The sequence below is a fragment of the Bacteroidota bacterium genome (genome assembly GCA_020161395.1).
GTDB lineage: Bacteria > Bacteroidota > Ignavibacteria > Ignavibacteriales > Ignavibacteriaceae > UTCHB3.
On sequence record JAIUOE010000008.1, the window covers coordinates 57672 to 115342 of the forward strand.

Consider the following 57671-nt stretch of genomic DNA (forward strand, 5'->3'; position numbering starts at 1 on the left):
TTCAGGAGAAAGTGCCTGAAGGCTTCTAAGCCGGGTACCCCGCTTTGCAAATCTCCAGTTGGCACCGGCGTCAGTGGTGACAAAAACATCCGATTCTGAATAGTAATACTGGGCATCAAAGTCGGATACAATCCCGACTTTATCACCGGCAAATTTTAAGAGTCTCAAATTCTTCCCCTTTAACAGGAGAATCAGAGGAGTCCAGTTGTTACCGCTTCCATATGCTTTCGAGAGATTTGGTCCGGAACCTGCAACGAAAAACATTTTGTCCGCTGTTCTGAAAGCCGCGTTGTATCTTGCTTCAAGTGGAGCCTGATCGCCAAATCTGTCGAAGCCAAGTCTGTCTGGCTTCATAATGACCATACTTAGAGCTCCGCGATCATCTGCATATACAACGGTATCCCTTCCATAATTCCAGGCAGCAATAACTGTATCTCCCTTCATGTAGTAGGTCTCATCTCCGTATTTCCAGTCAATTCCCCCGTTTGTGGAAGCAACAACCTGTCCCTCCCGTCCGAAAACGAATATACCGTCGAGACCATGGAGGGTAATCACACCGAAATCACAAGGTGCACTTGCTCCCGGAACTCTTGCCCAGGTGGCACCGGCATCGAGAGTACGCAGGATAATTCCGTTATCGCAGGCAGCCCACCCTGTTTGCTGACTTGCAAATTTGATTGAATTGATGTTAAATTGTGTTGGATTCATGGCAGTCCATGAGCTTCCGCCATCGGTTGATTTGATGATCTTACCGGCTTTACCGCAGGCGAAAAGGATGGATGAATTGATCGAAGTGAAGTCAAGGAGATCGACTGTGGTGCCTGAATTAACCGGAGACCATGTATCTCCAAAATCGGATGATTTTGTCATGGCGCCACCATTTCCGCACGCAAAAATTAATGAGGGGGCAGGGGAGTAAAGTTTATTAATTCCCGCAGGTACATTTCCTGTTACTGTAAGCCATGTCGTACCTCCATCGGTACTTTTTACAATTTTATTTTTATCTGTGGAGGCAATAATGAGCTGTCCGTCTGCAACAACCGATGTAAAAGCATTAATTTCCTGCATCGGCTGAGTTGGAGTCAGTTGAGCTTCAGCCAAAAAATATGATATTGACAGAATAAGGAGCAGATATTTTTTCATCGTCATTTTCCCTACTTTAACAGTACAAGTTTTTTAGTAAACACGGTTCCGCCGGCATTCAGGCGATACAGATAAACTCCGCTAACCATTCCGGAAGCATCCAGCGAAATCAGATGATTGCCTTCATCCAAAACACCATTATATATCGATAAAACCTTTTCACCGAGCAAATTGTAGAGATCAACCAACACTTGGGTTTCCGTTTTTAAGTAAATCGGGATAACCGTGGAGCCGTTGAAGGGATTCGGATAATTTTGGAAAAGTTGATGGCTTCCCGGGGTAGTACCGGTTTCATCACCGGCGAGGGAAGTATAAACAGTTGAGGTATCTCTTCCCACAAAAATATTGGACCCGCTGCCCGCAACAATGAGATTGCCGGTCGAAGTCAAATAGATTGCATTCTTTGAGTTGGTTCCCGGCAGAAGCTGGTATGAGAGTGCAGAACCATCCTTGGTGGATGTGAAAAGGGCGTTACCGAATGACAGAATTCTGAATCTTCCGGCGGAAACATCCGTCACCCGGGGAGTACCATTCAAGTGCAAATTCAGTTCACTCCAGTTTATGCCGCCATCGGTTGAGGTCAGTCCTGAACCCGATTCTGCAAGAATAATCAATTTATCGTTGAATTTAAATAGGGCTTTGTAGTTGTCACCTGTAAAGATCTCAATGTAGTCAAAATAGTATCCAAAATCTTCGGATCTGAACAATTTGCCATTATCTGAAGCTACAAGTACCACCCCTTCATTTTCTGCATGTATGGCATTCATATGACCGGAAGAGACCGGGATACTTGAAAGCAACCATGTCGCACCACCATCAGAGGTACGGGCTATAAGGCCATTGGAACCGCATAAATATCCGTCCATTGCATTGGGGAAAGTAACAGCTTTAATTATCGAGCCTGTTAGAATTGCCGGAGTCCTTTGCCATGAATTTCCATTGTCGGAAGAGGAAAGCAGGTCGCCTGTAGCCGAAGCAACAAAAACTGTATTTGAAAAAGGATTTACTGTACAATATTTTAGATCATCCGAAAAGGGGACGGACAGCACTTGCCATGATATTCCGAAATCAAAGGATTTTGAAATAAAACCGGAATTACCCACAGCAAACAGGATACCATTTGATGATTCAGTTATCGAATTAACAGTTGCTGAAACGGGAAGCTGGTACTGGTTGAATGCATAGATTTCCCTGCCGAGGAAAAATGTCACCCAACCCGTGAACTTACCCCAGCCAAATGCGTTTCTCCCGCGAACACGCCAGTGGTATGTTTTCTCCTCCTCGAGTCCGGTTACTCTAAACCATGTTGAGTCGATTCCGGTTTGCGAGACGACAATATTGGAAGTATCACCTTTTGCTATCTCAATTTGGTACTCACCGGTTGGAACCAGAACATTAGGCTCAGTCCAGTCAAGAGAAATATCCCTTCCTGATATGGTGGAGTTGCGATTTGGTGTGAGTCCGTAACAAATTGAAGGGGGTTCCTGCGAACTTCTTCGCGAAATGAACAATAACTCACCGGCATCGCCCACTCCGAGCGAATAATCAATGTTGTAATAGTCAAAATCATTCAAAGCCCTCGGTCCACCGGCGAGGAGATATTCGAAACGGGATTCGAGTGGATAGACCGGTACAATGGAGCCGTAATAAGTGTCGATTATGTAGCCGGAAGTTGAATCGTTATCTATCAGTTCAAAGATGCCCCTGAAATCGGCGTCAAAAATAAGGGGCAACACCTGATGATGAAACCGTAACTTCGTGCTACCTGAGATCTGGTATGAAGCAACTCCCGGCAGAATTGAGACATCGCCACGGGGCAAACTGGCAGAACCATATGAAGTCCAGCTTTTTCCGCCATTTGTTGTGTAAAAACTGCTTTTTGTTGCACCAATATATCCGGTATTCCGGTCCCAAAATTTGACTTTATAGAGTTGCCCGGAAGATGATGTATTGAGATTCAGCGGAACAAGATTTGCAGGATTCGAGATGGTGGCAGTATAAACCTTGCTTTCGGTGGTAATAAAGAGGGAATCGACTTTTTTGTATTCAATACCTGTAATTTTTTCACTGATACTGGTTTTTATCAGAGTCCAGGAAGAACCCCCATTTGTGGACTTAAGAATCGAACCTCCATCGCAACCGGCAAAAATTAGTGAAGCATCCTTAAATGTTATATCTGTGATTGCCGGATAGATGTTGTTGCCGGTCGTGGATTCCCAAGTTAAACCCATGTCCGATGATTTGAAAATAATGCCATCATAACTTCCAACCAGAGTGAGACCGGGGTTAACAATTTTTACGGCAGAGAGCCTGAGGTTGCCCGGCAGTTTGCTGTTTCTGACGCTGTGGAGTTTACCGGGATTCCGTTGTTGCATCATTGCGCACCCCTGATCAACATCATAGATCCCTACAAGAACCAGTCCATTAAATGATTCATAGACGCCAGAAACATTTCGCTGTTCAGGAAAGCCTGAATAAACCCAAATTCCCGAACCGGGTACCGAGATTTTGACACCCTGTGTCCTGTCAGCAGCCCATATCTCATTGTCTGAAGGAAACGCGAATCTTTTTACATCGGGACCAGTCCCGAGGTATTCCTGCTGCAAAATTTGACCATCGAGACCGGTTATATACCATCTGTTTGCAGCCGTGCTTATATACACTTTCCCGTTCATTATTTTCATAAAATTGGGGGTGCTGATTGAGTCACTAAACAGGATTTTTCTCCAGGTGGCTCCTTTGTCGGGAGAGAGGATGAATCCCGATCCGCTTCCGTAACCGATGGTATAATTGCCGTAAACTTTTAACCTGCTGTTTAATCCAGCCGAATCATTGGGAAGAACCGTCCAATTGGAGCCACCATCAACCGTAAGACGGGTTGCTCCATCAGTGGTTGTGGAAACTCCCCTTAGACGGTCATAAAACACAACAGAGGCAATATCACCTGTAATTCCTCTGGCATCGTCAATGATACTCCAGCTTTGTGCACCATTGTAAGTGTAGATTATCTTTTTATTGACAGAGATATAGAGAAGTGTGTCGGAGGAAAACATTATAAGGTCTCCATCCCGATCCTGCCCTGAGAGTTCGTTTTTGGTTGTCCATGTTCGTCCTCCGTCGGTTGTTAATGCCAGGGGGATGCCGTATGAACCTGAAATCATAAATCCCCTCAAACTGTCGATGAAACTCATGTCGGAGATCATTTCGAAGGGAGTGGAGACCCAGCTCTCATTAATATACACCTCCGTTTGTTCCACCTTGAACTTTTGAGTGTGGACCAAAACAGGCAGAAGAATCAGGCATAAGAGGGAGCGTAAGAAATGACTGTCCCCCGGTAACTTTCCCGGTTTTGTCTTAATGGCTGAACCGGATAATTTAAAGATTAATCTGAGATTCATACTTAGCCTTTTTGTGATTGCATTATTTTAAAAGTACCATCTTCCCGGTAAGAACTTTCCCGCCGGCTGTGACACGGTAGAAATAAACACCCGAGTCAAGCCCGGCTGCATCGAAATTGAATCTGTTCTCACCCTTGCTGCCTTTGATGTCGTTCGAAAAGATGAGTGATCCGAGTGACGAGAAAACCTCCAGCCGGCAGTTGAAATCTTCTGGTAGTGTAAAATGTATTACAGTTGAGCCATTAAATGGGTTCGGGTAGTTGCCGAGTGTGAAAGCAGAAGGTATCTCAAAGATTGATTTTTCGTCGTCTGTCGAAACAAGGGAACCGCCTGTATCGCCACGATACAAACCACCGGACCTGGTGGATATCAAAAATTGTCCGGAATTAATAAATTTAACAACCGTAAAATGGAATTTATTCCCTGTTTCCTTTTTTTGCCAGGTGTTACCCGAATCAGCAGAAACAAATAGGCAACCCGAATCTCCTGCCGCGATGATATTTGCACCGATCGAGGAAATGGTGTTGAAACGAAGAGTTGTGTCAACAAAAACGGTTTGCCATGAGGCGGCATTGTCGGTTGATTTCATTATATAGCCGGACCTTGTGACGAGGACACCTGAATTACTGCCGAACCGTGTATAGGAGGATATCAACGGTGTGACCTGAGGTTGCAGAATCCAGTTGGTTCCTCCGTTCGTGGTTACATAAAATTGCATACTGTCGCGCAAAACCCAACCATTTTGTTGAGAAATAAAGTTAAGATGGGTCAGCCTGCCACCGGTCAGATTGATTTGAGTGTTTACAGATCCACCGGTACGCTTGTATAATTTGCTGAATGCATTCTGTCTGGGCTTTTCCAGCGTGTCGGTTGATATGAAATAACCATCATTCCGGGAGAATGACTGCTCTGAAATAATAATTCCAGAGTTCAACGACAACATTGAAGACCAGGTATTGCCGTTGTCAGAGGAATAATCGATAGCTTTCTCCCGCACTCTGTAACCTGTATTATTGCCCGGAAAATAGCAGGAACCAACCCACTTATCGTCATAGACATAGAACCATGAATTACCGGAATTAGTGGTTCTTGCGATTCTTCCTCTTTTCTCTCCGGGAGCATTTCCGCTGACAGTCCAGTCTGTTTCACTGTTAATCATAATTGTATGGGGTGGGCGGTCGGCAAAAGAGACTATTGTACTTTTCCAATTTGAGTACCCCGGATCGCCATAGATCAGGTCAGGTCCCTTTGAAATAAGATACATCCTGGAACCCTTGAGCCACATGCCTGTATAATTTCTGTTACCACTGATGTTATACTCATCGAGTATGTAAGCAGAACCAGCATACTGGATCAAAAAGTCACGATTTCGTTCGAGACAGCCAAATATTCTACCCGGTTCCACTTCCATTGCTCCGGCGAAGGAATTGTCAAGAATTAATTTTCTGGAGGTATAAGTAAGTCCACCATTATTTGAGAAGATAATCGTAAAGTCTTTTGAAATAAAGAGACGATTCTGTCCAAGGACAAATGCAGCTTTAATCGGGGAACCGGAATAGGGGAGAAAATAGTTGGTCCAGGTAAGACCCCCGTCTGTAGTTGAAAGCACTCCGCCGTGCTCCTTGAGTGCAAAGCCTCTGTTATAGTCGGAAAAGACAACTTTCTCGAGATTGTCGATACCCAACCGGAGCACATTCCAGGAGGAGCCCATATCCTCACTTTTGGCGAAAAAGCCGTTTTCACCAGTGATAACAAGAGTTGAAGGGGAAAGAGACTGTATAAATGAGAGTTTTTGCCCCGGATAATCTGTGAGCGAGAGGTCGATCCAGGTCAGACCCCTGTCTATCGAGTATGCCACCATACCCTGATAGCCACATACAAAAACGGTGCCATTTCTTGAAATACCAAGGTTGGTGATTCCTCTGTTACCCGGAACAGGAATGTTTTGTAGAGTCTTCCCGCTGTCGGTTGATTTGTACAGTTCCCCGTTGCTTCCAACTACAAAACCTGTGGAAGCATCGAAAAAATCGACAACAATAAATGATTCAACTTCATTAAATTTAAAAACATTCTGAAGCTGCGAGCGGTTGGTCGTGAAAAGTAAAATCAGAAAAATAAAAAAATATTTCATTGCGTCCCCCTATTTCAGAATTAACATTTTACTGGTTAGAACGACCCCATTTCCCCGCAATCGATAAAGATAGATACCACTTGCGAGTTCACCGGAGTTAAAATGCTCGCGGTAAGTCCCTTTTTCGAACCATCCCTCGTGAAGTGTTGCTACCTTTTCACCCATTGTATTAAAAACCTCAAGCACATAAGAACCCGGAGAGGCGATGGTAAACCCGATCACAGTGGAAGCGTTGAAAGGATTCGGGTAATTCTGTGACAAAGTGAAATGAGTAACTGTGGAACCAACTTCAATTCCGGTGGGATTACCCGAGTTCAGCGGGACAAGGAACAATTTATTGTACCTGGCGGAGATGAGTATGGTTTGTCCGGAAATTTCCACCCCCATAGGTCTGGAGCCTTCTGGCAGTTTACTGTATCTCCATGGATCAGTTGGGGATAAAGATGTGTATATACCACCGAGTGAATCGACGACGACACTTACGCCATTTCTTGTTACCATATCCCGGATAGGAGTACGAATCTCAAAATATTCGTGTTTCCAGGTATAGCCCATGTCGGTGGATGTTCTTCTTTCTCCGTTTTTGTTGAGAATCACGATGGTGCCGTCACGGGCAAAGCTCACCTTTTTGAAAACTTCCTGTTGTGACATTCCAATGTATCGGAATGTCTGTCCTCCGTCATCTGACAGGGTTACATTACCGTATTCACCGACTGCTGCAATTTTATCGCTTCCCATCGTTGAAGCACTCAAGAGGTTTCCATAACTTGGAGCGAACCATATTCTCGTCCATGATGCCGGGCCAGAACCTGCCTGGAAGATGCTGCCATAATAACCGGTACCGAACAACTTGTTTGGTTGAAGTGGAGCCAGTGAAGTGATCATGGTACTGCCAAACGGGGCTTCTTTTCGTATCCAGGAATAACCTCTGTTTGTCGAGTAGGCAATAAAGTTGCCGTTTGTCAGGTAGAACACATTCCCATTACCCGGGTCATGATAAAATCGGAGAATGGGGAATGTTGTGCCCGAGGTAACCGTTGTCCAGTTTATAGGGAGCTGGTCGGTTCGTGCGATTTCACCCCTGCTGTTACCCACCATCAATCTTCCATCGGGAAGGATAATGGATGCGGTAAGATCGGCAACCAGGGGAGTCTGGTAGGCAACTGCCTCGAGAGCAATGGTTGAAGATTTGAAACTGTACCATGGGTTGAAACTGCCCCAGCCATATTTATTTGCCGCTCTTACTCTCCAGAAATAGAGAGATGAATCGGCGGTAAGAGTCACTCTGCATGATGTGGAATCGAACCCGGTGATGTTTTCAACGATATTTGAAGTGTCACCGAGAGCAAGTTGAAAATGATACTCCGTTACAGGGGCGACCGTCCATGGTTCCTCCCATCTGAACAAAAGGTTATGGAATTCATAGGGAGAGCCGTCAACCGGGTAGTTTCTTAGTATCGTTGTAGGCGGAGGTGAATCAGTTGAGCGTGAAAATTTCCAGTATTTCCCGTTTTCACTCAGCAGAAAGATGTTATTTTCTCCCGCAGCTACAATCTGTTTTTTCTCAATATTGGGTCCGAGATAAATATCCTTCCAATTTATTTTGCTTCCCCGGTTGAATATAAGATGATTCTGATTACCCGTCAGAGCGATGAATCCGCCCTGAGATTGATCCACCAGTGTCGGCGCACTCGTTATACCTATATATCGCCACGCCGACTCTTCATACCATGCCGTAACTCCGTCCGAGGAATTATGCAGGAGCCCCAGAGTACCGGGGTCGAGGGTAAAGATTCTTCCGGGAAATGATTGTTTCTGCCAGGTGGCACCTCTGTCGGTTGTTATAAGCGCGTCGCTTGTAGTATTACTTGTCGGGTAAGTGGCAGAGCCATTATAACTGTCATAGAAATTGAGGTTCTGAAAGGTTCCTCCCGAGAGTCCGGTGTAAACAGGAGTAATCTGCTGCCATGAAGGAGTCGTCATATAGAGGGAATCTTCGGTGCAGAAAAAGATTGTATCTCTTCCCGCAAATGCAGCCCGTTTTATTGAACCTCTGAAGGCAGAGCTTATTGTTTGCCATGAGTTACCCTCGTCATTGGATTCCAAAATATCGCCTCCTTCACAAATCGCAATAATTTCCGAATCGCTTTTTCGTGCAAAACTTGTAATGGTAGCCATCAGTACGGGGACAGATGTTTCAATCCAGGAATCGCCTCCGTCGGTGGTTTTCAATATGGCATTTTTGGAAGTGGCGGCAAATCCCTTCGAATCGTTGATAAAATAGAGGCATGAGGCGAAAACATTCCCCGGCAGTTTGTATTGTTCAACTTTCAGATCGTGAAGCCCCTCTCTGTGGATAACCATTACAGCGGGATGGAACGGTGAGTAATTCGAACCCAAAACGAATTTATCCCATGTTGTTACCGTAAATTGATTCATAAATCTGTGTCGAAAATTGAGGGGAAGATAGGTGGCAGTTGAATCGGTAACTGAATAGCGGGCAATTCCGGCGGTGTAGTAGTTTATGTCGTTATCCAGACACCAGATTTCTGAATCACTTACAAAAGAATATCCGTAGGCTTGAGCATTTCCGGGAGAAGTGAGCCTTTTGAGTATTTCACCACCCGGAGAAACATGGTATACGACACCATTGTAAGTGCCGATGATGAAACCTGCCTCCCCTTTTGCGATAAAGGTATAATCAAAGATGGTTGACGGAAGTTCTGTCCTGTTCCATGAGATTCCGTTATTGGTTGAGAATAAAATGGCTGCAGGAAGCGGGTACTGGGGATCTTCGGTTACGAAAAGATACCCGTTATTGTAAAACAAGGTTGGCTTTACATCCCTGTACTGCCAGGGAACCTGAAGCCATGAGATACCGAGGTCTGAGGATATCAGCAGTTCATTATTCGAAGTGAAATTTACAGCATACCGGTGATTGAAAAAGAGGCCGTTGTTGAACTTTTCACCCGCCCATAGTGTGGCTGCCAGAGACCATGATTCGCCACCGTTGTAACTGTGATAGACAAACTGGCTGTCGCGAATGGCAACTATTGAATCCCTTCCTATAGAGTACATCTTCATTATTTGATCGAGTTGCACTGAAGTTTTTCCATCTTTCCAGGTTCCTCCGCCATCTGTGGTGAGTCCGTAGAACGGTGTTTGGGCAATGAAGGATATGCCATTCAATGAATCGCTGAAGTGTATTTCACCCGCACCTTTTCCATTATAGAAGCTCAAGGCGTTTGGGACAATTACTTCTGTCCTCTCTGCCTGTACGGGTTGAGCACTCATTTCGATGCTCAGAAAAGTTGCGAGGGCAGCAATTATAAAGAGTATGTATTTCATATAGACCTGCTAATATTCAAGTGTTTCAGATTTCCAAATTTAACACTTTCTACTGGAATTATAAAATTCAGTATGATGACTTCGCTCTACTTCAAAAGAATCATCTTACCGGTGAGGAATTTGCCTTCCGCCTTGACACGGTAGAAATAAACACCCGAGTCAAGCCCGGATGCATCAAAATTGAATCTGTTCTCTCCCTTGCTGCCTTTGATGTCGTTCGAAAAGATGAGAGAACCAAGGGACGAGAAAACCTCCAGCCGGCAGTTGAAATCTTCGGGTAGTGTAAAATGTATGACAGTTGAACCGTTGAAGGGATTCGGGTAGTTTCCGAGAGTGAAAGCAACGGGCACTTCGAAATTTTCATCTTCAATACCGGTGAAAATACCGGGGGGATCACCTTTGTAAAATTTTCCGGAGACTGTTCCGACCACATAGGAGAGATCGGGGAGAAGTGCAACCGAAGTCAGATGGTCAGTCATGCCGCTGTTCAATTGCTGCCAGGTCTCTCCCGAATCTGTCGTTGCGATAATCTTCCCGTCGTTCCCGACGACGATCGATTTCCCGTCAATGCTTTTTGATCCGCCATTTAGAATGGACCAGGGAGAACTGTAGGTTGTTGTCCAGCTTATACCGGCATCAGTAGTGAAAGAGATTGAGCCCGAGCTGAAGGCTATGTATCCCCGTTCAAAGGCAAGGCCCCCAACGACATTACCTCCATAGAGGTTATGATAGGCGTGAATATTGTACCCATGATCTTTACTCACCATAACCAGTGAACGGGTTCTGTCCCTGATCCATACAAGACCCCCGCTTCCCACAAGAATCTCATTGTACCAGTATTCGCTGGTTTGCCTGATCAGTGTCCAGGAAGTGCCTCCGTTAGTGGACCGGTAAAGCCGGGATTTTATGTCGTAAGGTCCGGGGAATTCAACATAATTGATCAGATATACATTATTGGAGTCCAGAAAAATAACATCACTGAGATAGGTTCCTGCGGAATATTGCCTTTGCCAGGTTTTTCCGCTGTCCCCGCTGAACCAGAGAGCAAAGTCGATCATTGTTAACCTCTGCGGCGAGATGGGATGAACATTCAACAACGGACGGACATCAGCAGATTGCTTCCATCTTTGTCCACCATCAGTGGTAGTGAATACGAACCCCCTGGTCCAGAATGATACATCCGGTATTTTACCACAGGCGATGCCGACATTGGCATCAGCAAACCGCATATTCCACAGCTCGATCCCTTTTGTTGTCAACAGCAGTTGTTCCCATCCAGCGCTTTTATTGTATGCTCTCGCAATTGAGGGACCAACCCCGGTGACATAGAACCAGTCGTCCATGGTCTTAAAAGCGGCAAGATATTTTCGGGGTGGAGGTGTTTGGCCGCCGTATTTTTTACAGAAAATGGTATCGGGCTGTATGACGCAGAGAACAATCGAACCGCCATCATCAGCGAAGAGAACCGAATCCCTGCTCTTGTGCCAGGCGGCGATAACGGTATCTCCGGACATATAATATGCCTGCACTTCATTTTTCCAATCGAGACCGCCATTCGTGGAGGCAAGCACCATACCGTTCCTCCCAAAAACAGTGACCATGGTATCGGAATGGAGAGCGAGCACAGCCATATCGAATCCGGATGTGGCGACTTGTAATGCAGACCAGGAATTACCGCCGTCGGTTGTTCCGAGCAGTTTGGCATTATCTCCTGCCACCCACCCTTTCATCTGGTTTGAGAAACTTATGTCGTTCAGATTATTGATGCCGTGGGTCGTAACATTCCAAGTCACGCCATTGTCCGTTGACCTGATCACTGTTCCTCCCGTACCGCACGCGAGAATGGTAGTTGAATTGAGTGTCGTAATCGAGAGGAGGTTGGCGGAAGTGCCGGTGGCAAGTTGGAACCACGAAAGGCCGTTGTCTGTTGAGCGGATAACTTTACCGTTTTCGCCGCAGCCAAATATCAGCGAATTGCCGGCAACGGTCAGTTTGTTTATCCCCGTAAGGAGAGGGTTGCTTATTTCATCCCATGTCACACCGGAGTCAGTGCTGGTAAGGAGTATGTTCTGACCTGTAGCAGCCAGAATTCTGTTGTTTGAGACGACGATTGCCCGAATGGCATCGATATCCTGAAACCTCTGCAGAGGTGTGAGTTGTGCGTCAAGGCAGAGGGTTAAAAATACCAGCCAGGTAAAAACATATTTTTTCATTTTGCTTCCCGCAACAAAAAAAGTGGTTTGTTGATGGAACTTACAAATTTTATTGCAGAAAACAAAAAAGGCTACCCTTTTGAGGCAGCCTTTAATAATTATTTCAAGAAAAAAAGATCAGTGTTGAGCTTCTCTTAATCTTCTGACTGTTGATATGACAAAACCGAAAACCACAACCAGTACACCAGCCCAAACCAGATTGATCATTGGTTTGATGGATGCGTGGATGGTAAGAACTTCTTTTGGAGTTTTCTTTGCGGCATTACCATTTTTGTCAACCACGATCACGGTTGCTGTCCTGTCGCCGGGATTTACAGTTTTCAGGGTCAGGGTCACACCGAACTCCTCGATTATCACAGGGTCAGCCTGCATTTTGCCGGCAATTCTGGAGTAAAGGAGGTCTTTTTCCAGGGTTTTCCCGTCTTTCGATACGATTGCCCTGACGCCCATACTAAAATCAGCATCGGTTGACATGGCTGACATATCGGGTTTAATGAACTCCTTATATTTGATTTTCACGCCAGAGGTGGATATCTCTTTCCCTTCGGAAATGGTGATTCCTTCAGCGCCTGCATCCTGTGATCCGTCATCGAAGCCGACAGGAGCAACATAGAAATCGGAGAGAAGACCGTATTTCATATCAGGTTCCTTCATCAGGGACTGATTGAAATCGGCGATGTACATAACAGGTCTTACAACTGTAGTTGCCGAGCCCGATTTCACATCGAGTCTGCAATGATATTTGGTATGTCCGTTTTCCTGGAATGGTTCGAGACCTGCAAAAGTAACATCGTATCCGAGGACATTCGCTGTTTTTCCTTTTTCGAGGTCAATTTCCATTTCAGAACTGAAAGCAGAGGAACCGATAACTCCGAGAACAAAGAGAGCCAGACCGATATGAGCAACATAGGCACCGAGTTTGCTCTGGTTCCCTTTGATTACTCTAAACATCACTTCGGCATTTACCACGAGAGAGAATACAGCGGCAACAAGAAGAATAATCATCATAACCTTGTCAACCCCGCCGATGAAAATGGCAGCGGCACTGATGACAGCGGTGATTGCTCCGGTTCTTAACAGGTCTTTCTGGAGCATTCCTTTATCGGTGGTTTTCCACTTCAGGATGATGCTCAATCCGTTAATTACCAGAAGAATTATTCCAAGCGGCACATGCATCGTGTTGTAAAAATCAATTTCTACCTTCACTCCAAAGATTGGTGCCGAAGTTCCGACAAAGACTATAATGGCTGACATTCCGAGAGAGAAAGCTGCCATGAAAAGAGCAAGTTCTCTTGAGAGTGTTGATTCTTCGCCTGTTTTCGATATCCTGAGAAGTGATTTCAATCTGAAAAGCACCATGCTGAAACCGAGACCTGTGAAGAACACTACAAAAATTACGAGAAAAATATAAACAGCTTTTCCCGGTTCAGCAAAGGAGTGAACGGAGGAGTCACCGAGAATTCCGCTTCTTGTAAGGAATGTACTGTAAACAACCAGAACAAAAGTCAGAATAGAGAGAAGAATATTTGTAATAAGGTATCTTCCACTGTTCGGGTCTTTCTTTTGGGTTCTGATCTGAACAAGCATTGTGTGAATTGCGGCTACGCTGACAATCCATGGCACAAGACTTGAGTTTTCAACCGGATCCCATGCCCAGTAACCACCCCATCCGAGGACACCATAAGCCCAGTAGCCACCGAGCATAATGCCGAGACCGAGTATGCCTGCACATCCAAGAATCCAGGGAAGAGACTGTTTCACCCAGTCCTTGTAATCATTTTTTATCAGAGCCGAGATTGCAAAAGCAAAAGGAACTGTGGTTGCAGAGAATCCAGCAAAAAGAATCGGGGGATGAATCTGCATCCAGAAGTTCTGGAGGAGAGGATTCAGACCTTTTCCGTGAATCAGCACATCAGAAAGCTGATAACCTGCGCCTGTGAGATTCGCAATAAAATCTTTATCGACTTTAATATGTGTAGGGCTTCCGCCTTCATTTCCAAAAAGGAAATTCTGAACGAATCCCATCGCCTGCGCCTGTAGCAGGTTCATATCGAAGTATTTTAATTCAACAAACGGATTGTCACCCTGCCAGATGAGGGCAAATGGATTTTTCATCAGAGGGGAGACCATCATGAGGAGGAATGATGTGGCAAGTGTATAAACCATCATCACACGGGGCTCGAGGTCACCTCTTTTTTCAGTGTAAGATTGCAGTCCGATACCAATGAGAACAGTCATCAAAATCCAAAGCATGAAACTGCCTTCCTGTCCCGCCCAAAAAGTGGAGAGGAGCAAGCCGAGAGGAAGGTCGTCGTTGCTGTAGTTGAAAACATAATTGTATTGGTTTTGGTGGGTAAGAATGATATATAACAGTAAAGTTGAGGCAACAATTACCATCATTGACATAGCATGATATCCCAAACGGGCATATTTCAGGAATGTCACTTGTTCTCCTCTTCTGTAACCAAAGTAGAACATGGTCATCGAGAAGAGAGAGAATACCAGGGCGAGAGTAAGTACTATACTTCCTGCCATAGCGGGTCTCCTTTCACAGGGTTCATCAAAATTTAATTATCAGGAATCTTTTTTCTTCACACCGTCAGGGTGAGTGGCACCTTCCGGGGCACCTTCCTGATATTTTGAAGGACATTTGGTAAGGATGTCTTTCGCTTCAAAAACATCACCAACATATTTTCCGGTTACCACAACGCTGGTGGCGGATTCAAAATTGTTGGGGATTGCACCGCGATAGAGCACCTTCATTTCATTGCCCTGAGCGTCTTTCATGTAGAAAGTGAAAATCTTGTCTTTATAGACATAATTTTTCTCTTTCACCCAGGCACCCGTGGCACGGATCATTTTACCTGATTCCTTAACTTTTGCGAGGCTTTCTTCGTACCCGATACTGCTCTGGGTGAAGAAGTAGCCCATAAATGCGAGGAACACCACGATGATTGCTCCACCGATGACGAACCTGCCGTTTTTTTGCATAAATGTCTGGTCTGACATATTATTTCTCCTCGACTTCTTTTTTAAGTTCTTTTAATCTTTTGTCCAATGCATACAGGTAGGAGAAAATCCCTCCCCATGTAAGCATTACTATAATCAGTACGATATAAATTGCATTTTTTTCAAGAAATTCCATATCAAAAAATCCTTAGTAAAGTTTCTGTTTTTTAATCTTGTCGAGTAAAATCATGCTTCTGGAACCGACTCCCCACATCCAGGCATAAAGCATGCTGAAAGCTGTGAGTGAAATGTAGAAAACCACTTGCATGTTCTGATTCATTTTGAAGTTGATTACAGGACCGGCGTTGTCATCGTCAGCACTTCCGGGGTGAAGGCCTGCCATTATTCTCGGCATTATGAAAATGAAAAAAGGAACGGTAACGAACACAATCAGATTGTAAACTGCTGAAAGTGTAGCCCGCTTTTCTTCATTGTCGATTGCAGAGCGAAGGGCAAACAGGGCTCCATAGATGAGGAGGAGTGCGAAAATACTGGTCTCACGGGGATCCCAGTGCCAAAACGAACCCCATGCAAACTTTGCCCAGACGGATCCTGTTATCGTGGCGAGAATTACAAAAACCATTCCTATCTGGATCGAAGTGTAGGCTTTCATATCGTCTTCAATATTCTTCTTGCGAAGATATTTTATACTGTAAATGGTTGCCATCAAAAATGCAACCACCGACAGCCACGAGCTCGGTACATGGAAGAATATTATCTTGGCATTTTCACCAAGACCCATAATGAACGGGAATTCATACCATGCCGAGGGTTTTGCAACTATCGGAAATGTAATTCCTGCAACAATAACATAAGCCATGAGGAAAAACAGCAGGATTTGATACCACTTTGTATGTACGATACTCTTCATTTTATCTCGAAAAAATAAAAATATTCAGTCTAAAAAGGTAAGCTTTATTTTATAAAAGGTCAAATTAAAATTTCTTAAGATTAATTTGTTTTACGATGTATAATATAATGGAAAATCGGTAAGATTAAAATGCAATAAATATATGATAACAGCATTTATTATTTATGCCATTTTTTAGATTTAAATCCGTGAAGCAGTAAAACAAACAAAAAAGGCTGAACCTTGAGATTCAGCCTTTTAAAACTCTTGGAAGAGAAATTATCTTACAGCGATTTTTTTCTCTCTGACAAGCTGCGCGATAACAGCAGTGCCATTTTTTGCAATGGTTTTGATTGCTTTAGCGGTGAGCTTCACTGTAACAAACCTGTTAAGTTCCTGAACCCAAATTCTCTTTTTCTGGAGATTTGGAAGGAATCTTCTTTTGGTGTGATTGTGAGCGTGCGAAATGCTGCTGCCGTACTTTGGTTTTATTCCGGTAACCTGGCATGTTCTTGACATATCTATAGACTCCTGGCTCTTGCTCATAAAAATTGAAAAACAGTTTGGTAATATACGGGATAGAAACGAGAAACGCAAAAAGAAAAATAAATCTTTTGTGAGAGAACCTCAGAACTCCGGAAACTCGGTACTCCGGAACCTCGGAACTTCAGCACTCCGGAACCTCAGAACCTCGGAAACTCGGTATCCGGAAACTCGGTATCCGGAAACACTTAAGTACTGAGGTTCTGAAGTTCTGTCTAAAGGGTTCTGGCGATAAAGTCGGTGATTGTTGCATCCTCGGAGGCGAGGAGTTCGGCGGGAGTGCCTGTAAAGTAGATTTTGCCTTCGTGTGCCATTGCGACGCGCTCAGCGACAATTCTTACGCTGATCATGTCGTGGGTGACGACGATGGAGGTTACATTTAATTTTACGCTGAGATCTTTGATGAGATTGTCGATTGATTCACTCATTATGGGGTCGAGTCCGGTTGTCGGTTCATCGTAAAGGATGTATTCAGGATTGGTGATGAGGGCACGGGCGAGTCCCACTCTTTTTCGCATACCACCGGAAAGTTCGGCAGGTTTTTGTGCTTCTATTCCGGGCAAGCCGACGAGTTCGAGTTTTTCCGCAACAAGGTCGTCAACCTGCGCCTTTGTATATTTTCTATTTCCTTCGATGAGGGGGAGTGAGACATTTTCTCCAACAGTCATTGAATCAAAAAGGGCAGCACTCTGGAAAAGGAAGCCAAACTTTTTGCGAAGCTCGTAAAGTTCTTTCTCTTTGATTTTATTAACATCGTATCCTTCCACTGTTACGGTACCGGAGTCGGGTTTCAGCAGTCCGATAATGTGTTTGAGGAGTACTGATTTACCACACCCTGATCTGCCGATTATGGCAAGAGCTTCTCCCTTGTTGATTTTCAGGCTAACTCCTCTTAAGACCTGATTGTCACCGAAATTTTTATAAATATTATCGAGCTCAATCATATTTGTTCTTCATATTCTGACAAAATTTTTGCCGGGTAACTGCCTGATCAATCCCTTGAATTCGAGTTGCAGCAGATTGATCAGGCATTCTGAAACATTCAAGCCTGTGAGCGATGCAATTTCATCGATGTGGAGAGGTTGATATTCAATTGAGCTGTAGAGCTTCTCCTCAAACATTGAAAGCTCTTCCAACAGAGGTTCATTCTTCGGGGTTACTGTGGTGTTGAGGGGTTTTATGTTTAATTCATCGAGGATGTCGTTGGTATCGATGACGAGTTTTGCTTCACCCCTTTGGATCAGGCGGTTTGTACCCCCTGACTTTGCAGAGTTGATATTGCCCGGGATTGCAAAGACGGCTTTTCCCTGGTCGATGGCGAATGCGGCAGTATGCAGAGCTCCTCCTTTTTCGGCTGCTTCGACAACGAGTGTACCAAGTGAAAAACCGCTGATAATACGGTTTCTCGCGGGGAAGTTGATCGCATCAGGTTTTGTATCGGGGGCATATTCGGTTATTACTGCTCCTGAGGAGGCGATTTCTTTGGCAAGCTTTTTGTTTTCTGCGGGATAGATGTTTTTGAATCCGCTTCCGAGAACGGCGATTGTTCTTCCACCAGCCGAGAGGGCGGATTTATGGGAAGTGGTATCGATTCCCCGTGCAAGTCCGCTGATTACAGTAAAACCTTCCTTCACAATTCCTTTTGAAATGTCAGATGCGGTTTTCGTTCCGTAAGGGGTTGGGGTTCTTGTTCCGACAATACCGAGGGATTTTTTATCCTGCTCAAGAATTTCGCCGATTACATATATAAGAATTGGAGAATCGTAAATATTAACAAGCTGCTGCGGATACGACTCTGAGCCGTAAGCTGCTATCCAGCCGAATGAAGTGACATAATCGTAATCTTTTTTGTAAATGGAATCGAAGTCGCCGTTTTTTACTCCTTCCAGAAAACCTTTGTAAGCGGATTCCGAGAGTTTGACTTGTTTGGCTACATCTTTGGCGGGGGTTTCAATTGTTTTAATGCCGGTACCATAGATATCGAGCATCGCCTTCACTGTGACTATCCCGATTTGTTTGCAGTTGAGCAACCTTCGAAGAGCAATGAATTCTTCAATCGGGATTGATTTCATTGTTGTGTCAAACTGTTACGGAGATTTTATCGACAACACCAACGATTATCGTGTGGACGGGGGATTTTTTATTGTTAATAATTTGCTGGACAGCATCGCCTTCCTGAGTGACCATCACGATATCACCGGGACCGGCAGAAACATAATCGATGGCGATGATGTCTTTGTTGTCCATGAAGTTCCCCTCGAGGTCGATTTTACGGACGAGGAGGAGTTTTTGACCCGTCAGTTCCTTATTTTTAACTGAAGAGACTACATTTCCATGAACCTTTGCGAGGAACATCTAAGGGCTACTCTTTAACTTCGTTCCCTGCTTTCCCCTTTTTGCGAAAAAGAATGGCAACGGGAAGAATAAGAACATAAGCTGCCACGAGGATAAGGGGAGCAGAGACGAGAGAAGCAGGATTATCCCAAGGTTTTTGTGAAAGGAGGACAAAACCTATAATAAGAGCCACGATACCTGATGCGAGAAGGAGATAGTTGACGGTATCGAAATAGATGTTAAAGGGGGAAGGGCTTTTCCATAAAGGGACCTGCCTTGAAGAAGATCTGCTTGAAGAAGATTTTCCTTGAATTTTTTTTGCCATGATTGAATCCTAAATTATAAAAAGCCCGGCAAGGGGGATCGCCGGGCAACTTAACTGGTTCACCAGTCAGGGGAAGAACTGGTGAACAAATCCGTTAGATAAATAATTCTAATTGCCCCGGAAATATATGCAAGTTGGGGTAATTATGCAAACTATTTAATTACAGCTTATTTGCTGATCTGATAAACTATTTTACGGATAGTATCGAACTGCAGGTAAGGATATTCCTCACGGATGGTATCGATAGCATCACCGGCAGAAACTTTACCAGCTCTAAGTTGTTTAAATTTCTTTCTGATCTGGTAATCACGAACAGATTTCTCGTCAATCAAGCTGTGTGTTGAAAGGAGTTCGTAAATTTCGTCTGAGATAAGATCAGATAACGGGTTTTCGATTTTTGCAACTACGCTTTTCATCGCTACTCCAATGAATTAGTGAATAAATATTAATAAACGCAAAAAGTAACAATCAACGCCTGGTGTGGCAGTCCTGTCGTTATTAATTAAAGGTGTAGCTAAGAAATTATAAAGGCTCCAAATTTTTCTCTTGCAAAATACGGCTTTTTTTCTTTTTACCAAAATATTTGACGAAAAAAAGAAGTTGTAACACTTAAATGTTAGTTCTGTCACATCACTCGTATTGTCTGTAATGTATTAGACCAAAAAAGAGGGGAAAAAGTTCCCTAAAAATCAGGGAGATTTGAATCAGGGTAAAAAACTATTGGCTGAATTCGATCAGGAACAGGGAATCGAGGTCGATTTCTGATCTGCTTGAGAGGGCTTTTGTTGCGAGTTTATCAACATATTCATTCCATTTGACACCTGAATGCGCTTTTACTTTATTCCACTTCACAGAAACTTTCGTTTTACCGAGAGACTGAAGATAAAACTGTGAGACAGGGGCTTTGGCGTTGTATCTGCCGGTAGCGATTTTCCCGATGAGATCAAGGTCGTAATGAAGTGTTGCCTCGCTGATGTTCATTGCTTCACATTTGACAAGGGCATGAATCACAGCGGTAAATTCACCGATTATCTGCCAGGAGGATGCATGTTCTCCATTTGTTACAAGCCCGGCAGCTTCGAATTTTTTTTCACCGTCCAGCAGAATAACATAAGCCCATGCAGCAGAGGTACCGTTGAAAGAGCCGTCTGTGTAGATATGCCAGCCCGTCAAATCGGGTTCTTCTTCTTCATTCACCTGAGGTTCGGAGATCGATGGATAGAGCTGATTCGCAACCGGGTCTGAGGTTTTGTCGGTTGTAATCTTGAACGCACCTTTTTTTGAACTGAACCAGATGTTTACACCGCCGATTCTTTTCCCACCCGATTCAAGGGTAAGAAAGGCGTGATAAATGTTTTTTGGATTCAGTCCGGGTGACATGGTTACAGGCAGGTCAAGATCCTCGATTTCGAGGGCAAGCATTGCCGCGATCTCATCACATTTTGCGAGGAGGATTTCATCGTAAGGGTGCGACTTGTTAAAAAGAGAGTCCAATGTCTAGTATCAGTTGTGATTTACCATTTTCATCGAAAGCTATTTCAGCTCTTGCGACATTATAAGGAAGCACCGAGATGGTGACACCGAAACCGTACCCTTTTTGCATTCTGTCGAGCAGATATCCGCTTCCGGAGGGTCGCGAAATTCCAAGATCGACAAACGCCTGAAAACCAACACTGACTCTGTAACGGGTCAGACTTTTGGGTATAACGGGTAGTTTGAACTCTATCGGAAAATCCTCAAGAACATTGAACCAGGTTTCGAAGGAGCCTGTAATGAGTCCGTTTCCTTCAAGATGGTCATTATAGTGACCCCTGACCCGGTCATCGACACCTAAAATAGAGATGTCGTAAAATGGGATGTTTTTCCCGAGTGCCTCCCGCATCGCCAGCCTCCACTTCCCGTAGAAAATTCCGGTGAGATGCCTGTAATTTCTTATATCGAAGGAAAGAATGCTGTAATCAACTTCACTGCTTCCAATACCTTTATAAGTAAAATCGGTACCGAACCATAAACCGCTTGTCGGGGCGATGTTCAGATTGCGGGTGTCATAGTGATATCTGAATGAGATGTATCCGTAGCGGTCAATGTTGGATGATGAGGCGTTTATTCCTGGGACATAAAGAGGAGTTTCGATGTAATTGTAACCTGCTGAGACAAAAACCCTGTGGAAAAGAGAGAATCTTTTACCTAGAGAAACGCCCGCTCTGAGCACCTGTTGTTTAAAAGACTGCCCGTAAAGGATTTCTGCGACATCGCTTTTGTTTTTTCTCGTGGTATAGCTGACATCGGTTTGAAGGGATATCTGCTGATCTCTAAGAAAATAGGGAATACTGTAATTGAGCGAATAACCGGGGTCGTAGCCAAGCTTGGCCCTGCCCGAGAGTAATTCGTTCCTTCCTCTGAAGTTGAATATTTTCACATCAAGACCGAAAGAGAGTTTTGTCCAGTCTTTGTCGTTTCTGTCTATAAAAGGGATCGGATAGATATACCAGCTCTCTTTTACGGCGATAGTGAGGAGATTAAGGGAGTCCTGTTTTGTCAGAATCATGTCAACGGAAGTGAAGAGCTGGAGGCTGTAGATTCTTTTCCGGTTGAATTCGAGTATCAGGGAGTCTATTGCATCTCCCGGACCAAACCCGAGTTCAGCGAGAATAATATCGTTATCGGTGATGTCATTCCCGGTAATTGAAATGGAATCCACCTTAAAGATACCGGAAGAGGAGGTGTCCTGACCGGACAGGGGACCGGAAAGGAGGAGAATGAAAAAAAACGGGATGAGAATTCTAATCAATAAATGGCACCGAAGGTTTGGATAACTTTTTGAGTGCTGTTGCAATGACGGTACTCTATCGCAATACAACGGTCCTGTATTGTAATAATGCCTGCTTCGACTGCGGGGGCAACTGCCTCGTCATTTCTGATTCCGAGCTGCAGCCAAAGAGCTTTTGGTTTCACGGCAAGGACATCTTCCATGATTTCAGGGATTCTGTTCGAGTTCATGAAAACATCCACGATGTCGATATCACCCGGGACATCAGTAAGAGAAGGATAAATCTTTATTCCTGCCATTTCTTTCAGGTGTGGATGGACTCCCGAAACATGGTAGCCTTCATTTTTCAGCATGAGCGCAATTCGTCCGCTGTCTCTTCCCGGTTTGTCGGAAATACCGACTATGCAGATGTGTTTTGATGTCTTTAAAAGATTACAGATATCCATTAGCTTCACCATAAATTAAAATCCAAATATAATAATTGTGGAGCATTAAAGAGGTATAAATAGTTGTTACAAGACAATCCATCCTTATAAACCACCGAGCACACAGAGGACGCAGAGGAAGAGATTAATTATGAGACAGCGGGATTGTCGGGAGAGTAAAGGCAAGGAGTTGTGATTTGTTGGTAACTGATTATGAGTTTGTATGATTATAAAAATGAAGGCTGCCCTTTTGAGACAGCCTACCAAAGTGCTTCTTTAATGATTACATGTACTCTTCAATCGGGGTGCATGTGCAGATCAGGTTTCTGTCTCCCAGTGCGGAGTTGATCCTTTTTACTGTGGGCCAGAATTTACCCGATTTCAGAGACGGAATCGGGAAAGCAGCTTTTTCTCTGCTGTATGAATGATTCCAATCGTCTGTCATCAATTCCAACTGGGTATGAGGAGAGTTTTTCAGAACATTGTCGTTCACATCAGCGATGCCATTCTCGATTTCCGCGATTTCTTCACGGATGGCGATCATGGCGTTGATGAATCTGTCCAGTTCATACAATGACTCGCTCTCGGTGGGCTCAACCATAAGAGTACCGGCAACAGGGAAAGAGACAGTGGGTGCATGGAAACTGTAATCCATCAGTCTTTTAGCCATGTCCTCCACTTCGATATGAGCTGAGTGTTTGAACTCCCTCATGTCAAGAATCATCTCATGGGCAATTCTTCCGTTTTTACCCGAATAGAGGGTCTTGTAGTAACCCTCAAGTTTGGATTTTATATAATTGGCGTTGAGGATCGCAATTTTAGTCGCATTGGTGATACCTTCAGAACCGAGCATTTTGATGTATCCCAGAGAAATTACAAGTATGAGTGCACTTCCAAATGGTGCGGCGGAAATTGCCGTTACGCCACTCTCTCCGCCGGTTTTTACGACAGAATGGGAGGGGAGAAACGGTTTCAGTTGCTCTGCACAGCAGATAGGACCGACACCAGGACCACCACCACCGTGAGGGATGGCAAATGTTTTATGCAGATTAAGATGGCAGACATCTGCACCAATGGTTGCAGGAGAAGTCAAGCCCACCTGAGCGTTCATGTTTGCACCGTCCATGTAAACCTGACCGCCATATTTATGAATCACTTCGCAAATCTCGATAATGGACTCCTCAAATACGCCATGAGTGGAGGGATATGTAACCATGAGTGCAGCCAGCACATCTTTGTGTTGTTCTGCTTTGGCTTTAAGATCATCAAGTTCAATATTTCCTTGATCATCGCAATTTACGACAACTACATTCATACCTGCCATTACAGCACTTGCGGGGTTAGTGCCGTGAGCTGAGGAGGGGATCAGCACTACATTTCTTTGTGCATCGCCTCTGCTAAGATGATATTCCCGTATGACCATAAGTCCGGCGTATTCACCTTGTGCGCCTGAATTTGGCTGAAGTGAGACTCCGGGGAAACCTGTAATGTCAGCAAGGTGAGCAGAAAGATCGTCAATGATTTGACGGTAGCCTTCCACCTGATAAGCCGGAGCAAACGGGTGTATCGATGCGAATTCCGGTAAAGTTATTCCGATCATTTCAGTTGTGGCATTCAGTTTCATTGTGCATGAACCGAGTGGAATCATTGAATGAGCGAGGGAAAGGTCTTTGTTTTCCAGTTTTTTCACATAGCGAAGAAACTCTGTTTCCGAATGATATTTTTTGAATACTGGGTGAGTGAGATACTCTGAAGTTCTCGCGAACGGGGCAGTGTAATCTTCCGGAACAAGATCCTTTAATTCAGAAAGATTGAGCTTGAAATCGTTCATTTCGAAGGCTGTTGTGAAAGCGGAGATGATCTCGATCAGATCCATAATTTTGGTTGTCTGATGCAGTGAGATTCCAACATTTCCATTTTCGAACCAGCGGAAATTCAGATTGAGGCTTTCAGCTTCAGTTCTTAGTTTTGCTGCCTGAGCCGGAGTCATTTCGATGAGAAGTGTATCGAAATAGTTTGAATTGGTCTGTTTGAATCCGAGGTCTCTTAAAGCAAGATCGAGCAAGCCAGTAAAACTGTGTATTCTTGATGCAATCTGGCGAATTCCCTCGGCTCCATGATAAACAGCGTACATCGAAGCGATGATGGCAAGAAGAACCTGAGCTGTGCAAATGTTGCTCGTTGCTTTTTCTCTTCTTATGTGCTGTTCTCTGGTTTGCAGAGCCATTCTAAAAGCGAGATTTCCGGCCGAGTCAGTGGATGCACCGATAATTCTGCCGGGGATTACTCTTTTATACTTGTCAGAACAGGCAAAGAAAGCTGCGTGTGGACCGCCAAAACCCATTGGAATCCCAAATCTTTGGGACGAACCAACTGCCACATCCGCTCCAAATTCGCCGGGAGGCGTGAGGAGAGCCAGGGACATCAGATCGGTGGCCACGACAGTAGCGATGTTAAGAGCTTTTGCTTTACTGATAAAACCGGAGTAATCCTTCACTTCACCTCTTCCGGAAGGGTACTGGAGAATCAAACCAAAATATGAATTATCGAGTGATGCAGAGGAAAAATCACCGAAGACGAGTTCAATGTTTTTTGGAATTGCACGGGTTTTTAAAACCTCAATGGTTTGTGGAAAGATATCTTGATCCACAAAAAATTTAGTTGCGGATTTGTTTGTTTTATTCGCAAAAAGCATCAACATTGCCTCGGATGCTGCAGTTCCCTCATCCAAAAGTGAGGCGTTGGCAATCGGCAGAGCTGTGAGATCGGAAACCATGGTCTGAAAATTCATTAAGGCTTCGAGTCTTCCTTGTGCGATTTCAGCCTGATAGGGGGTGTACTGGGTGTACCAGCCCGGATTTTCGAGGATATTTCTTAAAATAACCGCCGGGGTTACAGTCGGATAGTATCCCATTCCAATGTATGATTTTGCGATTATGTTCTTTTTGCCTGCATTTCTCAGGTATTCGAGGTATCCGTTTTCTGTCAGGGCATCAAAGTGGGGAAGTGGTTCTTTTAGTCTGATGTGTTCGGGGACGGTTTCATCAATCAACTGGTCAACTGATTCAACTCCTGTTTCATCCAGCATCAATTTTATTTCATGTGCATTAGGTCCGATATGTCGTTTTTCAAATTTATCGAAAATATCAAATGTCTTCATTGTGGCTGTGCCTGTGTTATATAGAATTTAAAAAATATCAACATCAAAATTAATGAAATCAGGTGGAATTGAGAGTTATTAATTTTGGGTTGTGATTTATGATTAATTGAAATCATTCGTGAGCACCAGACTGTTTTGTGGATGACTGCATCCTTTCGGATTGTGAACCCGAATCGGATAATTCAAGTGCGGAAAAATTGATATATTTGAGGTTGAGGTTTGCAGATTGCAGACAGTTTCCAAAACAATTCGACAGTAAAAAAATGAGAACAGCAATTTTAAGTCTGGCAATACTGATTATGATGTTTCAAACAAATAATGGACAGAAAAACAATTTGAATAACAACGACAATCCTTTCTTTAAAGAGTGGAAAACCCCGTTTGGCACTCCACCGTTTACAGAGATAAAACTTGAACATTACCTTCCGGCATATGAGGAAGGGATAAAACAACAGACGATAGAGATTGAAAAGATTATTGCCGGCAGGGAAACACCCGATTTTAAAAACACAATCGAAGCTATGGAACTTTCGGGTTCACTTCTTTCCAAAGTTGACCGTGTATTTCAAAATCTTGTTTCAGTGATAACGAATGCCGAAATGCAGGTGTTGTCGGAGAAGTTTGCAATTATGCTGGCAAAGCACAGGGATGATATTTATTTGAATGATAAACTTTTCAAGCGAATAAAGACAGTATATGAAAATCGCGATAAAGAAAAGCTGAATGAAGAACAATCACTCCTCCTTAAAAATTATTACCTTGATTTTGTAAGAGGTGGTGCCAACCTGAATGAAGCACAGAAGACAAAACTCAGAGCGATAAATGAGGAACTTTCCAAGCTCAATGTGCTTTATGGTGACAATGTCAGGAAAGAGAACGGCAAATTTAATCTTGTAGTCGATAAAGAAGCTGATCTGGCGGGTTTATCGCAGGATATGATTTCGGCCGCATCTGAAAAAGCCACCGCAAAGGGACTTAAAGGGAAATGGGTTTTTACTATCGACAAACCAACACTTCTGCCGTTTCTTCAGTTTGCTCAAAACAGGAGCTTGCGCGAAAAGATGTATAAGGCATATGTGAACAGAGGAAACAATAAAGACGAACTCGACAACAAGAAAGTACTCTCCAGAATTGTTTCGCTAAGGGTTCAAAAAGCAAACCTGCTTGGTTATAAAAATTGGGCTGATTTCGTTCTCGAGAAGAAAATGGCTAAAACTCCTGAAAATGCGTACAAATTCCTGTATGATGTCTGGAAACCGACACTGAAACGGGCTCAATCCGAAGTTGACGAAATGCAGAAAATCATCGACAAGGAAGGTGGTAAATTCAAACTTGAGCCATGGGACTGGTGGTTTTATGCCGAAAAAGTAAAGAAAGCCAAGTACGATCTCGACGAGGAAATGCTGAGGCCCTACTTCAAACTGGAAAATGTCCTGAACGGTGTATTTGCAGTTTCCACCAAGCTTTTTGGGATTCAGTTTGTACCGAGACCTGATATTGAAGTGTATCATCCTGATGTTAAAGCATTCGAGGTCAGGGAATCATCGGGAAAGCATATCGGAATTTTGTATACCGATTACTATCCAAGGGACAGCAAGACAAACGGTGCATGGTGCGAGAATTTCAGACTTCAAAGCAACATTAACGGGAATTTCATTGCTCCTGTGATCTATAATGTAGGGAATTTCTCAAAGCCAACTGCGGACAAACCTGCTTTAATCAGTCTGGATGAGGTCAGGACGCTGTTCCATGAATTTGGTCATGCCCTGCATTTCCTTCTTGCGAATGTAACTTATCCGGGGTCCTCATCTGTTCCTGCTGATTTTGTTGAATTGCCTTCACAGATTATGGAGAAATGGGCACTTCAACCGGAGGTGCTGCGGATGTACGCAAAGCATTTTGCAACCGGAGAACTGATGCCTGATTCGCTAATCAAAAAGATTGACAATGCAGGGAAGTTCAATCAGGGATTTGAGACCGGTGAGTATATCGCTGCATCAATACTTGACCTCGACTGGCACACATTGACAGATCCCGCTGAAAAGGATGTAGCAGCTTTTGAGAAACAGTCACTGGAAAAAATGGGCATTTTACCCGAGTTTCTGCCAAGGTACATGAGCACTAACTTCCTGCATATTGCAGTTTGGGGATATGAGGCAGGATACTACAGTTATCTTTGGGCTGCCGTTTTGGATGCAGATGCATTCGAAGCGTTTGAAGAAAAGGGAATTTTTGATCAGAAAACTGCATCAGAATACAGAAAGTACATACTCGAACCCCTTGGAAGTGTGGATCTGATGGGAAATTACAAAAAATTCCGCGGCAGAGAACCAAAAGTGGACGCCCTGCTTAAGTCAAGAGGGCTGGAGTAGGAGAGGAGTACCTAATATGCCTGAAATTTCTCGATTTTATGGGATCATTATCACAATGTACTATAATGATCATAATCCCCCTCATTTTCATGCCAGATATGGAGATGATGTTGTAATCGTTTCAATCGAAGACATGGAAATTATTGAAGGAAATTTTCCGAGTAGAGCGTCTAATATGGTGTTGGAGTGGGCAAAGCAGAATAAAATTAAACTCCAAGAAAACTGGGATAACATTAGAAATGAAAAACCTGTTTTTAGAATTGAACCCTTAGTTTAGGAGGAATCATGTATTACGATGTAAAAATTGCCAAATATCTTGAAGAGTACAAAATTCACCTTGAATTTGAGGACGGAATTTCAGGGGTTGTTGACCTAAGTATTTTTACAGGGAAAGGCGAAATGTCCAAAAATCTTAAAAATATTGAATACTTTAAAACATTTTCAGTTAATCATGATCTGGGAACCATTTGTTGGGACAACGGTTATGACATTGCCCCTGAAACTCTTTATTTTCTGCTGACAGGAAGGCATAATTACAGATCAGGGCTTCCCGACTACATTTCCGGTATGGTGACGAAACAATGATTGAAGGAGGATTTGGAAAGAGAAATCTCTTGTAAGAGCATCCGAAAAATTTCACTAACGGGCAGAATCTCCTTAACCAAACCGGAGCTCTGCCCGGCTTCGAACTGCCCTTCCTCGTAGTTGCCCTCAAAGATTCCCATCATTTCCCGTTTCCTGCCGAGAGCCTCGATTATTTCCTCTTTTGAGGCTCCCCTTTTCTCAAGTTCAAGAGCCTGAAGTGAAAACGGATTTTTTATCATTCTTGCGAGACCTGCGTTTCTGAGTCCGAGGATGGTTCCATTATCTGCTGCTTCAACAACCATTTGTTTATACAGGGGATGGGCTGAGGATTCGACTGATGCTGCAAAGAGTGTCCCGATTTGGACACCCGAAGCTCCGAGAGCGAGGCAGGCAGCCACTTGACGACCGTCCGCAATTCCACCTGCTGCTATGACAGGTATTTTTAACGCATCAACCATTTGAGGGATCAGGCAGAGAGATGTGATTTCATCCGGACCGTTATGCCCGCCGGCTTCCACCCCCTCACCAACGACTGCATCACAACCAACTTCCTGGGATTTGAGTCCCTGTTTTATATTGGAAACGACATGAATCACTCTGGCGCCTTTTGATTTCAATTTTTCGATATGCCGCCCGGGGTGTCCCGCAGAGGTGAATACGATCTCCACATTTTCTTCAAGCACCACATCTACAAGAGAGGAGATATCCTCCCTGAGTTGCGGGAGATTAACACCGAAAGGCTTTGAAGTCGCGGCTCTGCATTTCCTGATATGCTCCCGGAGGAGGTCAGGTTTCATTGAACCTGCACCGATTAGTCCAAGTCCTCCGTTTTCAGAAACTGCGGAAGCGAGCTTCCAGCCGGAGACCCATACCATACCGCCGGAGATTATGGGGAGGGATATATTGAAAAGTTTTGTGATACTTGTTTGAATTGTCATTTTATTTCAGGGAATTTTACGAAATTTATCAGGTAAAATAATATTAATTCTCAAATCCGAGGATATCATCGTACTGAGTACTATTCATTCTTCCCTGATGCGTTTCAAATTCCTTCAAAATAAAGATAATTACATCTGGTTGATACTTGTATTGGCTCTCTCCCTTAGGTTGGGGGCGTTTTTCTCGTTTCAGCCTTGGGACCCTGTTACGCAGAATGAAGTTGTCCTAAGGTTTGATGCCGCCCAGTATCACTCATTAGCAGTAAGTCTGACGGAAGGAGATTATCGAGGAAATGCTTTTTGGGCTCCCGGTTTTCCATTCTTTGCCTCACTTGTCTACCAAATTTTTGGGCCAAAACCCTGGGCTGTTTTACTGTTAAATTGTTTTATTGGTTTAATATCAGTCTTTCTACTTGAGAGAATGGGGACAAAGTTCTTAGGAAGGAGGGTCGGCCTTCTCGCGGCTCTATTGATGGCGATAGAACCCCATCAAATTATGTATTCCCAGATGTTTTATACGGAGAATTTGTTTATTCCTATTTTATTGGCTTCTGCATTTAGCTTATTGCTGTATGTTGAAAAAGTAAAAATCAGCGATTTGATTTTGTCGGCGTTTTTTTTAGCGTTATGCGTTTATATCAGACCTGCTGCAAATTATATTGTTGTAGTTTGGGCGGGTTTCTTACTATTTCATTTTGGCAAAAAGTGGAAGGAGGGAGTTCGCGCTGCGGCTGTATTACTCGGAGTTCTCCTCCTTGTTCTCTCACCATGGTTGATAAGAAATTATATGCTCTACGGTTACTTTGGTCATACAACGAACGGAGGATTCAATGTCGCATATATATTCGCCAGTTCGATCTATGAAAATCAGTACGGAATGACGAAGGATTCAAGTCTCGCGATTCTTCAGGACAGAGTTCAAAAATCAGGAAAAGACCTAAGCAATCCATTTATTTTAGATCAGGTCGAAACAGAAGTAGGTTGGCAAGTTATAAAATCGCATCCGAAGGAGTACCTTATTAATCACTTTTTTGGGAGTACAAATATTTATTTCTCACTCTCAACCAATCTTCTTGCAGAAATATTGCATATCAAGGATCAGCTTCTCGTTCAGCCGAAAGGAAGCCCCGCTTACAATCATATAGATGAATTTCTTGAGAGAAAGGCAACTCCTTTGGTGGTTGCGGGTGCCTTTATTTTGTTATCTATGGCTATGACATATTTGTTTGTTCTTCGCGGAATCCTGGTAATGTACAAAGATGGACAGAAGGAGATTCTTTTCTTTTTACTCCTGACAATTCTTTATTTTACTTTAATCATAGGACCTTTAGGTGGAAGTGTCAGGTTCAAGGTACCAATTACTCCATTCTACCTGATTATTGCTGCAGTCGGAATGATTAAGTCTTTCCCCCGGATTTCACTTTGGTCCAAAAGGATGAAAGCCTAAATATAGCGATCGGAAATTTGGTTACAAAGCAAAAAAATAAATATCTTTGTTGTTCATTTAAAAAAAATTCCTGATGCGAGCAATAATCCCGGTAGCCGGCATAGGCAGCCGCTTAAAACCACATACAAATACGATTCCGAAAGTGCTTCTTACAGTAGGTGACAAGCCGATTCTTGGCCATATTCTGCAGAAACTGCTTGATTCAGGAATTCATGAAGCCACCTTTGTTACGGGTCATCTCGGCGGAATGATTAAACATTATGTCGAGAAGAACTTTCCAATGATTGGTTCGATCTTTGTCGAGCAAAAAAAACAGGAAGGTCTTGGTCACGCAATTTATCAGGCTGCACACACTTTTGGCAACGATGAAATCTTTATTATTCTTGGTGATACAATATTTGATGTCGATCTGGATAAGGTTTTCTCGTTGGGAGCGAGTGCATTGGGGCTTAAATATGTGGACGACCCCCGCAGGTTTGGTGTGGCAATAATTGAGGACGGAGAAATAAAACAGCTTGTTGAAAAGCCGGAAGTTCCCCCGTCAAACATGGCTATTGTGGGTTTGTATTATATCAGGAATTCAGAAAAACTTGCAGAATGTCTCAAGCACAATATCGATAACGATATCCGCACCCGCGGTGAATTCCAGTTGACAGACGCACTTCAGATGATGCTCGATCAGGGAGAGAAAATGGTGCCGTTCACCGTGGATGGCTGGTATGATTGCGGTAAACCTGAAACTTTATTGGAAACAAACAGGTTTTTATTATCGAAGCACCATGATTCAAACGGAAGTGGCAAGGTTGTCATCAATCCCCCGTGCTACATACATCCGAGTGCAGTGATTATGAATTCCGTGGTCGGACCCTTTGTTACCATTTCGGAGGGGGTAAAGATTTCCGAGTCGGTAGTAAAAAATTCCATTATTGGACCCCATGCCGAAGTGGAGAGATGTATCTTCGAAGATTCGCTCATAGGTGCGAATTCATTCCTGCGGGGAAAATACACCCGGGTAAATACCGGTGATTCATCAGAAATTGATTTTAATTAAACAGTCTAAACGAGGAAAAAACCAAGATGTCATTTTATTTCACATCTGAATCGGTGTCTGAAGGACACCCCGATAAATTGTGCGATGCTATTTCCGATGCGGTTCTTGATGCCATATACGAGCAGGACCCCAACTCAAGAGTAGCTTGCGAAACCTATGCCACTACGGGACTTGTTGTAGTAGGTGGCGAAATAACCACAAACGCTTACATCGATCTTAATAAAGTGGTGAGAACCACCATTGAAGAGATCGGCTACACTAAATCGGAGTATAAATTTGCTGCTGAAAGTGTCGGTATTGTCAATGTAATGCACGAACAGTCAAGAGATATTGCAATGGGAGTTGATACAGGTGGTGCGGGTGATCAGGGAATTATGTTTGGATTTGCATGCGATCAGACAGAAGAATTGATGCCTTTGCCGATAGTTCTTTCACACAAACTGGTGGCAAAACTTGCTGAGATCAGAAAAGCCAACAATGGTTTGATGAAATGGTTGAGACCCGACTCAAAATCACAGGTTACTGTTGAATATTCTGATGACAAAACACCACTTCGGGTTGACGCCGTGGTAATCTCCACTCAGCACGATGCAGATGTCGATCAGGAAACGATCAAAAATGAAGTTATTGAAAATGTTATAAAGACCGTGATACCCGCAAATCTTCTTGATGAAAACACCAAATTCCACATCAACCCGACAGGAAGATTTGAAATTGGCGGACCACACGGAGACACAGGACTTACAGGCAGAAAAATCATCGTTGATACCTACGGTGGATGGGCACCTCATGGTGGTGGCGCATTTTCGGGTAAAGACCCTTCCAAAGTTGACAGAAGCGCCACATACGCAGCCCGTCACATAGCAAAGAATGTAGTTGCTGCAGGACTTGCGAAAGAATGCCTTATTCAGGTTGCCTATGCCATTGGTGTTGCACAGCCTGTATCAATTTTTGTTAACACCTACGGTACCGGAAAGATTGACGACAAAGCGATTGCAAAAATGATCGAAAAAGAAGTTGATCTTACACCAAAAGGAATTATTGAAAGACTTCAACTCAGGAGACCCGTTTACAGAGCAACCGCAGCATACGGTCACTTTGGCAGAAGTGGAGACGGATTTACCTGGGAGAAACTCGACCTGGTAGATACTTTCAAGAAATACGCTAATTAATTTGTTTTATACACTCGATTATATGAAAATCAGGAGTCTTATTTAATGGATCACAAACAAGGTCACTACAAAGTTAGAGACATTTCCCTCGCTGACGCGGGAAGAATGAAAATTGAGTGGGCAGAGTCAAGAATGCCCGTAATGATGAAAATCAGAAAAGAAGTTGAAATCACAAAACCGTTGGCTGGTTATAAAATCGCCGGCTGTCTTCATGTTACAAAAGAGACTGCAGTGCTTATCGAAACCCTTTCTGCAGCAGGTGCAAAAGTTTCATGGAGCGGTTGCAATCCACTTTCAACACAAGACGACATTGCTGCAGCACTTGCCGCCAATGGAACTGAGATATATGCATGGCATGGAATGAATGTTGAAGAATTCTACTGGTGCATCGAACGCACACTCGACATGAAACCAAATCTTACGCTCGATGATGGTGCAGATCTTATTTTCACCGTTCACAACAAATTCCCTGAACTCATCCCGACCATCATCGGTGGTACCGAAGAGACAACAACCGGCGTTCACAGACTGAGAGCCATGGCGGATGCAGGTGCATTGAAATATCCAGTAATTGCCGTGAACGATGCTGAAACCAAATGGGATTTTGATAATGTGTTCGGAACTGGTCAGTCATCAATTGACGGTATCCTCAGAGCTACATCAATCCTGCTTGCTGGTAAAAACTTCGTGGTAGCCGGTTACGGTCACTGCGGAAGTGGTGTTGCTAAGAGAGCCCAGGGAATGGGTGCAAATGTTATAGCCACTGAAGTAAAGCCAACCGCTGCTCTAAAAGCCACACTGGAAGGTATGCGCGTTATGACAATGGATCAGGCTGCTGCAATCGGCGATGTATTCATTACCGCTACCGGCATCAAAGATATCATTGTAAAGAGACACTTCGAAGTAATGAAAGATGGTGCAATTATCTGCAACACCGGTCATTATGACTGCGAAATCAATATCAACGATCTCGAAGCAATCGCTGTAAAGAAGAGGACTGTGCGTCCAAACAACGAAGAGTACACTCTTGCTGACGGAAGAAAAATATATCTTCTCGCACAGGGCAGACTTGTAAATCTCGCTGCTGCTGAAGGACATCCTTCTGAAGTGATGGACATGTCATTCGCCAACCAATTCATGTCACAGGTTCGCCTTGCAAACGAACACAAAAATGGCAATAAACTTGATAATAAAGTTTATGACATTCCTGAAGCTCAGGATCAGGAAATCGCCGGAATTAAACTTTCAACTCTTGGTTATTCAATCGACAAATTGACACCGGAGCAAATTGAATATATGGATGATTATTCCGCAGGAACCTGATTTAGCTATGATCTATTAGCTATGAACTATGAGCTGGTAGTGATTTAGTTTTAGTGTTTAAGGCTGCTCGAAAGGGTGGCCTTTTTTATTTTAAAGCGGATTTTACTTGCTGAAAATTATTGAATTTCTGCATTATTGAATAATTGCATTAATTTGTTCTTCATTTTTTTTGATTTTTGGAACAGAAACCAATGGAATTGTACGAACTTCATCCGATAACACCACAGAAGAGATTTATCACTAAAGCTGCTGAGTCTCTTCGTGCAGGGGAAATAGTGATATTCCCGACTGACACATACTACGGAATGGGGTGCAGTATTTATGCCAAAGGTGCCCTTGAACGCCTTTTCTCGATCAAGAATGAGACCAGGGACAAGCTTTTCAGTTTTATTGTTCCTGATCTCAAAGATATTTCCACATATGCCAGAGTCTCCGACTTTGCTTACAAAAAGATGAGAAAATTGCTTCCGGGTCCATACACATTCATCCTTCCTGCGGCAAGGGAAGTGCCAAAAAGATTGTGGTCGAAAAGAAAAACAGTGGGTATCAGGGTTCCCGATCATGCAATAGCGATTGAGCTCGCCAGGGAACTCGGACATCCGATCGTCAGTACCTCCACAACCAACAGAAGAGGTGACATTCTTACACGACCTGAGGAGATTGAATCAGTTTTGGGGTTTGCAGTCGATGTTATGCTTTCAGCAGGTTATGTCCCAAACCAGCCCTCAAGTGTTATTGACCTAAGTGGTGATGAACCCGTAATTATCAGAGAAGGAGCCGGGGATATCAGTTCGTTTGAAGATTGAGGGGATGCAATAATCCAATAATCCAATAATCCAATAATGCAGTAATGCAATAATCTTTTGTTCTTAGACGAGTGCGGTGAGGAATTTCGAAGCCGACATAACCCGAATGTTATCTTTAATCAGGTCAATATCGTTTTTCATTACAATCTGATAGTTGAAGGGAATTTTTAAGCGATCCCGGAAAAAGGCGATATTTTTTGACGGACTCGTGTCACTTAACTTCACTTCCACACTGAACCACGGTTGATTTTTATAAGTAACCAAAAAGTCAACTTCTTTTTTGTCCACATTTCTCAAATAAAACAAATCAAGTTTATAGCCCTGATTCTCTACCATAAAATTAATGAATTTAAGCAGATGCGAAGCTATCATGTTTTCGAAACGCTGCCCGGGTTCCTCGACTTGTGACCAGTCATACATATACACCTTCGCCTCCTTTTTTAACGATCTGACTTTGGATGAATGATAAGGATAGATTCTGAAGGTATAGTAGAACTCTTCAAGAATATTAATCCAACTCGATACGGCGCGGTGGCTGATTTCAAGATCTTCTGAAATGGCATTTATCGAAAGTGGTCCTCCTGCTTTTGATGGCAGCATATCACCAAGCAATTTCATGTTTGAAATATCTCTGATATCCTGTGTATCGCGGATATCTTCCCGAAAAAGTCTCTCCAGTCTTTCATTTTGCCATCTTCTCAGCACTCTTTCATCCTGTTTTACAAATGGTTCGGGAAATCCTCCAAACTTGTAAAGTGCTTCAAGATTTTCATTAGAGCCATTGTGATCGAGCACCAGTTCCGTACCTGGGTGGATGCTATTGGCTCTTCCTTCAATCTCTGCCAGCGAGAAGGGATGAAGAGTGTAATAGTGATATCTTCCCTGAAGTGAATCTCCCCCTTTACGGTAGATATTTAACCGGGCACTTCCGGTAACCAAAATGCTGTATTTTTCTTTCCAGGAATCAAATATTCCCTTTATGAAACTTTTCCAAATTCTGTATTTATGTATTTCATCTAGAATAAGGAGGGAATCATCGCCGGGAAGGATGTAGTCTTTAAGGGCTTTTCGGTGGTCGGAATTGTCCCAATTGTAGTAATGCCATTTGGGGAAGTTTTGAGTGATAAACCTTTTAGCCAGGGTGGTTTTACCAACTTGTCGTGCGCCTCCAATGAAAACCATCTTTTCTTTGAGGTCTTCTGTGATAGAGTCAGTCAGATAACGATTCAGTTCCATTTTTCATGCTCTAAAATTGATTCCTCGAAAAATACGAACATTTTTGCTTTAAAGCAAAAAAACACGCGAACATTTTTGCATTAAAGCAAAAAATCACGAATTATATCAGGTTATTCGCAGTTAGCCAGTCATCGTTATAGACGGTGGAGAGATACTTATAGCCTGAGTCGCAGATGACGGTACAGATGACTGAGGGCTCCTTCAGTTGTTTTGCAAGTGACAAGACACCGAAAATGTTCGCACCCGATGACCCACCGGATAAAATTCCTTCCTCAGCCACAAGCAGAAAAGTATGCTCAATGGCCTGTTTATCAGTCACCTGAATCATGTCATCGAGTACCTGGAGTTGGGCTGTTTGAATAAGAAATTCGTCACCAAGTCCTTCGATTAGGTATCGGGAGGGAGTTCCAATCTTTTTGGTTTTAAAGTACTCGTAAAAAATTGAACCCACCGGATCAACCCCCACAACCTTGATGTCGGGATTTTTCTCTTTGAGATATCTTCCTGCACCAGTGCATGTTCCGCCTGTTCCCACACCCGCCACGAAATAGTCGATTCTTCCGTTCATCTGTTGCCAGATTTCAGGACCGGTTGACATGTAGTGAGCCTCGTTGTTGTCGAGGTTGTTGTGCTGATCGATATAGAAAACATTGGGGTCTTCAGCGGCGAGTTTGGCAGCGAAATTGTTGTACGACTCGGGATGTTCCGGCGGAAGGGATGCATCAACCTTGATAACATCCACACCCATTATTTCGAGCATCTTAATTTTTTCTTTGGAAGTAGTGTTCCTTATAACGATTTTTAATTTGTAGCCTTTCTGTTTACAGACAATTGCCAGCCCCATAGCAGTATTACCCGAGGAATTCTCGATAATGGTATCACCCGGTTTTATTTTCCCTTCCTTTTCCGCTTTTTCGATCATGTACATGGCGATGCGGTCTTTAATACTCCCGCCGGGATTCATAAATTCCAGTTTAGCCCACACTTCATGATTTGTAAGTTTTGAAATATTTTCCAATTTTACGCAGGGGGTTCTCCCTATGGCTTTGAGGAGGTTGAGATTTGAATTAAATGTCATGATTAAATCCGTTAAGACTATTGATTACAATCGGTTGCGAGATCAAAAGCGGCGATGTACCACTTCCCGTTTTCGTATGCGAAGTCGATTTCAAAACCTTGTGTGTTTATTGTTCTGAGGACAATTTTACTCTCTGCCAGCCTCAATTTTTGTACTGAAGCATCATCCCAGTCATCGTATTCAAGAAGTGAATATTCCCAGCGGGAGATTCTGCTGTATGACCTGACACCCTGAATGAAGCATCCCTCTTTCGACCAGTCTCCTGTTTCACAATTGTAGGCAGGAATTTCTCCAAATGTCATATCATCGGGTTGCAGTTTAATCTGGTCATCAAAGTAGATGAAAATTCCGGTTGCAAAGATGTCCTCCAGATTTGTCGGGATGGAATCAAGATGAACAGGCAAAAATGAGGAACCAGGATTAATCATCACATAGAAACCATATGCAGGATTGATGTATCTGTTCAGACCTTGATAATCTTTGGTGTTTATCATCAGAGCAATGTTGGCATAGATGCGTGAAAATTCATCCTTGTCAATTTCAGGCATTTTTGTCATCAGAGCAGGTGGAACGGGAAGAACCCAGACATCCTTGTACTTCTCTTTTTGTCTGAGATCGTCCCAGAGATTTACTGCAGAATTAACATCATCAAAAAATCCCGTACATATCCTGTAAACGATTCCCGATTTTAACTTGAAATCAAGTATTTCGGGATTCAGTCCGTCACGCATGGCTTCTTCATATTTCTCTGTCAGGGCATTTCTGTTAGCATCCGAAGAAAGTACGACTACAAATCCCTGAGAGAAAACTCCAACAGGAAGGAGCAGAAAAAGGAAGAAGAGTAACAGATTCGATTTTTTCAAACTTGGGAAATTCTTTTTTTTGAGTGTGCAATTTACAAAACAGGAGGGATTATATTCTTTAGTCTGACCTGACTATCTGCGACGGTTGCAAAATTTCCGGCAATCCTGTAAGATGCACCGGTTCAAGATATTTCTGTCCGTCTTAAAGACTTCAAGGAATTCAGTATATTTAAAGTTTACAAATAATTATTTTTGAAGAGAAAGATGGCACAACCCCTTACCGTAGTTATCATGCTGAATTATAATGGGGCAAAAGACACGGTGGAATGTATTGAATCTCTGCAACGAATAGACTATGAGAACTACAGAATTCTCATTGTTGACAATTGCTCAACTGATGATTCCGTGGAGCTTTTCAGGAAGAAATTTCCGGCACTTGATCTTTACATTACAGAGAAGAATCTCGGATATACGGGGGGAATAAACCGCGGATTCAGGGAAGCTTCCAAATTTGGACCTAAATATATGCTGGTTCTTAACAATGATACCATTGTTGAGCCAAACTTTCTCTCAGAACTTGTAAATGCGATGGAATCAGATCCGCAGGCAGCCGCGGCGGGTGGACTCATACTTGCCGAACACGACAGAAAAACCATCTGGTTTGGTAATGGTAAAATGATAAAGTGGCGGGGACTGGCGGTTCACCTGGACAAAGGGTTACCTGTAGAGAGGAAATCACACAATCAAGTAACCGAGACTGATTTTCTAACCGGATGCATGATCCTGTTCAGAACCGATCATCTTGCAAAAGCCGGGTTGGAAGATGAAGATTTTTTCATGTACCTTGACGACATAGAATTTTCAGCAAGGTTACGAAAGTGCGGTTTCAAACTATTATATCAACCCTCTGCGGTAATCTATCACAAAGTTTTGGGTGAAAGAGAGAGCCCTCTAAAACTATATTACTCTGTCAGGAATCGTTTTTTACTGAATAACAAGATGAATTCGGGGATCATCCGTCTAATATCGGCGATCTATTTTTTTACTGTGATTTCGTTGAAAATTGTTGTGTGGTCGTTCACAAACAAACCTTTTGCAAAAGTTGCACGGGCGGCTCTGAATGATTATTTCAGCCATAATCTTGGCTCGGGAAGGGGACCCAACCTGACTGGAATTCTTGAAGGCTGACGATTGAAAAAAGTATTTGCCGTAATTCTGAATTACAATGGATATGACGATACACTGAATTGTTTGAAAAGTCTTCAAAGAGAGGACTGCAAAGGGTTGTATCCCGTCATCGTTGACAACAATTCACCGGACGGAAGCGGCAAGAGGCTTTTTTCAGAAATTACTAATCTGCCTGTAATCCTGAACGAAGAAAACACAGGCTACGCCGGAGGAATGAATACGGGTGCCAGATATGCTCTCGCCCAGGGTGCCGATTTTGTTCTGTATGTTAACAACGACACTGAATTTGGGGGAAATACAATCTCTGAGATGGTGAAAGTCGCCGAGAGAGATCCTGCAATCGGGATAGTGTCCCCGAAGGTGCTGTATCTGGATGAGAGGGATAAAATATACTGTGCCGGCAGCCGTTACATTTTTTGGCGGTGTGGAAATGTTTCACTCGGGAAAGGTACAAAAGCTTCTGAAAATTGCAATTCAGAAATGGAGATAACTCACGCTGAAGGAGCCTGTCTGCTGATAAAAAGAGAGGTTTTTGAGAAGTCTGGCTTCATGAGTGAGTTCTTTTTCATGTATTTTGAAGACCTTGAATACTCACTGAGGGTAAATAAAAAATTCAAAATTATGTTTACTCCCAACGCAGTGATGTATCATCAGTCGGGGGCAGGCAAATCATTTGAACAGTACTCTAAACTGTACCATTATTATTTTACAAGGAACAGGTTCCTTATTTTCAGAGATCATAATCTCTTCGAAAAACTTTATGTGTTCCTTTATTCCACGGCAATTACGATTCTGAAATCGCTTGCAATAATTAAAGGTGCAGCGGAAAAAGGAAGAACTCTCAAAGCGATATGGAGTGGCTATTTTTCCGGACTCGCATATATGACAAAAATTTGGAAGCTTGACGAAAGCAGACCATTAATAAACAAAAACCTGTAATATTAAGCAAATTGAACAAAAAACAAGAAAAATTTCTATTAATTGCTGCTGACTTTATAACGATTAATCTCGCCTGGGTAATATATTTTTATATCCGGAACGAGTCGGGGATGTTTGCACAATTTACAGAGCCCGGATTTCTAATACCGATGCTGGTGATATTTTTCTACTGGTTTATGCTCTTTGTATTTTTCGGAATGTACAGGACATGGTTTGCACTCTCACGATTCGATGAGATATTTACTCTAGTAAAAACCACTTTTTGGGGGACATTCATCCTCTTTTTTGCGATTTTTATTGACGATTCAGGGACTGGCGAGAATACGGGGAACAGATTCCTGATATTTATATACTGGGGACTTATGGTTTCGCTGACCGTAACCGGACGCCTTCTCCTCAGATCGATTCAAAGGAAACTGTTGATTCAGGGAATCGGCAGGAAGAAGGCTCTCATAGTCGGATTCAATGAGCGGGCAATGGAGATACATGACCAGATTAATTCTCATCCCGCGCTCGGACTCGACATAACAGGTTATGTTGCCATTAAGGAAGAGAATATTGGTAAGGAGTATAACGGGGTTTCGGTTGTAGGAAGGGTGAATGAGATTGAGGATATTATTGACCGCCTCGGGATAAAAGAGGTGATCCTTTCGGTGAGCAGGAACCACGATGACCTGCTAATAGAGATAATTTCCCGTTGCGAGACCAAGGAAGTAAGGCTGAAAATCATTCCTGATCTTTACGAAATTCTTAGCGGTCAGGCAAAAACGATGCAGCTTTACGGATTTCCACTTATTGACATTAATCCGCAGTTAATGTCTGAATGGGAGAGGGGAGCAAAAAGGGTGATAGATGTTGTTGTTTCATTTATCATTTTACTGTTGGCTTCCCCGATAATTCTCGCAGCGGCGGTTGCGATTAAAATTGACAGCAAAGGACCCGTTATCTATAAACAGGAAAGAAGCGGGTTGAATGGAAAAGTTTTCAAGGTTTACAAGTTCCGTTCGATGTATCAGGATGCCGAAAAGAGGACGGGACCTGTCTGGTCACAAAAAGATGATCCCAGAATAACCCGTGTCGGGAGATTTATCAGACGGGTAAGAATTGACGAGTTGCCACAGATATGGAATGTTTTTAAAGGCGAAATGAGCCTGGTTGGTCCCCGTCCTGAGAGACCGTTTTTTGTTGAGCAACTGGCGAAGGAAATACCTTATTATAAAAGGCGACTAAGAGTGAGACCGGGAATTACAGGCTGGGCTCAGGTGAAGCATAAATATGATGAAAATATTGAAGATGTGAAGACCAAACTTCAGTTCGATCTTTTTTACATTGAGAACATGTCGCTAAAAACAGATATCAAAATTTTGTTCCGGACGGTCTTTGTAGTACTGTTTGGAAAAGGACATTACGATTAATCCCGAAATATGGAAAGTGGTATGGATAAAAAAACATTAATAATAGTGCCTACCTACAATGAGATGGATAATATCCAGAAACTCATTCCCGTGCTGTTTGAGCTTGGAATAGAGGGTCTGGATGTTCTTGTGGTCGATGATAATTCACCGGATGGTACGGGTGACTATGTGGAAAAACTGTCACAAAATGATGAACGGATACACATCCTCCGACGACCGGGTAAAATGGGCTTGGGTACCGCTTATTGCGACGGTTTCAAATATGCAATCAATAACGGTTATGATTTCGTTTTTGAAATGGATGCCGATTTCTCACATGATCCAAAGGTTGTTCCAAAGTTTCTGGAAAAAATTGCTGATGCCGATCTCGTGATTGGCAGCAGATATCTCACCGGTGTGAATGTGATAAACTGGCCAATGAAAAGGCTGTTGTTGAGCTATTTTGCCAATTTTTATACAAGAGTCATTACAGGTCTGCCGATAAAGGATGCTACCGGAGGATACAAGTGTTTTCGGGTTGAAGTTCTTAAGTCGATAAACCTTGATAACATAAAATCAAACGGATATGCCTTCCAGATAGAGATGAATTTCAAGGCGTGGAAAAAAGGCTTCCGTCTGGCTGAAATACCGATTATTTTCTTCGACCGTTTTCAGGGAACATCAAAAATGTCGAACAAGATAGTGAAGGAAGCGGTTTTCATGGTCTGGAAACTCAGACTTGGAAGTATTTTTGGCTCGTTGTAGGGCACGGTAGCTGTGATCGATCTGTCGATTATAATTGTTAACTACAATGTAAAGGAGTTCATCCAGAATCTTCTGGAATCGATTAAAAGTGCTTCGAAGAATATAAGCACTGAAGTGATTGTAGTTGACAACGCATCCGATGACGGAAGTATCGAATTAATCAGGCAGAAGTATCCCGAAGTTACTTTGATAGAGAACAGCAGGAATCTCGGGTTCAGTAAAGCCAACAATCTGGGTCTCAAAATTGCAAAAGGAAAATTCCTTCTTCTGTTGAATCCTGATACTTTGGTGAAGGAAGATACCTTCGAAAAGATGATTTCATTTTTCGAATCAACACCTGAAGCCGGCATGGCGGGTTGTAAGCTGCTGAATACAGATGGTACACTCCAGCTTGCCTGCAGACGCGGTTTCCCCGGTCCCTGGGCATCATTCACAAAAGTGACAGGACTCTCGACGCTGTTCCCCCGCAGCCCTCTGTTCGCCCGCTACAATCTGACATATCTCGATGAAAACGAGACCTATGCTGTGGATGCCATCTCGGGTGCATTCATGATGATCAGGAGGGAAGTGTACGAAAAAACCGGTGGTCTTGATGAAACTTTCTTTATGTATGGCGAGGATCTCGATCTCTGTTACAGGGTGAACAAAGCAGGATACAAAGTTTACTATGTCCACACGACCGAAATCATCCATTATAAAGGTGAGAGTACAAAAAGAAGCAATCTAAACGAAGTGAAAGTCTTCTATGAGGCTATGCACATTTTCGTGAAGAAATATTATGCCGGGTCATTTTTTCTACTTCTTTTTCTTCGCACGGCAATACTTGCAAGGGAGATGCTCGCATTTTTAGGGAAGAAAAAACTGGTTTTCGTTTCCGTTCTGATGGATTTGCTGTTTTACAATCTCACGATGTTTCTGGCGGTAAAGATTTACACAACCTACCGGGACTGGGAGTCGGGAATTCCCTCGTATGGAATCCCGGTAATTTATTCGATACCGGTTTTGGTTCACATACTCACTTCGGCGGTGCTCTCGGTTTACAGAAAAGACCGGCTGTCGGTATTGCGGACTCTTGGAGCGGTGATAGCAGGATTCTTCGTTATTACCTCACTCACATTTTTCTTCAAGGATTATGCTTTTTCAAGGGGTGTAGTGCTGATTCTTTACTTTACACTTCCTTTTACACTCGGCGGGTGGAGAATTTTTGCCAAATTGTGGTTTAAAGCAGGGGCTTCCGGTGATGTCTCTCTAAGGAAAAGGGCAGTTGTGGTCGGGACAGGTGAAGAAGCCATAAAACTCGCAAAAAAATTGCAGAAGAAAAAGGGGGAATATTCCCGTATTGCCGGGTTGATCGGGACAAAAAGACTGCAAATCGGGGAGCGAATAGAAGGATTTGAGGTAATCGGAAGTTTGGACAATATAATCAGGGTTATCAGGGAAAAGGGGATTGAAGAGGTGATTTTTACCACCGGGGAGTTGAGTTACAATGCAATAATAGGAATTGTAGCTGCATGCCGGAAGGAAAATGTCGAGTTTCAAATCACAGGTGGTGAGAGTGATTTTATGGTGAGCAAATCTGAAGTTTCAATTCTTAACGAGATACAGCTTTTTGAGGTGAATTACAATATCGGGTTTCCTCTTCATAAAATAATAAAGAAATCCTTTGATATTCTCTTCTCACTTTTTATCTTATTTTTCCTTTTTCCATTTCTTTTTGCAGTAAAAATGATTTCCGGGAGAGAGAGCCGGTTTTACTCGTTCATAAAAGGGATGTGGAGAGTTTTGAAAGGTGAATGCAGTATTGTCGGTCCGAAAGAAGAAACGCCCAAGGGTGAACCCTGGCTCGGGAAAAAGGGATTGACCGGCTTTTGGTTTACGGATATGGATGAAGATGAAGATTCTGCCAAATCGGATATTTTTTACGCTAAAAATCAAAATATCTGGCTTGATTTGGAAATAATAGGCAAGACTTTTAATAAACTAATGAACGAACAGTAACATGGCAAAGACAATTTTAGACTTTGAAAAACCGATAATTGAACTCGAAGAACGACTCGTGGAGATGAAAAAAGCTTCCGACGGTCTCCAGATTGATGGAGAAATAGCAAAGATCGAGGACAAGGTAAAACAACTGAAAGAGAACATCTACCACAGTCTTACCCGTTGGCAAAAGGTTCAACTTGCCAGACATCCCGACAGACCATACACCCTTGACTACATTTACAACATGACAAGTAACTTCATGGAGCTTCATGGTGACCGCACATTCGGTGATGACAAGGCTGTGGTTGGCGGATTCGCCATGATAGGGAATTTTAAAGTCATGATTATCGGGCAGCAGAAGGGTCGAGACACCAAGAGCAATCTTTACCGTAATTTTGGCATGCCCAATCCTGAAGGATACAGAAAAGCCCTTCGTCTGATGAAACTTGCCGAGAAATTTAATTTACCTGTTGTTACACTTCTCGACACTCCGGGGGCGTTCCCCGGTCTCGAAGCTGAGGAGAGAGGTCAGGCGGAAGCGATTGCCCGGAACCTGCTTGAGATGGCAAGATTGAAAGTGCCTATTGTTGTTGTGATTATTGGTGAAGGTGCGAGCGGAGGTGCACTTGGTATGGGAGTTGGTGACAGAATCCTTATGCTGGAGAATGCATGGTATTCCGTAATCAGTCCCGAATCATGTTCGAGCATCCTTTGGAGGAGCTGGGACTACAAGGAACAGGCAGCCGAGGCACTCAAGCTTACCGCACAGGATCTTCTTCCGCTGAAAGTAATTGACCGTATTGTTCCCGAGCCGCTCGGTGGTGCCCACAAGGATCATCAGGAGATGGCGGAAATCCTTAAGGGGATAATCACTGAGGAGCTGGCAAATCTGGTTAAAATAAAGCCTGATAAACTGGTTGAAAACAGAATCGAAAAATTCGCCGGAATTGGCTCTTTTCAGGAATAGCCGATGGTGAAGTTCGTAACAACTGTACGAATAAGGTATGCTGATACCGATCAGATGAAATTTGTCTATAACGGCAAATATCTGGAATTTTTTGAGGTCGGCAGAACAGAGTTGATTCGAGACATGGGAATGTCGTACAAGGAGATGGAAGAGGCGGGTTTTATGCTTCCGCTTTATGATACATATGTAAGGTATCACTCGCCGGCATATTACGATGAGATAATTGAGATTGAATCGGCAATGAGCAGCAAACCATTGGCAAAATTGAAAATTGATTATACAATAAAAGTGGGTGACAGGCTTATTGCCACGGGTTACACCCAGCATGCTTTTGTAAGTGTGGCGACCGGGAAACCTGTAAGGTCACCGGAATTGTTTAATAAACTGATCGACAAATATTTTAAGGACTGATATCTGAAACAGATTGACAGGATAATTGAGTCAGCTCTCGAAGAAGATATAAAGAGCGGCGACATTACCACAGAAGCAATTATCAAAGAAAACCGTCCCGCAACTGGAATTTTCCGGGCGAAGGAAGATGGAGTGCTTGCCGGAGTGGCTGTTGCCCGTCAGGTTTTCGAGCTTGTAGATGAAACTGTTGAATTTAATGTCTTTTTTGATGATGGATCCGTAATTAAAAAAGGTGACATACTTATTGAAGTTGAGGGAAATGCAGCTTCGATACTTGTGGCAGAGAGAACATCCCTGAACTTCCTTCAGAGAATGTCAGGAATTGCATCTCTGTCAGCGCAATATGCGAGAGCTGTAGAAGGAACCACAGTCAGGATTCTCGATACAAGAAAAACAGCTCCCGGATTGCGACTTACGGACAAGCTTGCTGTGAAGACAGGTGGATGCCTCAATCACCGGACCGGGCTTTATGACATGTACCTAATAAAAGACAATCATATTGAGGCTGCCGGATCGATTTCTGACGCGGTAAAAGCAGTAAAAGAGCATCAGACAGAAAATGAGACTTCATACAAGATCGAGGTTGAAGTAAAGAATCTTGAAGAGCTGAAAGAGGCTCTCGAGAGCAGTGTGGATGTTATTATGCTCGACAATTTCAATGTGGAAGAGATCAGAAAAGCGGTGGAAATAACCAACAATACCTGTCTGCTCGAAGCATCGGGAGGGATAACCCTTGAAAATGTAAGGGAAATTGCAGAGACCGGCGTTGACTACATTTCAATAGGGGCACTCACTCACAGCGTCAAGGCACTTGATATTTCGCTTGATCTGAAGCTCAAACCCAAAGAATGATTGATAAATTAAAGCAACTTTCAAAGGAAACGGTTATCTATGGAATCTCAACCGTAGTTGGCCGCTTCCTTAATTTTGTTTTAGTCCCTTTCTACAGTAATATTTTTAATCCCGATGACATGGGAGTGGTGGCTAACCTCTATTCCTATATGGCGATATTTAATATCGTGTTTATTTATGGAATGGACTCTGCTTATTTAAAGATGGGTTCGATGAAAGAAAACAGGGGGTCTTCAAAAGTTTTCACAACTTCCTATCTGACAATTCTAACTTCGACAGCAATTTTTTCAGTTATTCTTTTCCTTTTGAAGCCACATTTGGGGATTTCGATCAGTATCGATTCTGCCGTATCGGGGAAATATGAACACCTGATCTCTTATGCAATAAACATACTCGCACTTGATGCACTGACTGTACTCCCTTTTATTTATCTCCGTCTGGAAAACAAAGCTCTTTTATTCTCCAAAATACGGGTGATAAATATCCTGATAAATATCGGGTTGAATTTTATTCTGATTCTTGGTTTCAAGATGGGGGTGGAAGCGGTGCTCATTTCAAATCTCGTGGCTTCAATCTATTCTTTTATGGCTCTGATTCCTTATGTTCATGGAAATCTCTCGACAGAATACGATTTTTCGCTTCTGAAACGGATATTAAAATTCGGACTTCCTTTTCTTCCTGCAGGATTTGCAGCCATGATGATGCAGGTGATTGATAAGCCAATTGTGGAGAGGCTTACCGATCTTAAGACTCTCGGTATTTACAATGCGAACTATAAACTCGGCATTTTCATGATGCTTTTTGTGAGCATGTTTCAGTTTGCATGGCAGCCTTTTTTCCTGAAACACGCTTCTGATGACAATGCGAAGCAACTATTTTCGAAGGTTTTTACATACTTTACCATTGCAGGAAGTGTAATTGTGGTGATTCTCTCCCTGTTTATTGAGAATATCACAGAGCTGGGGTATGGCAGGGTTCATTTTTTGGGAGAGGCATTCTGGTCGGGCAGAAATATCATTCCTGTAATACTTCTGGGATATCTCTTCTACGGATTTTATGTTAATTTCAATGCTTCATTTTATATTAAAGAGAAGAGTATACCGATTCCCGTACTGCTGGGAGCAGGGGCAATAGTTAACATTGCTCTAAATTTCCTTCTTATCCCTGTTTTTGGTATGATGGGGGCTGCGCTTGCCACACTCGGTTGTTATGTTGTTATTGCAATTGCGTTCTTTTATTATGGCAGAAAGCTGTTTGAGATAGACTACGAATTCAGAAAAATATTTACAATCCTGATTCTGATCACGGGAGTGTTTGTAGTCTATTATTTGTTTATTTCGGGGCAGTCTGTTTCAGTATTTATAAAACTTGGTTTGAGTCTGGGATACCTTGCTCTGCTCGTTGTGACGGGAGTGATGAGCACGAGAGAATTAAAAATAATCGGCGACATTGTTAAAGGTCTGCCAAAGAAATTTAAGAGGAATTAGAATGAACGAAAATTTAGTTTTGAAATTCAAGAGAATTGACGATTCAATGTCGGATATCCCCCTTCCGGAGTATCAGACCGGGGGTGCTGCAGGAATGGATATCAGAGCGGGAATTGAAGAGAGGGTAGTGATTCCAAAAGGTGGATTCGCCGCAATTCCCACCAATCTGCAGGTGGAGATTCCTGCCGGTTATGAGATTCAGGTAAGACCCAGAAGCGGTCTCGCTTTTAAAAACGGTATCGGGGTATTAAATGCTCCGGGTACCATTGATGAAGACTATCGCGGTGAAATAAAGGTTATCCTCTTCAATTTCGGGCAGGAAGACTTCGAAATAAAGCGGGGTGACAGGATTGCCCAGCTAATCCTTGGGAAGGTGCATCGTGCAAAAATCGAAGAAACAAAGATTATCAGTGAAACAGAAAGAGGCTCCGGCGGGTTTGGTTCCACCGGGAAGGGATAGGAATGGGTAAATTTGTACACTTACACAATCACACACACTACAGTTTGCAGGATGCTGCGTGTACGGTAAAGAGCCTGGTTAAGGCTGCTGCCGGATTCGAGATGCATGCCGTAGCTCTTACCGATCATGGTGTCATGTATGGCATCCCGGAGTTTTATAAAGCTGCCAAGGGAGCGGGGATGAAACCGATCCTCGGGATGGAAGCTTACATCACAATTGAGAACAAGAGCAGATTTGACAAAACTGTTGAACTGGATCCCGTCACCGGAAACAGGAAGAAAGCATACCACCACCTTATACTTTTGGCAAAGAACAACCAGGGATTTAAGAATCTGATTAAACTTTCCTCGAGAGGTTTTTTGGAAGGTTACTATTACAAGCCAAGAATTGACCTGGAACTCCTAAAGGAGTATTCCGAAGGATTGATCTGTACTTCCGCGTGTCTCGGGGGGGTGGTCTCCTTCTACCTCAGACGAAGGGATTACTCAAAAGCAAAGGAAGTGTCGAAACAGTATCAGGAGATTTTTGGTGATGACTTTTATCTGGAGATTCAGGATCACAAGATTGCCGATGACAGGCTGATCCTTGACGGAATGCCAAAACTTGGAAAAGAACTGGGCATCAAACTCGTTGCAACGAACGATTGTCACTACATAAAACGCGAAGATGCCATCGCCCACAACATCCTCCTGAAGCTCTCTGAAAAAGGGGGTGAGACTGATTATAAAAGTTTAAGATACGGCACAGATCAGATATATTTCAAGTCGCAGGAAGAGATGACTTCCCTTTTTAAGGACTATCCCGAGTCGATAGCCAGCACTCTTGAAATTGCCGACAAGTGTGATGTCAATCTTGACAAGAAGGAATATTTCTTCCCGAAATTCCCCATCCCCGCGGAATCACCCGACCAGACACTTGACGGTTATTTTGAATTTTTATCGCGGGAGAAGTTTGATGAAGTGTTCCCCGGTGAGAAAAGTGATGATTTGAGGGAAAGATTTGAGTATGAGCTCAAAACAATCAAGGAGATGGGATTTGCGGGGTATTTTCTCATCGTGCAGGACTTCATCGATGCGGCAAAAAAGATGGGTGTTGCTGTAGGGCCCGGAAGAGGATCTGCTGCCGGCTCGCTGATTGCCTTTGTGCTCAGAATTACCAAGATAAATCCGCTTGACTACGATCTCCTTTTTGAGAGGTTTTTGAATCCTGCAAGAAAGTCGATGCCTGATATTGATGTCGATTTTTCAGATGAAAAGAGGGGCAAGGTGATCGATTATGTCAAGCAGAAGTACGGGTCAGAGTCGGTTTCTCAAATTATAACTTTTTCCACACTCGCATCGAAAGCTGCGATAAAGGATGTGGGACGGGTGCTAAATGTCCCTCTGCATATAGTAAATTATATCACAAAATTCATACCTTCCATCTTCGGCAAGGTTTACAGTATCGAAAAGGCACTCGCAGAAGTTCCCGAACTAAAAGATTATTCCAAGACCACCGATCCCACGATGATCGAGCTCTTCAAGTATGCGAAAACACTGGAGGGGATGAACCGGAATGCATCAAAGCATGCCGCGGGTGTGGTAATTGCTCCCGGTGATGTAAGTGATTATGTACCTCTCGCTGTGGTTGACACCTCGAGCATGGAGGCAGTGTCTCAGTATAATATGAAGGAACTTGAAGCGGCGGGTCTCCTAAAGATGGACTTCCTCGGGCTTCGTACCCTTTCAATTATTGAGGATACTTTGGCAATGGTAAAGGAGACCAGACCCAGGGGGGAGTGGGTCGAGGATATTGACTCGATTCCATTGGACGATCAGCTTACCTACGATGTGTTTGCAGACGGAAGGACAACAGGCATCTTTCAGTTTGAATCGGTGCCAATGAGAAAGCACCTCAAGAGACTGAAGCCACAATCAATAAAAGACCTTGCAGCGATGAATGCGTTGTACAGGCCCGGTCCGATGGAAAACATCGATGACTTTATCGACAGGAAATATGGAAGACAGAGGGTAACCTATCTGCATCCAAAACTTGAGCCGATTTTACAAGAGACCTATGGTATCATCGTATATCAGGAGCAGGTAATAAGAATTGCGAATCAACTTGCAGGCATGTCGCTTGCAGAAGCGGATATCCTTCGTCGTGCAATGGGTAAGAAGGATGTGGAGGCTATGCAGAAGCAGCGGAAGATATTTGTTGAGGCTGCAGAAGCGCATGGTGTTGAGGCGAAAACAGCGGGTGAGGTTTTCGATTTGATAGACAAATTTGCAAACTACGGATTCAACAAAAGCCATGCTGTTGCATACTCTTATCTGGCATATCAGACGGCATTTCTCAAGGCTCATTTTACAGAGGAGTTCCTCGCAGCGAACATGACGCATGAGTTTGGAAAGCAGGAAAAAGTTACCCTGTTTCTTGAGGACTGCCGTAAACTGGGTATCGAAGTCCTGTCTCCCGATGTAAACAAACCCGCCAAATTTTTCACGGTGGAGAGAAAGAAGATAAGATTCGGGCTCTCCGCGATAAAAAATGTAGGTGAAACAGCAGTTGACAGTATAATCGCTGCAAGAAAAAAACTGGGAAGAGATTTCAAGAGTGTTTATGAATTTGCGTCGCTCGTCGATCTTAGACTTGTAAACAAGAGGGCGATGGAGGGTCTGGTTATGGCAGGTGCATTCGATTCGATCAATACCAACAGGCGGGCGATTTTTGAGTCGATCCCTGAGATAATTACATTCGGGCAGAATGTTCGTGAACTGAACGATGACAGTACAGCAAGCCTGTTTGGTGAGGATGTTCTTCAGGAGACCATCGTGGAGCCGTCTCTGGCGCAGGTTGAGGACTGGAGCCCGGATGACAGATTCATGAGTGAACTGGAAGTTACGGGATTCTACATTTCGAACCATCCCATGTCGGCTTATGAACTTGAGGAACGGGCTTTTTCGTTCACATCGAATGTCGATAATTTTGAGACTATCAATGGAAAACCTGTGGGTCTCTGTGGCGTAGTCAACAATCTTGAAACAAAAATCAGTGCAAAAGGACAGACCTTTGCCAACTTCACCGTGAACGGGTTAAGCGGCATGTTTGAGTGTACCATGTGGGCAAAGGCATATGAGAGGCACATCAGTCTGATAACCAACGGGGCGGTTCTTTATTTCAACGGGACTGCAGAGCTTAATGGTGATTCAGTAAAAATACTGGTTGAAAATGCCATGCCAATTGAGAATTGCATCGAAAAGTTTACGAGACGGTTAAAAATTACGATCGACCCCGCCCGTCTCCCGCTTGATGCACTTGGGAAAATTTATGACATATCAGTAGCGAGCCCCGGAAATGTGGAGATATTTTTTGAATATCTGGAGAGGGAAAACGGTAAGGTAAGGCCAAGGATATTCAGGGCGTCATTTCAAAAGATAAGTGTAAACAGGAATATCATCAACAAGTTGGGTGAAATAGTCGGTGAAGAAAACCTTATGGTGGACAGGTAAAATTCAAAATGAAAATAAATTAATCCCTTTATGTTGTAAAACAAATTTTGTATTATTGCAACTCTATTTTCTATTTAATCTACAAAGAAGGTTACATCTATGAGTAATGGATCCACCGGCAAGTATTATGCGCTGATCTTAGGAGCCTCGTCAGGTTTTGGCGGAGCAACAGCCATAAGGCTTGCAGCAGACGGATACAACATCATTGGAGTGCATTTAGACAGGGCGGTCAATATGCCTCTCGTGAACGGGATCATTGATAAAATAAAGAGCTATGGTGTTGAAGCCAAATTCTTCAACATGAACGCAGCAGATGAGAAGAAAAGACAGGAAATTATTGAAAGTCTTCTCTCTGAAGAGACCCACCCAAAAATAAAAGTTGTGATGCATTCGCTGGCATTCGGGACACTGTTGCCATTTGTTCCGACAGACGGCGGGAAGTATATTACAAAAGCACAAATGGAAATGACACTCGATGTCATGGCACATTCCCTTGTTTACTGGGTCCAGGATCTGTTTCAGGCAGGTTTATTATCGGAAGGAGGAAGAATCTTTGGAATGACCAGCTCCGGCGGTCATGCAATAATTCCTTCATACGGAGCTGTATCTGCAGCAAAAGCATCTTTGGAATCGCATATCCGGCAACTCGCAAGTGAACTCGGACAATTTGGTATCACTGCCAATTCAATTATGGCAGGTGTCACTGACACCCCGGCGCTCAGGAAGATTCCGGGAAGTGTACCTATGCTTGAAGTGGCGAGAAGGAAAAATCCCGGTGGCAGACTGACAACCCCTGAAGATGTGGCTGACATTATTTCTTTGCTTTGTAAACATGAAGCCCGCTGGGTTAGTGGTGGTGTTATAAATGTTGACGGTGGTGAAGACATAGTGAGTTATGTAGGTCAGAATAGCGAAACCATTTAAACAGAAAGGACTTTTATGAAACCGGTAACAATAACCGACCAGAATTTTAATGACGAAGTAACCAAATCAAACATACCTGTTCTTATCGATTTTTGGGCTGTTTGGTGCGGACCTTGCCGTGCAATCGCGCCTGTTGTGGAACAACTCGCAGCTGAGTATGACGGAAAGATCAAGATAGGCAAGCTGGATGTAGATGAGAACCCTGAAACTGCTGTAAAGTTTGGGGTAAGAAGCATTCCAACACTTTTACTTTTTAAGAACGGACAGGTGGTTGACACAATAATAGGGGCTGTTCAGAAACAGGTAATAGTACAAAAAATAACCCCGTACATCTAATTACCTTTCAAAAATTTAAAGATTTTTGTAATTCGCACTTTACTAAAAGAAAATCCTGAATTAAATTTTTGTTATTTTTTTCAAAAAAGTGTTGTTTGAAAAAAAATATTTGAATAATTTCCCTGTCCTCAATATTACTTTTTTGATAATATGAGGATAAAGCACAAGATTGAATACACAAGTGATTGAAAAATTGTCATAAATGGCGGGAAAACCAGATAAATGGTGTGTGTAAACGCAACATCTGTTGAATTCTCTTGGCATTGTGATAAAAAGTGAGTAATATAAAGTTAATATTTTATGTTTTTCGCTTAGTTTTCTAAATAACAATCCAAAACCAATCAATAAATAGGAGTATCCTATGCTTAAAAGAACACTCTTTTTGCTTGCAAGCGTTACCTTGGTAATGTCACTTCAAGCCCAGAACAAGAGCGAATATAGCAAACACGCTCCGGTAAAAGTTGAACCCGCTGTTGAAACAACAGCATCAGTTCCCCTTACCGGTGGTGTGCCAACATGGGGTCCATCAGCACTTAACTGGGTAGCTGTTGACACCATGGGTAACACTTTCGGACCTGCAATCGGTGCATTGAATCCAATGGCATTCGATCCTTGGTCAGGTGCAATAATGCTGGTACACAGAGGAAGAGCAACCTACGGCACAACAAGCCAGTTGTTCTACAACTACTCGACAGACGGTTCTACATGGACCAGAGTAACCCCTGCAATCAACTCCAGCGTTACACAGGCTGCAAGATATCCATCAATGACCTTCAACAACCCAACAAAGGGAAGTGCATTGACAGACTGTCTCGTTGCTTTCTCATGGCCACAGCTCAATCCATCAGCTTTTGGTGATGTAGGTGCGGGTGCAGATGAATCAGTAGGTGCAGGAAGCACAGTAGCCATCCTCGAAGTAGGTGTGGGCCGTACTTTCTCATCACAGGTTCCAACTTTCGCAAGTGATAATGCTTCATTGATACTTTGGGCATCGGACAATCAGGTAGATGCAGCTTTAAAACTGTGGAAAACCGCTGATTTCCAGGCTGTTGATACATTGACACCTCCATCATGGGAGAGTGCTGCATTTGAAGAAGGCGGATCTGTAACATTAGGTGGAGCATCAAACAATGGTGTTCTTTACTATGGTGTTTTAGGTACACTTCCTCTTCAGACCCCAATCACATCCGGTTGGACACCTGCTTACTCAAAATCGACTGACAATGGTGCTACCTGGTCAACATTTAAAGTTGCTGATTTCAGAAGCATCCCTGCTCTTGCCAGATATGACAGAGTATATGACTACAAAAAAGGCGATGCATTTGTTTCCTACCAGGGTGACATGAATGTTGATAAAAACGGTTTCGTTCATTTCCTGATTCAGGTAACCGATACTACTGTTGACAACAACAGCGGTTTGAACTCACTTGTTGAAATCTATGAAACAGCTAATGGCTGGGACGGAAAAGTTGTGTTTGAAGGAATTGGCGACAGCTCCTATACAAAACTTACAGGTCCTGGACTTGGTCAGACCGGTCCTGACAGCTACCTCGCTTTCGATAAAGACAGAAATATCATGGTTGCTACATGGAATGCTCCACGCACCATTACTGACAGTCTTGTTGACATTTGGGCTTCCTACAGATTTGTAGATGGTGGCGCATGGTCAACTCCTGTTAATCTTACAGACAGCCCTGGAATGAATGAAAATTCACACCACATGGCTCCTTATGTAAAGAGCAATGGCAACGGTTCATACACTGCCTATGTATTCTATCACTACCCTGCAGGTTACACAGGATACTATCCTGACGCAACCTACGATACACAGCCATCAGTTATTTATGCTGCCGGATATACATTCACAGCAACAGGTGTTGAAAATGAATCGAACCCGACAGGATTTGTTCTTTCACAGAACTATCCTAACCCGTTCAATCCTTCAACATCAATCAAATACACCGTTGGTGAAAGAGCAAATGTTACCCTTAAGGTATTCGATATGCTCGGTAGAGAAGTTGCATCATTAGTAAATGAAGTAAAAGAACAAGGTTCATACTCTGTGAATTTTGACGCTGCAAAACTTGCTTCAGGTACATATGTATACAAACTTACTGCCGGAAACTTTGTAGAAACCAAGAAAATGGTTCTCCTCAAGTAATTACCGGAAGTTCACTTAGGTAATGAAGAATTAGGCGAGCCCTGCTGAAAAGTGGGGTTCGCCATTTATAACTAATAAATAAGCTGCACAATTTTTTGCAAATCACATCATCCAACATCTTTGGAGGATCAGGGATGAAGATTTTGAAAGAACTCTTTTTAGGACTTCTGTTAGTTTCGCTCTTCTCGGTAACCGGCTTGGCGCAATCCGGTGTCGGAAAACTTACCGGGAAGGTAGTTGATTCCAAATCAAAAGAAGCTATCATCGGAGCAAATGTTAAAATTTTAGGTACCAGACTTGGTGCCGCATCAGACATTAACGGTATGTATTTCGTGTTGAATATCAACCCGGGAACATACAGTGTCGAAGTTTCATATGTTGGTTACGGAACAAAAACATTCCAAGGAATAAGAATTGTTGCCGGTATCACAGAGGAACTTAATGTTGAACTTTCTTCAGGTGTCACACTTGACGAAGTGGTAATTGTTGACAAGAAATTCTTTGAAGAGAAGTCAACTAACACCACAAAAGTCTATGATGCTGAAGAAATTCAGAAATTGCCTGTGAAAGGTGTTGAGAACATAGCCGGTTTGAACGCCGGTGTTGTAATGACTGAAGGCTCCGGCGGAGCTTCCGGTAATGCAACCCTAAATGTCAGAGGTGGTAGAGGCGGAGAAGTTCTCTATATCGTTGACGGTGTACCTCAGAACGACCTTTATTCAGGAGTAAACTATTCACAGGTAAGTAACGCCGCTATCGAGCAGATCTCCTTCCAGATTGGTGGATATGAAGCCAAGTATGGACAGGCTCAGTCAGGTATCGTGAATGTTACTACAAAATCAGGTAATCCGTTCTACACATTCTTTGGTGATGTTCTAACATCCTCATTTACAGATAAATACGGATATAACCTTTATACAGCCACCCTCGGTGGTCCATACATTCCCGGAAACGGCGACCACACCTTCTTCCTCTCTGCAGAAAGAGGCTGGTTCCTCGATCAGGATCCGAGCGCGATCGCGCTTGAAGTCCCTTCAGTTGGTCTAAATTCGGCAACCCGTCCAAATTCGAGTGCCAGTGTATGGAGATTTACAGGAAGAACCACTCACAGGTTGAGTGAATCCTGGACAGTCCGTATTGGAGCGAACATTAACTTCAGAGAATTTAATGCCTACACACACTCTTATATTAAGAGTAATGCTGAGCACAATCCGCTGGTAAAAAGAGAGAACTACTCACTTTCTGCCCGTATTTCTCAGAATGTAAGCAAGAATGCTTTCTGGAACCTTAATGTTGGTTACAAGCTGTATAAGAACGAACAAGGTGATGGCATATGGTTCAACAACCTTGAAGCTTACGGTGACAGTATCGCCAACGCTGCAAGAGGAGTTACACTTCCATTTAACGGTGGCAGAGTTAACTTCGACGAGTATGGTATCTTCTCAAAGTTCGGCAGAGTCAACAATGGTTACTTCCTGAACAATAACTCGGCATTAACCGCTGATTTCGACTTCACCGCACAGATGGGCAAACACCTTCTCGAAGCAGGTGGTGGTTTTAACTATACAACCATCAGACTTTATTCAATTGGACCGGTTGGTCTGGCTTCCGACAATCTTAAAGGTCTTCCCGATCAGGAAAGATACAGAAGACTTCAACCAACAGCAATTGGATATGATTTCACCGGAAAAACCCTTACATCAAAGGGCGACGCCAACGAGCCAAAGCTTCCGCTGCTTGCTTATGCATACCTGCAGGACAGATTTGAGCTTTCTGACATGGTTCTTAATGTTGGTATCAGATTCGATTATTTCGATACAAAAGCCGACATCTTAAGAGACCCGCTTTATCCT

Annotated in this window: 46 protein-coding genes (2 of these 46 cut by a window edge); 23 read left to right on the forward strand and 23 right to left on the reverse strand. The window is 43.3% G+C overall.

The features are described 5' to 3' along the window. The 19 genes from LCH52_12790 to gcvP all read right to left on the reverse strand — a co-directional run. A protein-coding gene (locus tag LCH52_12790; protein MCA0389359.1) for a T9SS type A sorting domain-containing protein crosses the window boundary here: on the reverse strand, window positions 1-1143 show its 5' portion. It extends 990 nt beyond the left edge of the window; the window shows 1143 of its 2133 coding nt (coding positions 1-1143); the start codon lies at window positions 1141-1143; its stop codon lies beyond the left edge, outside the window. An 11-nt stretch (window positions 1144-1154) separates the two neighbouring features. Beyond that, the gene (locus LCH52_12795) at window positions 1155-4385 is read right to left on the reverse strand and encodes a T9SS type A sorting domain-containing protein (protein MCA0389360.1); all 3231 of its coding nucleotides are present in this window, start codon (window positions 4383-4385) and stop codon (window positions 1155-1157) included. Window positions 4386-4563: 178 nt separating this feature from the next. Then, the gene (locus LCH52_12800) at window positions 4564-6672 is read right to left on the reverse strand and encodes a T9SS type A sorting domain-containing protein (GenBank protein MCA0389361.1); all 2109 of its coding nucleotides are present in this window, start codon (window positions 6670-6672) and stop codon (window positions 4564-4566) included. Window positions 6673-6681: 9 nt separating this feature from the next. Next, entirely contained in the window at window positions 6682-10020 is a 3339-nt protein-coding gene (locus LCH52_12805) for a T9SS type A sorting domain-containing protein (protein MCA0389362.1), read from the reverse strand. A gap of 86 nt (window positions 10021-10106) precedes the next feature. Continuing rightward, the gene (locus LCH52_12810) at window positions 10107-12233 is read right to left on the reverse strand and encodes a T9SS type A sorting domain-containing protein (GenBank protein MCA0389363.1); all 2127 of its coding nucleotides are present in this window, start codon (window positions 12231-12233) and stop codon (window positions 10107-10109) included. A gap of 117 nt (window positions 12234-12350) precedes the next feature. Beyond that, the gene (gene ccsA / locus LCH52_12815; protein MCA0389364.1) at window positions 12351-14768 is read right to left on the reverse strand and encodes a cytochrome c biogenesis protein CcsA; all 2418 of its coding nucleotides are present in this window, start codon (window positions 14766-14768) and stop codon (window positions 12351-12353) included. A 39-nt stretch (window positions 14769-14807) separates the two neighbouring features. Then, on the reverse strand, window positions 14808-15242 hold the full coding sequence (locus tag LCH52_12820) for a cytochrome c maturation protein CcmE (GenBank protein MCA0389365.1): 435 nt from the start codon (window positions 15240-15242) through the stop codon (window positions 14808-14810). A 1-nt stretch (window position 15243) separates the two neighbouring features. Then, window positions 15244-15378: a CcmD family protein gene (locus LCH52_12825; GenBank protein ID MCA0389366.1), complete on the reverse strand. Its 135-nt coding sequence runs from the start codon at window positions 15376-15378 to the stop codon at window positions 15244-15246. Between the two features lie 12 nt (window positions 15379-15390). Continuing rightward, entirely contained in the window at window positions 15391-16113 is a 723-nt protein-coding gene (locus tag LCH52_12830) for a cytochrome c biogenesis protein (protein ID MCA0389367.1), read from the reverse strand. Window positions 16114-16371: 258 nt separating this feature from the next. Further along, window positions 16372-16611, reverse strand: coding sequence for a 50S ribosomal protein L28 (gene rpmB / locus LCH52_12835; protein MCA0389368.1), 240 nt, complete (start codon window positions 16609-16611; stop codon window positions 16372-16374). Between the two features lie 239 nt (window positions 16612-16850). After that, window positions 16851-17579, reverse strand: a complete 729-nt coding sequence (locus LCH52_12840) for an ABC transporter ATP-binding protein (protein MCA0389369.1) — start codon at window positions 17577-17579, stop codon at window positions 16851-16853. A 9-nt stretch (window positions 17580-17588) separates the two neighbouring features. Further along, window positions 17589-18707 (reverse strand): DNA-processing protein DprA, encoded by a 1119-nt coding sequence (gene dprA / locus LCH52_12845; protein ID MCA0389370.1) that lies wholly within the window; start codon window positions 18705-18707, stop codon window positions 17589-17591. Window positions 18708-18714: 7 nt separating this feature from the next. Next, window positions 18715-18990, reverse strand: coding sequence for a EutN/CcmL family microcompartment protein (locus LCH52_12850; protein MCA0389371.1), 276 nt, complete (start codon window positions 18988-18990; stop codon window positions 18715-18717). A 7-nt stretch (window positions 18991-18997) separates the two neighbouring features. Beyond that, complete coding sequence (locus tag LCH52_12855) at window positions 18998-19294, reverse strand: DUF3098 domain-containing protein (GenBank protein ID MCA0389372.1); 297 nt, start codon at window positions 19292-19294, stop codon at window positions 18998-19000. Between the two features lie 167 nt (window positions 19295-19461). Next, window positions 19462-19710 (reverse strand): hypothetical protein, encoded by a 249-nt coding sequence (locus LCH52_12860; GenBank protein MCA0389373.1) that lies wholly within the window; start codon window positions 19708-19710, stop codon window positions 19462-19464. Window positions 19711-20011: 301 nt separating this feature from the next. After that, window positions 20012-20788 (reverse strand): hypothetical protein, encoded by a 777-nt coding sequence (locus LCH52_12865; protein ID MCA0389374.1) that lies wholly within the window; start codon window positions 20786-20788, stop codon window positions 20012-20014. Continuing rightward, entirely contained in the window at window positions 20772-22085 is a 1314-nt protein-coding gene (locus LCH52_12870; protein MCA0389375.1) for an outer membrane protein assembly factor, read from the reverse strand. Before LCH52_12870 ends, LCH52_12865 begins: the two co-directional genes overlap by 17 nt. Further along, on the reverse strand, window positions 22082-22510 hold the full coding sequence (locus tag LCH52_12875; GenBank protein MCA0389376.1) for a CoA-binding protein: 429 nt from the start codon (window positions 22508-22510) through the stop codon (window positions 22082-22084). The genes LCH52_12870 and LCH52_12875 overlap by 4 nt, the downstream gene beginning before the upstream one ends. A gap of 262 nt (window positions 22511-22772) precedes the next feature. Then, window positions 22773-25649 (reverse strand): aminomethyl-transferring glycine dehydrogenase, encoded by a 2877-nt coding sequence (gene gcvP / locus LCH52_12880; protein MCA0389377.1) that lies wholly within the window; start codon window positions 25647-25649, stop codon window positions 22773-22775. 263 nt (window positions 25650-25912) lie between these two features. On the opposite strand from gcvP, the gene LCH52_12885 reads away from it, so the two are divergent. The 3 genes from LCH52_12885 to LCH52_12895 are packed head-to-tail and all read left to right on the forward strand — an operon-like array spanning window position 25913 to window position 28606. After that, window positions 25913-28021 (forward strand): M3 family metallopeptidase, encoded by a 2109-nt coding sequence (locus LCH52_12885; GenBank protein ID MCA0389378.1) that lies wholly within the window; start codon window positions 25913-25915, stop codon window positions 28019-28021. Between the two features lie 16 nt (window positions 28022-28037). Beyond that, a complete protein-coding gene (locus tag LCH52_12890) occupies window positions 28038-28298 on the forward strand; it encodes a DUF4160 domain-containing protein (GenBank protein MCA0389379.1) in 261 nt (86 codons plus the stop codon). Window positions 28299-28306: 8 nt separating this feature from the next. Then, complete coding sequence (locus LCH52_12895) at window positions 28307-28606, forward strand: DUF2442 domain-containing protein (protein MCA0389380.1); 300 nt, start codon at window positions 28307-28309, stop codon at window positions 28604-28606. Here LCH52_12895 and LCH52_12900 read toward each other — a convergent pair. Further along, window positions 28576-29538, reverse strand: a complete 963-nt coding sequence (locus LCH52_12900; protein MCA0389381.1) for a nitronate monooxygenase — start codon at window positions 29536-29538, stop codon at window positions 28576-28578. The genes LCH52_12895 and LCH52_12900 overlap by 31 nt on opposite strands. Window positions 29539-29641: 103 nt before the next feature. Here LCH52_12900 and LCH52_12905 point away from each other — a divergent pair, with 103 nt between their 5' ends. The 5 genes from LCH52_12905 to LCH52_12925 all read left to right on the forward strand — a co-directional run bounded on the left by LCH52_12905 (window position 29642) and on the right by LCH52_12925 (window position 35343). After that, a complete protein-coding gene (locus LCH52_12905) occupies window positions 29642-30991 on the forward strand; it encodes a glycosyltransferase family 39 protein (GenBank protein MCA0389382.1) in 1350 nt (449 codons plus the stop codon). A 73-nt stretch (window positions 30992-31064) separates the two neighbouring features. Further along, the gene (locus LCH52_12910) at window positions 31065-32042 is read left to right on the forward strand and encodes an NTP transferase domain-containing protein (GenBank protein ID MCA0389383.1); all 978 of its coding nucleotides are present in this window, start codon (window positions 31065-31067) and stop codon (window positions 32040-32042) included. A gap of 26 nt (window positions 32043-32068) precedes the next feature. Then, the gene (gene metK, locus LCH52_12915) at window positions 32069-33214 is read left to right on the forward strand and encodes a methionine adenosyltransferase (GenBank protein ID MCA0389384.1); all 1146 of its coding nucleotides are present in this window, start codon (window positions 32069-32071) and stop codon (window positions 33212-33214) included. A gap of 45 nt (window positions 33215-33259) precedes the next feature. After that, the gene (locus LCH52_12920) at window positions 33260-34537 is read left to right on the forward strand and encodes an adenosylhomocysteinase (GenBank protein MCA0389385.1); all 1278 of its coding nucleotides are present in this window, start codon (window positions 33260-33262) and stop codon (window positions 34535-34537) included. A gap of 191 nt (window positions 34538-34728) precedes the next feature. After that, a complete protein-coding gene (locus LCH52_12925; GenBank protein ID MCA0389386.1) occupies window positions 34729-35343 on the forward strand; it encodes a threonylcarbamoyl-AMP synthase in 615 nt (204 codons plus the stop codon). A 63-nt stretch (window positions 35344-35406) separates the two neighbouring features. Here LCH52_12925 and LCH52_12930 read toward each other — a convergent pair whose 3' ends face one another. The 3 genes from LCH52_12930 to LCH52_12940 all read right to left on the reverse strand — a co-directional run bounded on the left by LCH52_12930 (window position 35407) and on the right by LCH52_12940 (window position 38520). Continuing rightward, window positions 35407-36579: an ATP-binding protein gene (locus LCH52_12930; protein MCA0389387.1), complete on the reverse strand. Its 1173-nt coding sequence runs from the start codon at window positions 36577-36579 to the stop codon at window positions 35407-35409. 100 nt (window positions 36580-36679) lie between these two features. Then, the gene (locus LCH52_12935) at window positions 36680-37657 is read right to left on the reverse strand and encodes a cysteine synthase family protein (protein MCA0389388.1); all 978 of its coding nucleotides are present in this window, start codon (window positions 37655-37657) and stop codon (window positions 36680-36682) included. A 17-nt stretch (window positions 37658-37674) separates the two neighbouring features. Further along, entirely contained in the window at window positions 37675-38520 is an 846-nt protein-coding gene (locus tag LCH52_12940) for a hypothetical protein (GenBank protein MCA0389389.1), read from the reverse strand. 204 nt (window positions 38521-38724) lie between these two features. Between LCH52_12940 and LCH52_12945 the strand changes: the two genes are divergently transcribed. From LCH52_12945 to LCH52_13015, 15 genes are all read left to right on the forward strand, one after another. Further along, window positions 38725-39648 carry a glycosyltransferase family 2 protein gene (locus LCH52_12945; GenBank protein MCA0389390.1) on the forward strand — a complete coding sequence of 308 codons (924 nt, stop codon included), beginning with the start codon at window positions 38725-38727 and terminating at the stop codon, window positions 39646-39648. Window positions 39649-39651: 3 nt separating this feature from the next. Next, the gene (locus LCH52_12950; protein MCA0389391.1) at window positions 39652-40587 is read left to right on the forward strand and encodes a glycosyltransferase family 2 protein; all 936 of its coding nucleotides are present in this window, start codon (window positions 39652-39654) and stop codon (window positions 40585-40587) included. Between the two features lie 11 nt (window positions 40588-40598). Next, window positions 40599-42002: an undecaprenyl-phosphate glucose phosphotransferase gene (locus tag LCH52_12955; GenBank protein ID MCA0389392.1), complete on the forward strand. Its 1404-nt coding sequence runs from the start codon at window positions 40599-40601 to the stop codon at window positions 42000-42002. A 21-nt stretch (window positions 42003-42023) separates the two neighbouring features. Continuing rightward, window positions 42024-42746 carry a polyprenol monophosphomannose synthase gene (locus tag LCH52_12960; protein MCA0389393.1) on the forward strand — a complete coding sequence of 241 codons (723 nt, stop codon included), beginning with the start codon at window positions 42024-42026 and terminating at the stop codon, window positions 42744-42746. Window positions 42747-42758: 12 nt separating this feature from the next. Beyond that, window positions 42759-44744 (forward strand): glycosyltransferase, encoded by a 1986-nt coding sequence (locus tag LCH52_12965; protein ID MCA0389394.1) that lies wholly within the window; start codon window positions 42759-42761, stop codon window positions 44742-44744. 1 nt (window position 44745) lies between these two features. Then, complete coding sequence (locus LCH52_12970) at window positions 44746-45696, forward strand: acetyl-CoA carboxylase carboxyltransferase subunit alpha (protein ID MCA0389395.1); 951 nt, start codon at window positions 44746-44748, stop codon at window positions 45694-45696. A gap of 3 nt (window positions 45697-45699) precedes the next feature. Further along, window positions 45700-46107, forward strand: coding sequence for an acyl-CoA thioesterase (locus LCH52_12975; protein ID MCA0389396.1), 408 nt, complete (start codon window positions 45700-45702; stop codon window positions 46105-46107). A 3-nt stretch (window positions 46108-46110) separates the two neighbouring features. Further along, complete coding sequence (gene nadC, locus LCH52_12980) at window positions 46111-46959, forward strand: carboxylating nicotinate-nucleotide diphosphorylase (GenBank protein MCA0389397.1); 849 nt, start codon at window positions 46111-46113, stop codon at window positions 46957-46959. Then, entirely contained in the window at window positions 46956-48446 is a 1491-nt protein-coding gene (locus LCH52_12985; GenBank protein ID MCA0389398.1) for a polysaccharide biosynthesis C-terminal domain-containing protein, read from the forward strand. The genes nadC and LCH52_12985 overlap by 4 nt, the downstream gene beginning before the upstream one ends. 1 nt (window position 48447) lies before the next feature. Further along, a complete protein-coding gene (dut, locus tag LCH52_12990) occupies window positions 48448-48906 on the forward strand; it encodes a dUTP diphosphatase (GenBank protein MCA0389399.1) in 459 nt (152 codons plus the stop codon). A 2-nt stretch (window positions 48907-48908) separates the two neighbouring features. Beyond that, on the forward strand, window positions 48909-52397 hold the full coding sequence (dnaE, locus tag LCH52_12995) for a DNA polymerase III subunit alpha (GenBank protein ID MCA0389400.1): 3489 nt from the start codon (window positions 48909-48911) through the stop codon (window positions 52395-52397). A 99-nt stretch (window positions 52398-52496) separates the two neighbouring features. After that, window positions 52497-53321 carry an SDR family oxidoreductase gene (locus LCH52_13000; protein ID MCA0389401.1) on the forward strand — a complete coding sequence of 275 codons (825 nt, stop codon included), beginning with the start codon at window positions 52497-52499 and terminating at the stop codon, window positions 53319-53321. 15 nt (window positions 53322-53336) lie between these two features. Continuing rightward, window positions 53337-53657: a thioredoxin gene (gene trxA, locus LCH52_13005; protein ID MCA0389402.1), complete on the forward strand. Its 321-nt coding sequence runs from the start codon at window positions 53337-53339 to the stop codon at window positions 53655-53657. 361 nt (window positions 53658-54018) lie between these two features. Continuing rightward, window positions 54019-55818 carry a T9SS type A sorting domain-containing protein gene (locus LCH52_13010; GenBank protein ID MCA0389403.1) on the forward strand — a complete coding sequence of 600 codons (1800 nt, stop codon included), beginning with the start codon at window positions 54019-54021 and terminating at the stop codon, window positions 55816-55818. A gap of 134 nt (window positions 55819-55952) precedes the next feature. After that, window positions 55953-57671, forward strand: the 5' portion of a protein-coding gene (locus tag LCH52_13015) for a TonB-dependent receptor (protein MCA0389404.1). It continues 1110 nt past the right edge of the window; 1719 of the gene's 2829 nt are visible here — the first part of the coding sequence; it begins with the start codon at window positions 55953-55955; the stop codon falls past the right edge of the window.

What these genes read in the sequence shown, in the direction of transcription:
- LCH52_12800 (MCA0389361.1), bottom strand. Translation starts at nt 6,672, where the DNA reads ATGAAATATTTTTTTATTTTTCTGATTTTACTTTTCACGACCAACCGC.
- LCH52_12805 (MCA0389362.1), bottom strand. Translation starts at nt 10,020, where the DNA reads ATGAAATACATACTCTTTATAATTGCTGCCCTCGCAACTTTTCTGAGC.
- LCH52_12810 (MCA0389363.1), bottom strand. Translation starts at nt 12,233, where the DNA reads ATGAAAAAATATGTTTTTACCTGGCTGGTATTTTTAACCCTCTGCCTT.
- ccsA (MCA0389364.1), bottom strand. Translation starts at nt 14,768, where the DNA reads ATGGCAGGAAGTATAGTACTTACTCTCGCCCTGGTATTCTCTCTCTTC.
- LCH52_12820 (MCA0389365.1), bottom strand. Translation starts at nt 15,242, where the DNA reads ATGTCAGACCAGACATTTATGCAAAAAAACGGCAGGTTCGTCATCGGT.
- LCH52_12825 (MCA0389366.1), bottom strand. Translation starts at nt 15,378, where the DNA reads ATGGAATTTCTTGAAAAAAATGCAATTTATATCGTACTGATTATAGTA.
- LCH52_12830 (MCA0389367.1), bottom strand. Translation starts at nt 16,113, where the DNA reads ATGAAGAGTATCGTACATACAAAGTGGTATCAAATCCTGCTGTTTTTC.
- rpmB (MCA0389368.1), bottom strand. Translation starts at nt 16,611, where the DNA reads ATGTCAAGAACATGCCAGGTTACCGGAATAAAACCAAAGTACGGCAGC.
- LCH52_12840 (MCA0389369.1), bottom strand. Translation starts at nt 17,579, where the DNA reads ATGATTGAGCTCGATAATATTTATAAAAATTTCGGTGACAATCAGGTC.
- dprA (MCA0389370.1), bottom strand. Translation starts at nt 18,707, where the DNA reads ATGAAATCAATCCCGATTGAAGAATTCATTGCTCTTCGAAGGTTGCTC.
- LCH52_12850 (MCA0389371.1), bottom strand. Translation starts at nt 18,990, where the DNA reads ATGTTCCTCGCAAAGGTTCATGGAAATGTAGTCTCTTCAGTTAAAAAT.
- LCH52_12855 (MCA0389372.1), bottom strand. Translation starts at nt 19,294, where the DNA reads ATGGCAAAAAAAATTCAAGGAAAATCTTCTTCAAGCAGATCTTCTTCA.
- LCH52_12860 (MCA0389373.1), bottom strand. Translation starts at nt 19,710, where the DNA reads ATGAAAAGCGTAGTTGCAAAAATCGAAAACCCGTTATCTGATCTTATC.
- LCH52_12875 (MCA0389376.1), bottom strand. Translation starts at nt 22,510, where the DNA reads ATGGATATCTGTAATCTTTTAAAGACATCAAAACACATCTGCATAGTC.
- gcvP (MCA0389377.1), bottom strand. Translation starts at nt 25,649, where the DNA reads ATGAAGACATTTGATATTTTCGATAAATTTGAAAAACGACATATCGGA.
- LCH52_12885 (MCA0389378.1), top strand. Translation starts at nt 25,913, where the DNA reads ATGAGAACAGCAATTTTAAGTCTGGCAATACTGATTATGATGTTTCAA.
- LCH52_12890 (MCA0389379.1), top strand. Translation starts at nt 28,038, where the DNA reads ATGCCTGAAATTTCTCGATTTTATGGGATCATTATCACAATGTACTAT.
- LCH52_12895 (MCA0389380.1), top strand. Translation starts at nt 28,307, where the DNA reads ATGTATTACGATGTAAAAATTGCCAAATATCTTGAAGAGTACAAAATT.
- LCH52_12905 (MCA0389382.1), top strand. Translation starts at nt 29,642, where the DNA reads ATGCGTTTCAAATTCCTTCAAAATAAAGATAATTACATCTGGTTGATA.
- LCH52_12910 (MCA0389383.1), top strand. Translation starts at nt 31,065, where the DNA reads ATGCGAGCAATAATCCCGGTAGCCGGCATAGGCAGCCGCTTAAAACCA.
- metK (MCA0389384.1), top strand. Translation starts at nt 32,069, where the DNA reads ATGTCATTTTATTTCACATCTGAATCGGTGTCTGAAGGACACCCCGAT.
- LCH52_12920 (MCA0389385.1), top strand. Translation starts at nt 33,260, where the DNA reads ATGGATCACAAACAAGGTCACTACAAAGTTAGAGACATTTCCCTCGCT.
- LCH52_12925 (MCA0389386.1), top strand. Translation starts at nt 34,729, where the DNA reads ATGGAATTGTACGAACTTCATCCGATAACACCACAGAAGAGATTTATC.
- LCH52_12930 (MCA0389387.1), bottom strand. Translation starts at nt 36,579, where the DNA reads ATGGAACTGAATCGTTATCTGACTGACTCTATCACAGAAGACCTCAAA.
- LCH52_12935 (MCA0389388.1), bottom strand. Translation starts at nt 37,657, where the DNA reads ATGACATTTAATTCAAATCTCAACCTCCTCAAAGCCATAGGGAGAACC.
- LCH52_12945 (MCA0389390.1), top strand. Translation starts at nt 38,725, where the DNA reads ATGGCACAACCCCTTACCGTAGTTATCATGCTGAATTATAATGGGGCA.
- LCH52_12960 (MCA0389393.1), top strand. Translation starts at nt 42,024, where the DNA reads ATGGATAAAAAAACATTAATAATAGTGCCTACCTACAATGAGATGGAT.
- LCH52_12970 (MCA0389395.1), top strand. Translation starts at nt 44,746, where the DNA reads ATGGCAAAGACAATTTTAGACTTTGAAAAACCGATAATTGAACTCGAA.
- LCH52_12975 (MCA0389396.1), top strand. Translation starts at nt 45,700, where the DNA reads ATGGTGAAGTTCGTAACAACTGTACGAATAAGGTATGCTGATACCGAT.
- LCH52_12985 (MCA0389398.1), top strand. Translation starts at nt 46,956, where the DNA reads ATGATTGATAAATTAAAGCAACTTTCAAAGGAAACGGTTATCTATGGA.
- dut (MCA0389399.1), top strand. Translation starts at nt 48,448, where the DNA reads ATGAACGAAAATTTAGTTTTGAAATTCAAGAGAATTGACGATTCAATG.
- dnaE (MCA0389400.1), top strand. Translation starts at nt 48,909, where the DNA reads ATGGGTAAATTTGTACACTTACACAATCACACACACTACAGTTTGCAG.
- LCH52_13000 (MCA0389401.1), top strand. Translation starts at nt 52,497, where the DNA reads ATGAGTAATGGATCCACCGGCAAGTATTATGCGCTGATCTTAGGAGCC.
- trxA (MCA0389402.1), top strand. Translation starts at nt 53,337, where the DNA reads ATGAAACCGGTAACAATAACCGACCAGAATTTTAATGACGAAGTAACC.
- LCH52_13010 (MCA0389403.1), top strand. Translation starts at nt 54,019, where the DNA reads ATGCTTAAAAGAACACTCTTTTTGCTTGCAAGCGTTACCTTGGTAATG.